General features: G+C 49.5%; 53 protein-coding genes and 1 tRNA gene (2 of these 54 only partly in view). 47 read left to right on the forward strand and 7 right to left on the reverse strand.

Translation table 11 applies throughout. From position 1 onward, the window contains the following. The 14 genes from A1sIA56_RS02850 to A1sIA56_RS02915 form a co-directional block, all read left to right on the forward strand. Positions 1-224, forward strand: the end of a protein-coding gene (locus A1sIA56_RS02850; protein ID WP_095673448.1) for a DoxX family protein. The gene continues 265 nt to the left of window position 1, outside the view; the window shows 224 of its 489 coding nt (coding positions 266-489); its start codon lies off the left edge, out of view; it ends in the stop codon at positions 222-224. Then, positions 217-888 (forward strand): DsbA family protein, encoded by a 672-nt coding sequence (locus tag A1sIA56_RS02855; protein ID WP_095673449.1) that lies wholly within the window; start codon positions 217-219, stop codon positions 886-888. The genes A1sIA56_RS02850 and A1sIA56_RS02855 overlap by 8 nt, the downstream gene beginning before the upstream one ends. 2 nt (positions 889-890) lie before the next feature. Next, positions 891-1,697: a prolipoprotein diacylglyceryl transferase gene (gene lgt / locus A1sIA56_RS02860; protein ID WP_095673450.1), complete on the forward strand. Its 807-nt coding sequence runs from the start codon at positions 891-893 to the stop codon at positions 1,695-1,697. Positions 1,698-1,706: 9 nt separating this feature from the next. Then, positions 1,707-2,417 carry a VIT1/CCC1 transporter family protein gene (locus A1sIA56_RS02865; RefSeq protein WP_095673451.1) on the forward strand — a complete coding sequence of 237 codons (711 nt, stop codon included), beginning with the start codon at positions 1,707-1,709 and terminating at the stop codon, positions 2,415-2,417. A 101-nt stretch (positions 2,418-2,518) separates the two neighbouring features. Continuing rightward, positions 2,519-7,036, forward strand: coding sequence for a glutamate synthase large subunit (gltB, locus tag A1sIA56_RS02870; protein ID WP_095673452.1), 4,518 nt, complete (start codon positions 2,519-2,521; stop codon positions 7,034-7,036). Beyond that, on the forward strand, positions 7,029-8,483 hold the full coding sequence (locus tag A1sIA56_RS02875) for a glutamate synthase subunit beta (RefSeq protein WP_095673453.1): 1,455 nt from the start codon (positions 7,029-7,031) through the stop codon (positions 8,481-8,483). Before gltB ends, A1sIA56_RS02875 begins: the two co-directional genes overlap by 8 nt. 37 nt (positions 8,484-8,520) lie before the next feature. Continuing rightward, positions 8,521-9,960 (forward strand): pyruvate kinase, encoded by a 1,440-nt coding sequence (pyk, locus tag A1sIA56_RS02880; RefSeq protein ID WP_095673454.1) that lies wholly within the window; start codon positions 8,521-8,523, stop codon positions 9,958-9,960. Positions 9,961-10,016: 56 nt separating this feature from the next. Further along, positions 10,017-10,089: transfer RNA gene (locus tag A1sIA56_RS02885), tRNA-Leu, on the forward strand. Position 10,090: 1 nt separating this feature from the next. Then, positions 10,091-10,690: an ANTAR domain-containing response regulator gene (locus A1sIA56_RS02890; protein ID WP_095673455.1), complete on the forward strand. Its 600-nt coding sequence runs from the start codon at positions 10,091-10,093 to the stop codon at positions 10,688-10,690. 171 nt (positions 10,691-10,861) lie between these two features. After that, entirely contained in the window at positions 10,862-12,013 is a 1,152-nt protein-coding gene (locus A1sIA56_RS02895; protein ID WP_095673456.1) for a branched-chain amino acid ABC transporter substrate-binding protein, read from the forward strand. Positions 12,014-12,130: 117 nt separating this feature from the next. Beyond that, complete coding sequence (locus tag A1sIA56_RS02900) at positions 12,131-13,084, forward strand: branched-chain amino acid ABC transporter permease (RefSeq protein WP_095673457.1); 954 nt, start codon at positions 12,131-12,133, stop codon at positions 13,082-13,084. After that, positions 13,084-14,127: a branched-chain amino acid ABC transporter permease gene (locus tag A1sIA56_RS02905; protein ID WP_095673458.1), complete on the forward strand. Its 1,044-nt coding sequence runs from the start codon at positions 13,084-13,086 to the stop codon at positions 14,125-14,127. The genes A1sIA56_RS02900 and A1sIA56_RS02905 overlap by 1 nt, the downstream gene beginning before the upstream one ends. Continuing rightward, positions 14,127-14,903 carry an ABC transporter ATP-binding protein gene (locus A1sIA56_RS02910; RefSeq protein WP_095673459.1) on the forward strand — a complete coding sequence of 259 codons (777 nt, stop codon included), beginning with the start codon at positions 14,127-14,129 and terminating at the stop codon, positions 14,901-14,903. Before A1sIA56_RS02905 ends, A1sIA56_RS02910 begins: the two co-directional genes overlap by 1 nt. After that, positions 14,893-15,612, forward strand: coding sequence for an ABC transporter ATP-binding protein (locus A1sIA56_RS02915; RefSeq protein ID WP_095673460.1), 720 nt, complete (start codon positions 14,893-14,895; stop codon positions 15,610-15,612). Before A1sIA56_RS02910 ends, A1sIA56_RS02915 begins: the two co-directional genes overlap by 11 nt. Positions 15,613-15,620: 8 nt before the next feature. Here the strand turns inward: A1sIA56_RS02915 and A1sIA56_RS02920 are convergent, their stop codons facing one another. Then, entirely contained in the window at positions 15,621-16,031 is a 411-nt protein-coding gene (locus A1sIA56_RS02920; protein WP_095673461.1) for a PaaI family thioesterase, read from the reverse strand. A gap of 19 nt (positions 16,032-16,050) precedes the next feature. Between A1sIA56_RS02920 and polA the strand changes: the two genes are divergently transcribed. After that, on the forward strand, positions 16,051-18,690 hold the full coding sequence (polA, locus tag A1sIA56_RS02925; RefSeq protein WP_095673462.1) for a DNA polymerase I: 2,640 nt from the start codon (positions 16,051-16,053) through the stop codon (positions 18,688-18,690). Here the strand turns inward: polA and A1sIA56_RS02930 are convergent. Next, positions 18,687-19,913 (reverse strand): MFS transporter, encoded by a 1,227-nt coding sequence (locus A1sIA56_RS02930; RefSeq protein WP_095673463.1) that lies wholly within the window; start codon positions 19,911-19,913, stop codon positions 18,687-18,689. The two genes, polA and A1sIA56_RS02930, sit on opposite strands and share 4 nt — an antisense overlap. A gap of 145 nt (positions 19,914-20,058) precedes the next feature. On the opposite strand from A1sIA56_RS02930, the gene rpsA reads away from it, so the two are divergent. From rpsA to A1sIA56_RS02995, 13 genes are all read left to right on the forward strand, one after another. Then, on the forward strand, positions 20,059-21,393 hold the full coding sequence (gene rpsA / locus A1sIA56_RS02935; RefSeq protein ID WP_095673464.1) for a 30S ribosomal protein S1: 1,335 nt from the start codon (positions 20,059-20,061) through the stop codon (positions 21,391-21,393). 124 nt (positions 21,394-21,517) lie between these two features. Beyond that, positions 21,518-22,114, forward strand: coding sequence for a dephospho-CoA kinase (gene coaE, locus A1sIA56_RS02940; RefSeq protein WP_095673465.1), 597 nt, complete (start codon positions 21,518-21,520; stop codon positions 22,112-22,114). 4 nt (positions 22,115-22,118) lie between these two features. Beyond that, positions 22,119-24,194: an excinuclease ABC subunit UvrB gene (gene uvrB / locus A1sIA56_RS02945; RefSeq protein WP_095673466.1), complete on the forward strand. Its 2,076-nt coding sequence runs from the start codon at positions 22,119-22,121 to the stop codon at positions 24,192-24,194. Continuing rightward, entirely contained in the window at positions 24,191-27,091 is a 2,901-nt protein-coding gene (gene uvrA / locus A1sIA56_RS02950; RefSeq protein WP_095673467.1) for an excinuclease ABC subunit UvrA, read from the forward strand. Before uvrB ends, uvrA begins: the two co-directional genes overlap by 4 nt. Positions 27,092-27,093: 2 nt before the next feature. Next, positions 27,094-29,028 (forward strand): excinuclease ABC subunit UvrC, encoded by a 1,935-nt coding sequence (gene uvrC / locus A1sIA56_RS02955; protein WP_095673468.1) that lies wholly within the window; start codon positions 27,094-27,096, stop codon positions 29,026-29,028. A 15-nt stretch (positions 29,029-29,043) separates the two neighbouring features. Next, positions 29,044-29,910, forward strand: a complete 867-nt coding sequence (gene rapZ / locus A1sIA56_RS02960; protein ID WP_095673469.1) for an RNase adapter RapZ — start codon at positions 29,044-29,046, stop codon at positions 29,908-29,910. Beyond that, positions 29,907-30,854 (forward strand): gluconeogenesis factor YvcK family protein, encoded by a 948-nt coding sequence (locus A1sIA56_RS02965; RefSeq protein ID WP_095673470.1) that lies wholly within the window; start codon positions 29,907-29,909, stop codon positions 30,852-30,854. Before rapZ ends, A1sIA56_RS02965 begins: the two co-directional genes overlap by 4 nt. Before the next feature lie 5 nt (positions 30,855-30,859). After that, positions 30,860-31,840 (forward strand): DNA-binding protein WhiA, encoded by a 981-nt coding sequence (gene whiA / locus A1sIA56_RS02970; RefSeq protein ID WP_095673471.1) that lies wholly within the window; start codon positions 30,860-30,862, stop codon positions 31,838-31,840. 153 nt (positions 31,841-31,993) lie between these two features. Then, positions 31,994-32,995, forward strand: coding sequence for a type I glyceraldehyde-3-phosphate dehydrogenase (gene gap, locus A1sIA56_RS02975; RefSeq protein WP_190277028.1), 1,002 nt, complete (start codon positions 31,994-31,996; stop codon positions 32,993-32,995). After that, on the forward strand, positions 32,995-34,182 hold the full coding sequence (locus A1sIA56_RS02980) for a phosphoglycerate kinase (protein WP_095673473.1): 1,188 nt from the start codon (positions 32,995-32,997) through the stop codon (positions 34,180-34,182). The genes gap and A1sIA56_RS02980 overlap by 1 nt, the downstream gene beginning before the upstream one ends. Before the next feature lie 37 nt (positions 34,183-34,219). Then, entirely contained in the window at positions 34,220-34,993 is a 774-nt protein-coding gene (gene tpiA / locus A1sIA56_RS02985; RefSeq protein ID WP_095673474.1) for a triose-phosphate isomerase, read from the forward strand. Positions 34,994-35,075: 82 nt separating this feature from the next. Beyond that, a complete protein-coding gene (gene secG / locus A1sIA56_RS02990; RefSeq protein WP_095673475.1) occupies positions 35,076-35,306 on the forward strand; it encodes a preprotein translocase subunit SecG in 231 nt (76 codons plus the stop codon). Positions 35,307-35,309: 3 nt separating this feature from the next. After that, positions 35,310-35,651 (forward strand): RNA polymerase-binding protein RbpA, encoded by a 342-nt coding sequence (locus A1sIA56_RS02995; RefSeq protein WP_095673476.1) that lies wholly within the window; start codon positions 35,310-35,312, stop codon positions 35,649-35,651. 7 nt (positions 35,652-35,658) lie between these two features. Here A1sIA56_RS02995 and A1sIA56_RS03000 read toward each other — a convergent pair whose 3' ends face one another. The 3 genes from A1sIA56_RS03000 to A1sIA56_RS03010 are packed head-to-tail and all read right to left on the reverse strand — an operon-like array spanning position 35,659 to position 40,131. Then, a complete protein-coding gene (locus tag A1sIA56_RS03000) occupies positions 35,659-37,194 on the reverse strand; it encodes a hypothetical protein (protein WP_095673477.1) in 1,536 nt (511 codons plus the stop codon). Continuing rightward, positions 37,194-39,242 (reverse strand): transketolase, encoded by a 2,049-nt coding sequence (tkt, locus tag A1sIA56_RS03005; RefSeq protein ID WP_095673478.1) that lies wholly within the window; start codon positions 39,240-39,242, stop codon positions 37,194-37,196. Before tkt ends, A1sIA56_RS03000 begins: the two co-directional genes overlap by 1 nt. 10 nt (positions 39,243-39,252) lie before the next feature. Continuing rightward, on the reverse strand, positions 39,253-40,131 hold the full coding sequence (locus A1sIA56_RS03010; protein WP_095673479.1) for a COX15/CtaA family protein: 879 nt from the start codon (positions 40,129-40,131) through the stop codon (positions 39,253-39,255). A gap of 45 nt (positions 40,132-40,176) precedes the next feature. On the opposite strand from A1sIA56_RS03010, the gene A1sIA56_RS03015 reads away from it, so the two are divergent. Genes A1sIA56_RS03015 through A1sIA56_RS03055 form a run of 9 tightly spaced genes read left to right on the forward strand, consistent with a single transcriptional unit; the run spans position 40,177 to position 48,377 of the window. Continuing rightward, positions 40,177-40,899, forward strand: a complete 723-nt coding sequence (locus A1sIA56_RS03015; protein ID WP_095673480.1) for a helix-turn-helix transcriptional regulator — start codon at positions 40,177-40,179, stop codon at positions 40,897-40,899. Beyond that, positions 40,896-42,305: a Fe-S cluster assembly protein SufB gene (gene sufB, locus A1sIA56_RS03020; RefSeq protein WP_095673481.1), complete on the forward strand. Its 1,410-nt coding sequence runs from the start codon at positions 40,896-40,898 to the stop codon at positions 42,303-42,305. Before A1sIA56_RS03015 ends, sufB begins: the two co-directional genes overlap by 4 nt. Then, on the forward strand, positions 42,305-43,396 hold the full coding sequence (sufD, locus tag A1sIA56_RS03025) for a Fe-S cluster assembly protein SufD (protein WP_095673482.1): 1,092 nt from the start codon (positions 42,305-42,307) through the stop codon (positions 43,394-43,396). The genes sufB and sufD overlap by 1 nt, the downstream gene beginning before the upstream one ends. Continuing rightward, positions 43,396-43,692 (forward strand): non-heme iron oxygenase ferredoxin subunit, encoded by a 297-nt coding sequence (locus A1sIA56_RS03030; protein WP_095673483.1) that lies wholly within the window; start codon positions 43,396-43,398, stop codon positions 43,690-43,692. The genes sufD and A1sIA56_RS03030 overlap by 1 nt, the downstream gene beginning before the upstream one ends. Before the next feature lie 11 nt (positions 43,693-43,703). Then, positions 43,704-44,456 (forward strand): Fe-S cluster assembly ATPase SufC, encoded by a 753-nt coding sequence (gene sufC / locus A1sIA56_RS03035; protein WP_095673484.1) that lies wholly within the window; start codon positions 43,704-43,706, stop codon positions 44,454-44,456. Between the two features lie 2 nt (positions 44,457-44,458). Next, positions 44,459-45,706, forward strand: coding sequence for a cysteine desulfurase (locus tag A1sIA56_RS03040; protein WP_095673485.1), 1,248 nt, complete (start codon positions 44,459-44,461; stop codon positions 45,704-45,706). Further along, the gene (sufU, locus tag A1sIA56_RS03045; RefSeq protein WP_095673486.1) at positions 45,706-46,149 is read left to right on the forward strand and encodes a Fe-S cluster assembly sulfur transfer protein SufU; all 444 of its coding nucleotides are present in this window, start codon (positions 45,706-45,708) and stop codon (positions 46,147-46,149) included. The genes A1sIA56_RS03040 and sufU overlap by 1 nt, the downstream gene beginning before the upstream one ends. Positions 46,150-46,181: 32 nt before the next feature. Continuing rightward, positions 46,182-46,493, forward strand: a complete 312-nt coding sequence (locus tag A1sIA56_RS03050) for a metal-sulfur cluster assembly factor (protein ID WP_095531491.1) — start codon at positions 46,182-46,184, stop codon at positions 46,491-46,493. Between the two features lie 18 nt (positions 46,494-46,511). After that, positions 46,512-48,377: an ABC transporter ATP-binding protein gene (locus A1sIA56_RS03055; protein ID WP_095673487.1), complete on the forward strand. Its 1,866-nt coding sequence runs from the start codon at positions 46,512-46,514 to the stop codon at positions 48,375-48,377. On the opposite strand, the gene A1sIA56_RS03060 is transcribed toward A1sIA56_RS03055, so the two are convergent. Then, entirely contained in the window at positions 48,339-49,061 is a 723-nt protein-coding gene (locus A1sIA56_RS03060) for an SURF1 family protein (protein WP_095673488.1), read from the reverse strand. The genes A1sIA56_RS03055 and A1sIA56_RS03060 overlap by 39 nt on opposite strands. Further along, positions 49,054-49,326, reverse strand: coding sequence for a DUF3099 domain-containing protein (locus tag A1sIA56_RS03065; RefSeq protein WP_095673489.1), 273 nt, complete (start codon positions 49,324-49,326; stop codon positions 49,054-49,056). Before A1sIA56_RS03065 ends, A1sIA56_RS03060 begins: the two co-directional genes overlap by 8 nt. Before the next feature lie 27 nt (positions 49,327-49,353). On the opposite strand from A1sIA56_RS03065, the gene fabG reads away from it, so the two are divergent. The 10 genes from fabG to argJ all read left to right on the forward strand — a co-directional run. Beyond that, positions 49,354-50,067, forward strand: a complete 714-nt coding sequence (fabG, locus tag A1sIA56_RS03070) for a 3-oxoacyl-ACP reductase FabG (RefSeq protein ID WP_095673490.1) — start codon at positions 49,354-49,356, stop codon at positions 50,065-50,067. Between the two features lie 2 nt (positions 50,068-50,069). Continuing rightward, positions 50,070-50,837 (forward strand): enoyl-ACP reductase FabI, encoded by a 768-nt coding sequence (gene fabI, locus A1sIA56_RS03075; protein ID WP_095673491.1) that lies wholly within the window; start codon positions 50,070-50,072, stop codon positions 50,835-50,837. A gap of 176 nt (positions 50,838-51,013) precedes the next feature. Next, entirely contained in the window at positions 51,014-51,643 is a 630-nt protein-coding gene (gene infC / locus A1sIA56_RS03080) for a translation initiation factor IF-3 (RefSeq protein WP_095673492.1), read from the forward strand. 34 nt (positions 51,644-51,677) lie between these two features. Further along, a complete protein-coding gene (gene rpmI, locus A1sIA56_RS03085) occupies positions 51,678-51,875 on the forward strand; it encodes a 50S ribosomal protein L35 (protein WP_095531484.1) in 198 nt (65 codons plus the stop codon). 12 nt (positions 51,876-51,887) lie between these two features. Next, the gene (gene rplT, locus A1sIA56_RS03090) at positions 51,888-52,247 is read left to right on the forward strand and encodes a 50S ribosomal protein L20 (protein WP_017955365.1); all 360 of its coding nucleotides are present in this window, start codon (positions 51,888-51,890) and stop codon (positions 52,245-52,247) included. A gap of 13 nt (positions 52,248-52,260) precedes the next feature. Next, on the forward strand, positions 52,261-53,046 hold the full coding sequence (locus A1sIA56_RS03095) for a TrmH family RNA methyltransferase (protein ID WP_095673493.1): 786 nt from the start codon (positions 52,261-52,263) through the stop codon (positions 53,044-53,046). Between the two features lie 10 nt (positions 53,047-53,056). Then, a complete protein-coding gene (pheS, locus tag A1sIA56_RS03100; RefSeq protein ID WP_095673494.1) occupies positions 53,057-54,064 on the forward strand; it encodes a phenylalanine--tRNA ligase subunit alpha in 1,008 nt (335 codons plus the stop codon). Then, positions 54,065-56,521, forward strand: a complete 2,457-nt coding sequence (gene pheT / locus A1sIA56_RS03105; protein WP_095673495.1) for a phenylalanine--tRNA ligase subunit beta — start codon at positions 54,065-54,067, stop codon at positions 56,519-56,521. Positions 56,522-56,559: 38 nt separating this feature from the next. Beyond that, a complete protein-coding gene (gene argC / locus A1sIA56_RS03110; protein WP_095673496.1) occupies positions 56,560-57,579 on the forward strand; it encodes an N-acetyl-gamma-glutamyl-phosphate reductase in 1,020 nt (339 codons plus the stop codon). Continuing rightward, positions 57,576-57,671 carry the 5' portion of a bifunctional glutamate N-acetyltransferase/amino-acid acetyltransferase ArgJ gene (gene argJ / locus A1sIA56_RS03115; protein ID WP_095673497.1) on the forward strand. The gene runs 1,050 nt beyond the window's last position, so the window shows 96 of its 1,146 coding nt (coding positions 1-96); it begins with the start codon at positions 57,576-57,578; its stop codon lies beyond the right edge, outside the window. Before argC ends, argJ begins: the two co-directional genes overlap by 4 nt.

The following is a 57,671-nucleotide window of genomic DNA, read 5'->3' on the forward strand; positions in this document are numbered from 1 at the left end:
TTGGAATCTCACAAGCATGGGCACGCGGACTTTCCATCGATTGCGGCTGCTTCGGCGGCGGGGGACAGGTTGACCCAGGTGAGGCGGATTACTTAACACCGCTACTGCGCGACACGGGCCTCACACTGCTTGCCGTGTACCTAACTCTCTTCCCACACACTAAATTTGGTCTCGATGAAGAACCGAAATCTCTCACCCAACCAGGAGAAGGCAATAATGACTAAACAACAACCAGGCAAAGATAACTTCACTCGCAATCTCGTTGTTGCAGTAGTTGTAGGCGTACTTCTCATCATGTTGGTACCAACACTTCTTTCGAAGCAGACAGATTCATCTGCAAAGACTCCAGCAAGCGTTTCAGCTGATCGCGGTTACGGAATCGTCTTCAATGACGAACTTACGGGTGTTCCGGTAATCGATATCTATGAAGATTTCCAATGCCCGGTCTGTGCGCAATTTGAAGGCCTCCAGGGCGATTACATTGAATCCCTTATCGCTGATAAGAAGGCAACTGTTGTTTATCACACCCTTTCATTCCTCGGACAAGAATCTGTGAACGCTGCAAATGCAGCAGCATGTTCAGCTGATGAAGGAAAGTTCTTGCAATACCACCGCGCTCTGTACTCAAATCAGCCAGCTGAAAATACCGGCGTCTGGTCAACCGATGTACTTGTAGTACTTGGTCAGGCCGCAGGCATCACATCGAAGAAGTTCTCATCATGCGTTAATGACATGGCATACCAGGGCTGGGTATCAAATGCTGCAGCTGCCGGAGCCAAGGCAAATGTAAATTCAACTCCAACCGTCTTTATCAACGGTAAAGAGATTGATCGCAATGGCGAATACTTCAACGCCGATAAGTTCAAGGCAGCAGTCGAACGCGGATAAATATGAAGTACGCCTTCCCAACTCCGACAACGTCGGCAGTTGAGATTGGTCCGCTGACTGTTCACTTTTACGCACTCTGCATCATTGCGGCAATCGCCGTAGCAATTTGGGTCGCTGACAAACGCTTTACTTCTGCGCACTCGGGCGTCGAGGGCGTTGTCGGCGATATTGCTGTCATCGCTGTTCCTTCTGGAGTTATTGGTGGACGGCTCTATCACGTCCTTACATCTCCAGAAAATTACTTTGGAAGTAATGGATCAATCTCTAACGTCTTTAAAATCTGGGAAGGCGGTCTCGGAATTTGGGGCGCTATCGCACTCGGTGCAGGTGGTGCCTATCTGGCATATAGAAAGCGCGCTCAGCAGATTCAACTTCCACCATTTTCAGAGTTTGCTGGCGCACTGGCTCCAGGGTTACTGCTTGCACAAGCGATTGGTCGTTGGGGCAATTGGTTTAATGGCGAACTCTTTGGACGCCCACTCACTGCGCCGTGGGCCCTCGAGATTCCTCAATATCTTCGCCCAGATGGTTTTAGAGAGTTCTCAACTTTTCATCCCACATTTCTCTACGAATCGATCTGGTGCGCTGTCCTTGCGATCGTCTTGATTTGTCTCACCCCTCGTCTTTCTGGGAGCTCCATCTTCGCTCTCTACTTCTGCGGATACAGTCTTGGGCGATTCTTCATCGAGGGACTTCGCATAGATGAAGCGCATGCCCTGGGTGGTCTTCGTCTCAATCAATATGTTGCCGCGCTGATTTTTGCTGCAGGGCTCGTTGCCTTCAGCCGAATTATGCGACGCACGAGGTAGGCTAGAAATATGGCGCTCGAAGATGTCTATCAACGCAATCTCCACCACCGCACTCATCGTGCGGGTTGGTTGCGCGCCGCCGTTCTTGGCGCAAATGATGGGCTCGTCTCAACAGCAAGCTTGATGATTGGCGTTGCTGCGGCGCGAAGCGAACAGAGTTTTCTAGTAACTGCAGGTGCTGCAGGAATTGCAGCAGGTGCGATGTCGATGGCTGTTGGAGAATATGTCTCAGTACGTTCTCAAAATGATATTGAAGAATCAGATCGACTTCTTGAAATCGAACACCTTGCCATCGATCCTGAGGGTGAGTTTGAGGAACTCGTACATATTTATATTGAACGCGGATTAACTCGCGAACTTGCAGTGCAAGTTGTCACCGAGATGCATAAGAAAGATCCACTTGAAGCACATTTGCGTGATGAGCTCGGCCAATTTCCCCACACCAAGGCACGTCCAGTTCAAGCAGCAGTTGCTTCGGCTTGCGCATTCACTGCAGGCGGGTTGGTTCCATTTGCCGGAGCATTTGCTCCGACTGCCGGCGCCGCGGCTTCGAGCATTATTGGGTTCACACTTGTTGGTTTACTTGCAACAGGCATCATCAGCGCCAAGACTGCTGGATCAAAGATTCTCATCCCTACTTTGCGCGTGATGGCCGGTGGCTGCCTCGGTATGGCAATCACCGCTGGAATCGGCCAGCTCTTGCATGTGAGTGGCATCTAGCCCACCCCCTTGCTACCCTTTCGCTACTGATTTACCGTTTCACCCACGCTTCACCGGGCCAAAGTTGTCCCTTTTGATTCACTAAAAAAGGACAACGGGTTATGGCACTTTCATCGAACTATCCCGCAGCGCAAGGTCTCTACGATCCTGCAAACGAACACGATGCATGCGGCGTCGCGATGGTGGCTACCCTCAATAAAGTTGCAACGCACGAAATCGTAGAGAAGGCGCTCACCGCCCTTCGCAATCTCGAACACCGTGGTGCATCAGGAGCTGAACCTGATTCAGGTGACGGTGCAGGAATCCTGATTCGCGTTCCCGATGCTTTCTATCGCGCAGAAACAAAGTTTGATTTACCAGCTGAAGGTTCATATGCCACCGGTATCGCATTTATTGCACAAGGTGCAGATGTCACAGCAGAAATAGCAAAGATTGCAGAAGAAGAAGGCCTCACCATTCTTGGTTGGCGCGAACTTCCGATTAACGCTTCTTCACTAGGAAAGACTGCAGTTTCAGTGATGCCCCAGTTCGAGCAACTCTTTGTTGCTGGCAAAAACGGCGAATCCGGAATTGTTCTCGATCGCTTAGCTTTCGCTCTTCGTAAGCGCGCAGAACACGCTCTCGATCTCTACTTCCCATCACTTTCTTCTCAGACAATTGTCTACAAGGGAATGCTTACAACTGGTCAGCTGGAAGAGTTCTTCCCCGATCTCAGCGATGTGCGCGTTGTCTCTCCACTTGCACTCGTTCACTCACGCTTTTCAACAAATACCTTCCCTTCTTGGCCGCTGGCGCACCCTTACCGCTTTATTGCACACAACGGTGAAATCAATACCGTTAAGGGAAACCGTAACTGGATGCGCGCCCGCGAATCACTTCTTGAAAGCGATTTGATTGGTGGAGATCTCAAGCGACTCTTCCCAATCGTTGAAATGTCAGGTTCGGACTCTGCTTCTTTCGATGAAGTTCTCGAGCTTCTCTATCTTGGTGGTCGTTCACTTCCACATGCAGTTTTGATGATGATTCCAGAAGCGTGGGAGAACCATGCAACGATGTCTGCAAAGCGTCGCGAATTTTATGCATTCCATGCTTCCCTCATGGAGCCATGGGATGGTCCTGCATGTGTGACATTTACCGATGGACATCAAGTAGGTGCAGTTCTCGATCGCAACGGGCTTCGTCCGTCACGTTTCTGGGTAACCGATGACGGTCTCGTAGTTCTTGCATCAGAAGTTGGTGTTTTGGATTTCCCTGCAGAAAAGATTGTCCGTAAGGGCCGTCTACAACCAGGCAAGATGTTCTTAGTTGATATCGAAGCAGGACGCATCATCGAAGATGATGAAATCAAGGATTCTCTTGCAGATGCTGCTCCATATGGCACATGGCTCAAAGATGGAATGATCAAGCTTTCCGATCTTCCATCACGCGAACACATTGTGTACCCACATAAATCGGTTATTCGTCGCCAAAAAGCATTCGGCTATACAGAAGAAGAAATCAAGATCATCGTCACACCGATGGCAAAGGGTGGGGGAGAAGCACTTGGTTCTATGGGAACCGATACTCCAATTGCTGCGCTCTCTGCTAAGCCACGACTTCTCTTTGATTACTTCACACAGCTCTTTGCACAGGTTACAAACCCACCACTCGATGCAATCCGTGAAGAGTTGGTAACAAGCCTTGGCGGATCAATTGGTCCAGAGCACAACTTGCTCGATCCAGGCCCAGAATCTTGCAAGCAGATCTCTCTTGCATTCCCAGTTATTGATAATGATGAACTTGCAAAAATTATTCACGTTAACGCAGATGATGACTATCCAGAGCTCGAGGCATATGTTGTTCGTGGCCTATTCCCAGTAACAGGAGATGGAAACACACTTCGTACTCGCCTTGAAGAAATCAAGCGCGAAGTTTCAGATGCAATTTCCAATGGCGCACGCGTCATTGTTCTCTCTGACCGCGATGGCGATGCAGAAGATTGCCCAATTCCATCACTCCTACTTACAGCAGCAGTCCACCACCACCTCATCCGCGAGAAGACACGTACCAAGGTCGGTCTCGTTGTTGAAGCTGGCGATGTGCGCGAAGTTCATCATGTTGCTCTTCTTATTGGTTACGGCGCAGCAGCGGTAAACCCATATCTTGTTATGGAGACTGCAGAAGATCTCGTCAATCAAGGAATCATCACAGGCATTGCTCCTGAAAAGGCAGTTCGCAATGTCATCAAGGCGCTCGGTAAGGGTGTTCTTAAGGTGATGTCCAAGATGGGTATCTCAACTATCGCTTCTTACACAGGCGCGCAGGTATTTGAAGCGATCGGTCTCGCACAAGATGTTGTCGACGAATTCTTCGTTGGAACAACGTCACGACTTGGTGGCGTCGATCTCGATGTGATTGCAGAAGAGACCATTAAGCGCCACCACTTTGCATACCCTGTAGGCGGAGAAATTCCTGGCGCAAAGCGTCTTGCTGTAGGTGGCGAGTACCAGTGGCGTCGCGATGGCGAACCACACTTGTTCAACCCTGAAACTGTCTTTGCGCTTCAGCACTCAACTCGTAATAAGCGTTATGACATCTTCAAGCGCTACACAGATAAGGTCAATGATCAGAGCAAAACGCTCATGACTCTACGCGGACTCTTCAAATTTAAAGATAGAGAACGCGCACCAATTTCTATCGATGAAGTCGAGCCAATCTCTGAAATCGTAAAGCGCTTCTCAACTGGTGCGATGTCATACGGTTCTGTTTCACAAGAAGTTCACGAAACACTTGCCATCGCTATGAATCGTTTGGGCGCAAAGTCCAATACCGGCGAAGGTGGAGAAGATCCTGCTCGCTTTATTCCCATGGCAAATGGTGACTCTAAGAAGAGCGCAATCAAGCAGGTTGCATCTGGTCGTTTCGGTGTAACCAGTAATTACCTCATCAATGCAACAGATATTCAGATCAAGATCGCACAAGGAGCGAAGCCTGGCGAAGGCGGACAGCTTCCTGGCTACAAGGTCTATCCATGGGTAGCGAAAGCTCGTTACTCAACTCCGGGTGTGGGACTTATTTCTCCACCACCTCACCACGATATTTATTCGATTGAAGATCTTGCTCAATTGATTCACGACCTTAAGAACGCAAATAAGGATGCACGTGTCCACGTCAAACTTGTTGCTGAAGTTGGCGTCGGAACAGTTGCAGCTGGTGTTTCAAAGGCGCATGCAGACGTTGTCTTGATTTCAGGTCACGATGGCGGAACTGGTGCATCACCTCTGACATCTCTTAAGCACGCTGGTGCTCCTTGGGAGCTCGGCCTTGCTGAGACGCAACAGACTCTTCTTCTCAACAACTTGCGTGATCGCATCGTTGTTCAGGCAGATGGCCAGCTCAAGACAGGTCGCGATGTTGTTATCGCAGCACTTCTTGGCGCTGAAGAATATGGATTTGCAACAGCTCCACTCGTTGTTTCAGGTTGCATCATGATGCGCGTCTGCCACTTAGATACATGTCCAGTCGGCGTCGCAACACAGAATCCAGAGCTTCGCAAAAAGTTCTCCGGAAAGCCTGAATTCGTTGAAACCTTCTTCGAATACATCGCAGAGGAAGTTCGCGAAATCTTGGCTTCCCTTGGTTTCCGCACATTGCAAGAAGCAATCGGACATGTCGAATATCTCGATACTCGCGATGCCGTCGATCACTGGAAGGCGAGCGGTCTTGATCTCTCTCCACTTCTTGTTCGTCCAGATGTTGATTCACCACTACACAACACAACGAAGCAGGATCACGGTTTAGCTGCAGCGCTCGATAACCAGCTCATCGAACTTTCGAAGGCAGCCCTTGAAAAGAAGGAAGCTGTTCGAATCGATCTTCCTGTCCGTAACGTGAACCGCACCGTCGGAACGATGTTGGGCGCCGAAGTTACTCGTCGCTATGGCGCCGAAGGACTTCCTGTCGGAACAATCGATGTCACTCTGCATGGTTCAGCGGGTCAATCACTCGGTGCATTCTTGCCACAAGGTGTATCAATCCGCCTCTACGGTGATTCAAATGACTATGTCGGCAAGGGCATCTCTGGTGGACGCGTTGTTGTTCGCCCAGATGAGAAGGCAACCTTTAAATCCGAGAAGAACGTCATCGCAGGAAACGTCATTGGCTATGGCGCAACATCAGGTGACATCTTCATCCGTGGTTTAGCTGGAGAACGTTTCTGTGTACGTAACTCAGGAGCCATTGCAGTCGTCGAAGGCGTGGGCGATCACGCACTCGAATACATGACTGGCGGAACTGTTGTCATCCTCGGACAGACTGGTCGCAATATTGCAGCAGGTATGTCCGGTGGTCGCGCATTTGTTCTCGATCTCAATACAGCAGTGGTTAACACCGAGATGGTTGATATCTTGGCTGTTCCTGCAGATCAACGCGAGAATCTCAAAGCAATCGTCTCTTCATTCCATGTTGAGACTGGTTCAGAAGTCGCAGCAGCGTTACTTTCTAACTGGGATACAGAAATCTCACGCTTCTCACTCATCATGCCTCGCGATTACGCAAAGGTACTTGCAGCAATTGAGCGTGCAACTAAAGAAGGTTTACCAGTCGATGAATACATCATGGAGGTAGCAGCAAATGGCTGATCCAAAGGGTTTTATGACCACACCTCGCGAGACTCCAAAGCGACGTCCCGTAGATATTCGTATTCAAGATTGGCGTGAAGTCTACGAACCGCAATCTTTCGAGCACTTGCAGAAGCAAGCTGGTCGTTGCATGGATTGCGGCATTCCTTTCTGTCATAACGGTTGCCCGCTCGGTAACCTCATCCCAGAATGGAATGACCTCATCTATCGTGGAGATAAGAACGAGGCAATTGATCGTCTTCACGCAACAAATAACTTCCCAGAGTTCACAGGTCGCCTCTGTCCAGCTCCTTGCGAAACCGCATGTGTTGTTGGAATTAACCGCGATGCAGTCACCATTAAGCAGGTCGAACTTCGCACCATTGAAGAGGCATTCGATGCCAACAATGTGAAGCCGCTTGCACCAGACCGTCTCTCTGGAAAGACAATCGCAGTCATTGGTTCAGGTCCTGCAGGACTTGCAGCAGCGCAACAACTCACACGCGCAGGTCACACAGTTGCCGTCTACGAGCGCGCTGAGAAAATCGGCGGACTTCTACGTTACGGAATTCCTGAATTTAAGATGGAGAAGCACATCGTTGACCGTCGCCTTGCTCAGATGGAGCAAGAAGGAACTCGCTTCCGCCCAGGCGTAAATGTCGGCGTTGAACTTACAGGTTCTGATCTTCGCTCTAAGTACGATGCAATCGTTCTTGCTATGGGTGCAACCCAATGGCGCGATCTTCCGATTCCTGGCCGCGAAAATAAGGGCATCTATCAAGCGATGGAGTTCTTGCCATGGGGCAATAAGCAGGCGCTCGGTGAAATCGAAGTACCACCGATTAACGTTGCAGGGAAGCACGTCATCATCTTGGGTGGTGGAGATACCGGAGCAGATTGTCTTGGTACATCTGTACGTCAAGGCGCAGCGAGCGTAACTCAACTTGAGATCATGCCTCGTCCAACTGAAGAGCGTCCATCTTCACAGCCATGGCCTACATACCCAATGATTTATCGCGTCTCAAGCGCACATGAAGAACTCGATAACCGAATCTTCTCTGTGAGCACTCAAGAGTTTGTTGGCGATGGAAATGGAAATCTCAAAGCCCTCAAGATTGTTGAAACAAAGTTCGAAAACGGAAAGTTCGAGCCAGTTCCAGGAACTGAAAAAGAACTCCCAGCAGACTTCGTATTCCTCGCAATGGGATTCACGGGTCCTGAAAAGTCAGCGCTTATCGATCAGCTCGAGGTTGAACTCGACGAACGTGGAAATATTCGTCGCGATGAAAACTTCCAGAGCAGCGAAGAAGGAATCTTCGTTGCAGGAGATGCCGGCCGTGGTCAATCTCTCATTGTGTGGGCAATTGCAGAAGGTCGCTCTGCGGCAGCTGCAGTGGACCGATATCTCGCAGGGGAGACTCAACTTCCTGCACCTATCGAGCCAACAACTCGCCAACTCATGGTCTAACTTCTAAGTAACTACTAAGCACAGATAAGGTACCGACATGCGCCGCGCCAAAATTGTTTGCACGATGGGTCCAGCAGTTGAATCTCCCGAGAAGGTTAAGGAGCTCATCGCCGCTGGCATGAATATGGCTCGACTCAACCTTTCCCATGGTGGTTATGAAGAGCACCAGGCTCGCCTTGATCGCGTGCGCTCTGCAGCAAAAGAAGCTGGCAAAGCTGTGGCAATCCTCGTTGACCTACAAGGACCAAAGATTCGTCTCGGTCGCTTTGCTGATGGTCCTCATGATCTTGCTCGTGGAGATATTTTCACAATTACTACTGATGAGATTTCAGGAACAAAAGAGCGCGTCGGAACTACGTACAAAGGTCTTCCCGGAGATTGCAAAGCAGGAGACCGCATTCTTATCGACGATGGAAAAGTTACCGTCGAAGTTATTGAAGTAAAGGGCAACGATGTTGTCACCAAGTGCATTCAGCCAGGAGCAGTAAGCAACAACAAGGGAATCAACCTTCCTGGTGTTGCCGTATCAGTTCCCGCAATGTCTGAAAAAGATGAAGATGATCTTCGTTGGGGACTTCGCGCAGGCGCAGATTTCATCGCGCTCTCATTCGTTCGCGATGCGGCAGACGTTAAGGATGTTCACGCAATCATGGATGAAGTCGGTATTCGCGTTCCGGTCATCGCAAAGATTGAAAAGCCACAGGCAGTCGAAAACCTTGTAGAGATTGTTGCAGCATTCGACGGCATCATGGTTGCTCGCGGCGATCTCGGTGTTGAACTTCCTATCGAAGATGTCCCAATGGTCCAGAAGCGTTGCGTCGAGCTTGCTCGCGATGCTGCAAAGCCTGTCATCGTTGCAACCCAGATGCTTGATTCCATGATCACTAACTCTTCACCAACTCGCGCCGAAGCCACAGACTGTGCAAATGCTGTTCTTGATGGCGCAGATGCACTCATGCTTTCAGGCGAAACTTCAGTCGGAGAATTCGCTATTCAGGCAGTTGAAACGATGGCTCGCATCATCGAGCGCACTGAAGAACTCGGTCTCGATCGCATTCGCCCATTGATGAGTAATCCACGTACAAAGGGCGGCGCGATCACCAAAGCTGCAGCTGAAGTTGGACTGATTGTTGGAGCAAAGTTCCTTGTGACATTTACACAATCCGGTGACTCTGCGCGCCGTATCTCGCGCCTTCGTTCACCCATTCCAATCCTTGCAATTACTCCTGAAGAAGGCACATATAACCGCCTTGCTCTCTCATGGGGCGTTGAACCGTTGGTAACTCCAATGGTCAAGCACACCGATGAGATGGTTCTTCAGGCAGACAAGATGCTTATCGATGGTAAGCGCGCTGAAATCGGTGAATCCGTGATGATCGTTGCTGGTTCACCTCCAGGAATTCCTGGATCTACAAACGCTATGCGCGTACACACAGTAGGCGATGCCGTTAACGGCGTAGTCGCTGCGTATCGCTAGTACACAGCCCAACTCGTTTCTCGTATCCGCTCTTCTCTAATACGATAGGGGAGTACGCCTCGGTACTCCAACGGTAGAGAGGGCAGTCTCAAACACTGCATAGTGTCGGTTCGAATCCGACTCGAGGCACATGAGCAACGAAGCTACATCGAAGATAGCAGTGCGCATTCTCGTCGCCGAGGATGAAGCGCTCATTCGCATGGACCTTGTCGAAATGTTGCAAGAAGCTGGTTATGAAGTTGTAGCGCAAGCAACCAATGGCGAAGAGGCAATTGCACTCGCAACTGAACATCAACCTGACTTAGCAATCCTCGATGTCAAGATGCCAGTACTCGACGGAATTTCAGCAGCGGAAAAAATCATTTCAATCGCACCTGTTTTAATGTTGACTGCATTTAGTCAAAAAGAACTCGTTGATCGCGCACGTGATGCCGGAGTCATGGCCTACGTTGTAAAGCCATTTACTATCGGTGATCTTGTTCCTGCAATTGAAATTGCAATTAGTCGCCATACTCAGATGAGATCACTCGCTGAAGAAGTTGCCGACCTTCACGAACGTCTTGAAACGAGAAAGATTATTGATCGTGCAAAGGGCATCTTGATGAAGGCCCTCAATCTCTCAGAGCCTGAAGCTTTCTCATGGATTCAAAGGGCGGCAATGGACCGCCGCTTGACCATGAAAGAGGTCGCAAATGCAGTCATTTCCCCTGAGGCAGCCCTCGATAAGTAGCCCGTTGTGCAGCTGCCCAGCCCACAGGAAAGTCTCTAAATTTCGTAATCAAAAAGTGACCTCCCACGCCCGATTTAAGACCATTTGACCTTGTCTCAAGGGTGAGTTGAGCATTACTCTTCACACCTCCCTGTCCCGGGACACAAGCAAGAAAAAACAGGAAGGCTATAAATGAACAAGAAGCTCATTAGCGGTCTTGCTATTGCTGCTGCAACAACTATCGCTCTTGGCGTAGTTGCTACAGCTCCAGCAACAGCTGCTGCAAAGAAGTCTGTAACACTCGCATTCCAGGGTCCACTAACAGGTCCTGATGCTCAGCTCGGTCAGGATCAATATCCTGGTGCAGAGTGGGCAATTGCGGTTTACAACGCAAAGAACCCAGCTGTAAAGATCAACCTTATTAAGGCTGACTCACAGTGCGACGGAACAGTTGCTGCAAACATCGCTCCTGGTGTTGCTGCTAACAAGGCAGTTATCGGCGTTATCGGAACATCATGTTCAGGTGAAGCACGTAACTCATTCCCTGCATACAAGGCTGCTGGCCTCACAATGGTCGCACCTTCAGCATCAGCTGTATCACTTACAGATCCAAAGGCTCCAGACCGTGGATTCCCAATCTTCCACCGCGTCGTAGCTCACGATGGATTCCAGGCACCAGCTCTAGTTCGTTACGCAACTAAGGGTGTCTCATCACCAAAGATCTACCTCGTTGATGACCAGACCACATACGGCGCAGGTCTCATCAAGTACGCACTTGCACCAGCAAAGAAGATCGGTGTTGCAGGTACAGATTCAGTTCCACGCGGAACTGCTGACTGGACTTCAGTAGCATCAAAGGTCAAGGCTTCAGGCGCTAACGTTGTTATCTACGGTGGTTACACTGCAGAAGCAGCGAAGTTCTTCAAGGCTCTTCGCGACGGTGGCTACAAGGGCATCCTTGCAGCTGGAGATGGTGTTAACACATCAGACTTCCCAGATCTAGCAGGTTCAGCAGCTGACGGCGTTCGCCTCACAGCAGCTGACGTTCCTTTCGACTCACTTCTTACTGCAGCAGAACTTGCTTCATTCCAGAAGATCACAGGCGTAAAGGTTCCAGGTCTCTACTCAGCAACTGCTTACAACGCAGCACAGGTGTTCATCACATGTATCGAACAGGGCAAGCTAACTCGCCCAGCGATTCAGTCATGTGTTAACAACACAACATTCAAGGGTGCAGGCGGATCAACAATCAAGTTCAACCGTTATGGAGACATCATCGGTGGAGCTGACGTCGGTGGTTACCTTGTAAAGAACGGAAAGATCGTCTACGACGCAATTGCTTAATTAGCAACTGCTTCTAGCAACACTTTCACTATGTAGTAGGGAGTGGCCACTTCCGCAATAAAATGCGGGGGTGGCCACTCCTCATAACACTCTCATTGCTTTCATAGATCGGTAGATATGAATCTTTCAGTCGTAACGACCCAGTTCTGGTCCCTTGTTCTTCAGGGTCTAGCTCTCGGTCTTATTTATTCTCTCGTCTCGCTCGGGTACACCATGGTGTACGGAGTTTTGAGACTCATTAACTTTGCAAACTCAGAAGTATTTATGCTCGGAACCTTTGCGGTTCTCTGGGTTGAAATCACGGTCCTCGGACATCCAGTAAATGCTCAGCCACTACATGGCTTTGAGCTGGTCTACACAATGGTCATCGCCCTCGTTGGTTCGATGATTGCATGTGCGGTACTGGCTGTACTCGTAGAACTCGTTGCATATCGACGATTGCGAGCTCGCGGTGCAAACCGTCTCGCATCTCTGATCTCTGCAATTGGTGTATCAATCTTCCTTCTCGAAGGAATGCGCATGATCACCGAATCACGTCCTGCAACTGCTCCTCGTCTTCTCGAGAAGTGGTCATTCGGCGAGATTGCAGGAGCTAACTTCCGCATCGATACAGTCCTTGCGATTGTTGCTCCCATCATCATCTTCGTTGCCCTCGATCAATTCGTTAACCGATCACGTCTTGGTAAGGCAATCCGCGCTGTATCGATGTCAGAAGAGAATGCGAAGTTGATGGGTATCAACATCAACCGCGTTATTTCAATGACATTCCTTATCGGTGGTCTCACTACAGGAGCCGCAGCATTCCTCTACACAACTGTCTATGAAAACACCGTCTTCAACGTCGGATTCAACATGGGTATCGCAGCATTTACTGCAGCGGTCCTCGGTGGAATCGGAAACCTTCGCGGCGCTTTCTACGGCGGTCTTGCGCTAGGAATGATGGAGCAATTCGCTTCGGCAGTCCTTGGTTCGCAATGGAAGGCAGTAACTGTCTTCGTAGTCCTAGTTCTTATTCTTCTCTTTAAACCTAATGGCCTCTTTGGTGAGGCAGTACAGCAGACGAGGACATGATGAACGCATTAAGAAACTTCAACCTTCGCGATAAAGGCGCCGAGATCTGGTCAGGCTGGAGCCGTCCGGTTCGTACTGCCTTTGTTCTCACAATGATTCTCATCGTTGGCCTGCTTCCATTCTCAGCTGAGTGGGGCCCAACGAGCTTCCTTAATACTCCAATCACTTCATTCCAGAACGTACTTGTCTACCCAGTTGGAATGTTTATCTTGATGGCCCTCGGTCTCAATATCGTGGTTGGTAAGTCTGGTCTTCTTGACCTCGGCTTCGTTGCATTCTTTGCGATCGGTGCCTACTCACAAGCAATTCTTTCAACGCTTTACGGTTGGAATACTTGGGAGATTCTTCCTTTCGGAATCATGTTCGCAATGATCTCTGGTGTCATCCTTGGTCTTCCAGCGCTACGTCTTCGTGGCGATTACCTAGCAATCATCACGCTCGGATTCGGTGAGATCGTACGTATCGTCGCTCTCAACATCTCAGTTACTGGTGGTCCTAACGGAATCGCTGGTATTCCAAACCCACCAACAATCTTCGGATTTGAATTCAATCTGATGTTCCCAGAGCACTTCTTCTGGTTGGTCTTTGCAATGATCTTGCTCGTCATCTGGATGATTCGTCGCTTCACAGTGCGCCGTCCAGGTCGCGCATGGGAAGCAATCCGCCAGGATGAAGATGTTGCAGCTCTTATGGGCGTTAACACCCTCATCTACAAGCTCTGGTCATTCGTGATCGGTGCAGCAGTAGGTGGAGCCGCCGGCGTTCTCTACGCATCGAAGGTCATGGTTATCTCACCAGATATGTTCAAGTTTGATGTTTCGATTTTGATTCTTGCCTGCGTGGTATTCGGTGGAATCGGAAATATCTGGGGCGTAATTCTCGGTGCAGGAATCTTGGCTTACCTGCCAGAGCGCATCCGATTTATCTCTGATGCACGTCAGGTTATCTTCGGCCTTGTTCTCATCTTGATGATGAACCTTCGCCCAGATGGACTGCTCCCACGTAAGAAGCGTGAAAAAATTGAAGAGAAGAGGTCAATGTAATGTCTGAGAAACTTCTCGAACTTAAGAACGTCACCATCAAGTTCGGTGGTGTGACAGCTCTCAACGAAGTTAACTTCCATGTTAACAAAGGTGAAATCTGCGCACTCATCGGACCTAACGGCGCTGGAAAGACAACAGTCTTTAACGTCGTCACAGGTGTCTACCCAATTACTTCAGGCGAAATCACCTTCAAGGGCGAAAACCTTGCAGGCAAGAAGCGCCACCAAGTAACTAAGTCAGGCCTTGCGCGTACATTCCAGAACGTTCGCCTCTTCGGAGATATGACCGCTCTCGAAAACGTCATCACAGCAACCGATGTACATAAGAAGACTGGTCTTCTCCGTGCACTTATCGGAACACCTCTTAACCGTCGCGAAGAGAAGGAGAGCAAGGCGCGCGCGCACGAGCTCTTGGCTCTCATGGGTATCGATCACCGCGCAGACCAACTTGCAAAGAATCTTCCTTACGGAGATCAGCGTCGTCTCGAAATCGCTCGCGCTCTTGGAACAGAGCCTGAGCTTCTTCTTCTCGACGAACCAGCAGCTGGCTTCAACCCTGCGGAAAAGGTAGAGCTCGCGAAGCTCATCAAGAAGATTCGCGATAAGGGCTACACAGTTCTTCTCATTGAACACGATATGTCGCTCATTATGGGAATCTCAGATCGCGTTGCAGTTCTCGACTTCGGTCAGAAGATTGCAGATGATCTTCCATCAGTTGTACAAAACGACCCTCGAGTTATCGAGGCTTACCTAGGAGTGCCAGCAGATGCGTCTTGAAATTAAAGATCTTCGCGTTCACTACGGCAAGATTGAAGCCATCAAGGGCGTATCAGTCGTTGTAAACCAAGGTGAGATCGTCACGCTCATCGGCGCTAACGGTGCCGGTAAGACAACTATCCTTAAAACCATCTCAGGACTTCGCCCCGTATCAAGTGGCGACATCACATTCGATGGCACAAGCATCAATAAGATCCCTGCCCACGAGCGCGTTGATCTTGGTATTTCACAGGTTCCAGAAGGCCGCGGAATTTTCCCAGGCATGACAGTCCTTGAAAACCTAGAGATGGGTAAGTTCAACCGCAAGGATCGTAAGCACGAGATGCAAGAAGATCTCGACCGCATCTACACCTTGTTCCCACGTCTTAAGGAGCGCACAGCGCAAGCTGGTGGAACTCTTTCAGGTGGAGAGCAGCAGATGCTTGCAATGGGTCGCGCACTTATGGCACGCCCTAAGGTCTTGTTGCTTGATGAGCCTTCAATGGGTCTTGCTCCTCAGATGATTGCAAATATCTTCCGCATCATCACAGAGATTAACAAGCAGGGCGTAACGATTCTCTTGGTAGAGCAGAATGCACAGCAAGCGCTTCAGCGCGCACACCGTGCATATATTCTCGAAACAGGAAGCGTTACAAAGGAAGCAGCAGCTTCTGACCTACTTAATGACCCAGCTGTACGCGAGGCTTACCTCGGAACAGGTGCTCACTAAGTAAGTACTTACTCCTTATTTAAAATGAGGCAGGTTATGCGAGCTGTACAAGTTCGCTGACCTGCCTCGTTTGTTATAACGATCTCATAGACACAGAGAGTGCGACCGAGTGAAACTGGTGTCGCAACTGCGGTGACGTAGCCACTCGTTGCTGATTTGTGGTGAGTTGCATTGATATCAACACCAACAATCTTGCGATCAGGCCCGGCATGTAACTGAGTGCCGATAGAACCTAAAGACTCAGCAAGAACTACGTTTGCACCGCCGTGAAGGAGGCCGATAGGTTGCGTATTGCCTTCTACAGGCATGCGAGCAACCAAGCGCTGTGGCGACACTTCGAGCATTTCGATACCCATCTTGATATCGAGAGCCCCTTGGCCGCGCTCTTTGATGATTGCTAAGTAATCAGGTTCAGTCATAGTTGCAGAGTTTATATCTATGATGAGCGCCATGGCTACGAAGAGCAATTCGACGCAAAAGAGATTGCTACTTATCGATGGCCACTCAATGGCATATCGAGCCTTCTTTGCACTTCCTGCCGAAAACTTCACAACAGCGCAAGGTCAGCACACAAATGCAATCTATGGCTTTGCCACGATGTTGATCTCACTGCTCAAGGATGAAAAGCCAACACACGTAGCTGTCGCTTTCGACGTCTCACGAAAGACTTTTCGAACAGAGATTTTTCCAGAGTACAAAGCTAACCGAGCAAAGACCCCTGATGAGTTCCGCTCTCAGATGTCTTACTTGCATGATCTCGTAAAGGGTTTTGGAATTAACCAATTTGAAATCGAAGGCTTCGAAGCCGACGACATCATCGCAACCATTACTAAGCGCGCAGAGAAAGAGGGCGCTGAGGTTCTCATCTGTACAGGAGACCGAGACAGTTTCCAACTTGTAACTCCGCAGACGACAGTTCTCTACCCAAAGCGCGGAGTCTCTGAAATGGCGCGCATGACTCCCGATGCAGTGCAAGAGAAGTACGGGATGTCACCTGATCAGTATCCAGATTTTGCAGCGCTGCGCGGAGATCCCAGTGATAACTTGCCATCGATACCTGGTGTCGGTGAAAAGACTGCAGCAAAGTGGGTTGTTGAATATGGCTCACTCATCGAACTTCTTGCTCAGGCCGACAAAGTGGGTGGCAAGGTAGGAGAATCACTACGGGCGAATATTGATAATGTAAAGCGCAACCGTGAATTGACTCAACTAATTCATGACGCCCCAATTGATTTTACGATTGATGCCTTGGCCTGGAACGGTGTTACTGAATCTGACCTCACGGCGCTCTTCGAGCAACTTGAATTCCGTACTCTCAAAGATCGCCTTAAAGTTATTTCATCCGGTGTAGAAAGTGTTCCTGCAAAGAAATCCGCAAAGAGCGCCGAGCCTGAATTTTCACTCTTTGGTTCAGATATTGATTCAGCAGTGATTACGGCAGATGAAGTGAGCAAGAAAATCTCAGCGTATACAGGCGCTATCTCCATTGCATACGAACTTGTCGATGATCGCCTTCATCGTTATGCAGTTGCCCTCGATAAGAAGACAGCTTTTCTTATTCACACATCTGAAATGGGGGAGTGGGCGACTAATCCAGCCATTGAGAAGATTGCTCATGATGCGAAAGCAATTGCGCGTGAAAACGGCCTCACTGGAATTACCTTCGATACATCCCTTGCCGCCTACCTAGTGAATCCAGGAGTGCGTGCGCAAGAGGTGAAGGATTTACTCGAACGATGGGGCGATGGAAGTCAGATTGATGAGTCTTCACCCGAGCAAGTACTTCTCACGACCGCATGCGCACTCTTCGGACTCCGTGATTCGCTCACCAAAGAACTCGCTGACCGTGGATTAACAAAGCTCTATCAAGAACTTGAACTTCCCATCGCTGACTTGTTGGCGTTGATGGAGAACCGTGGAATCGCAGTAGATAAGAAGGGTCTTGAAACCCTTGCGACTTTCTTTGACGGTGAAGTCGCTCGCGAAACGAAGGCAGCACATGAAGCAGCTGGCCATGAATTTAATGTGGGTTCACCGAAGCAATTACAGGTAGTTCTCTTTGAAGAGCTAGGTCTTCCAAAGACTAAGAAGATTAAGACCGGCTACACAACAGATGCCGATGCTCTCAACTGGCTATTTGAAAAGACATCGCACCCCTTGCTTGCTTCCCTTCTTCGCATCCGAGAAACAAAGAAGCTGGCTACAACAATCGAAGGCTTACTTGTAGAAATCCAGAAAGATAAGCGAATTCATACCCACTTTGCGCAAACTGTTGCAGCTACCGGCCGACTCTCATCGGTAGGTCCTAACCTCCAGAACATTCCCGTGCGCACAGAAGAAGGCCGCAAGATCCGTGGATGCTTTATCGCTGGTAGCGGATACGACGCACTTCTAACTGCCGATTACAGCCAAATCGAAATGCGCATCATGGCCCACCTTTCCAATGACGCACATCTTCTGAAAGCTTTTGAATCCGGTGAAGATTTGCACGCAACCGTTGCTGCTGAAGTTTTTGGCGTAAAGCCAACTGATGTCGATCCCGAAATGCGACGTCAGATTAAGGCGATGTCCTATGGCCTTGCCTATGGGTTAAGTTCTTACGGTTTAGCTGTACAACTTGATCTAACTCCACCAGCGGCTCAAGATCTGATGGATCGCTATTTCGAACGCTTTGGCGGAATCCGTGATTACCTCAAGACTGTAGTTGATGATGCTCGCAAAGTTGGTTACACCGAGACTGTTATGGGGCGTCGCCGTTACCTGCCAGATTTAATGCACGATAACCGCCAACGTCGTGAAGTAGCAGAGCGCATGGCGCTTAATGCTCCAATTCAAGGATCAGCTGCCGACATCATAAAGCAAGCGATGCTCAATGTTCAGAGCGCACTTGTCGCGGGTAAATTCACTTCTCGACTTTTGCTTCAGGTCCACGATGAATTGATTCTTGAAGTAGTGACAAAGGAAATTGATGAAGTATCCGAATTAGTGCGAGTTCAGATGGGTAAGGCGTATCCGCTTCGTGCACCACTTGATGTTTCAGTGGGAATTGGAAAGAGCTGGAACGAGGCCGCTCACTAACTTGTAGTTGGAGAGTTATCTTTCATCGCTTCAAGATCTTCCTCATCGCTTGGGATTCGATCCGCTGCTACAAGTCGTGATTTACCGATTGCAAGGATGATGTAACCAATTCCGATACATGCTGTGGTGATACAGAGCGCAATTGTCGGCGAGAGATGTTCTGAGATAACTCCGCCCGCGGCAGATCCGATAGACATCAAAGTTCCTTCAACAGTCCAGAGCCAACCCATCATGGCAGTCGGTGAACCCTTAGGTCTGATTGCTTCCATAACTTCCCAATAGAAGACCATGATCGCTCCACCAAGAAGACCCAGGAGTGCGGCAGCGATAATCATCGACCAACCCGGATATGAGAGAGCCATTGGAATTGATGCAAAGAACCAAATGCCATATGTGCGTCGCATCGCGCGCAGCGAAGATGTTCGCTTAGATACGAGGCCCGCAAGAAGACCACCCAAAATGTTGGCAATTCCCATTGATGTAAAGATCCACGCGGTTAGATGTGGGACCTTCTCGATAGTTGTAAAGGCTGGAACTGCAACATCGAAGACACCCCAACCGAAGCCAAGGAAACAGCCTTCAATCATTAAGAGTTGAAGTGGCTTATGGCGCCAGAGCGGTTGGTAATCTGCTGCTTTCTTCTCTGGAACCCAACTGCGTGAAACTTTTGTTAGAGCGAGTGCGCCTCCGCCAAGCAACATCAGACCACCAACAATATTAAGCGGAAGAGATGGATTGGATGAGAGCGCCAATGAAGTTGCAACGACCGGACCAACAACACCAGCTGCGCTCATGATTGCTGTATCCATTGCATATGCAGTGCGAAGGAAATCTTCAGGAACAACAATCTTCCACAATGGGCGCACAGATAAATTAATTGGGGGAGCGCTCAGCCCCATGACAAATGCAAGAATCAGCATCCACGGTTTTGACTCCACCGCGTTGAGAGCAAATGCGAGTCCAGCATAAGTAGGAACCATGACGCGAAGTGGCCATGTTTGGCCGTACTTATCCATAATCGATCCGCGAATTCCTGCTGTGAAAGATCCGGCTGCAGCATTTAATCCAATGGCAATACCAGCGAATGCGACGGAACCTGTTGACTGTTCAGCTTTAAAGAAGATCGACAATCCGACCATTCCATATGCAACGCGAGCAGGAAAACAAGCGATGAGCAGGGTCCAGACATTAGGAATCCCGAATAACTCGATATATCGCTTCATTTGCCTGCAATTCTATTGGGTAGGCCATCTTTCTAAGCGGGGATTTGCCTGTAAATCACCCCCGCCCGTACTCTTACGCTCCTGGTAATTCATTATCGGGAAAATTTCATAGTCCTATCCCTACTACTTTCTATCCCTACGGAGCATCTTGACTACACAAATTGCAGTAAATGACATTGGATCAGCAGAAGATTTTCTAGCCGCAATCGAAGGCACAATCAGAAATTTCAGTGACGGAGACCTCGTCATTGGCACAGTCGTTCAAATTGATCGCGAAGAAGTACTCCTAGACGTCGGTTACAAGACTGAAGGCGTAATTCCATCACGCGAACTCTCTATCCGCCACGATGCAGATCCAAATGACATCGTAAAAGTTGGAGATAAAGTCGAAGCTCTTGTTCTTCAGAAGGAAGATAAAGAAGGCCGCCTCATCCTTTCTAAGAAGCGTGCTCAGTACGAGCGTGCGTGGGGAGAGATCGAAGGCAAGAAGGAACGCGACGAAGTTGTCGTCGGTACAGTTATTGAAGTTGTTAAGGGCGGACTTATCGTCGACATCGGGTTGCGCGGCTTCTTGCCAGCGTCCCTCGTCGAAATGCGTCGCGTTCGTGACCTCACTCCTTACATCGGTAAGCAGGTTGAGGCTCGCATCATCGAGCTCGACAAGAACCGCAACAACGTTGTGCTCTCACGTCGTGCATTCCTTGAGCAGACACAGTCACAGTCACGCACTGAATTCCTTAACCAGCTCCAAAAGGGTCAGGTTCGTACAGGCGTTGTCTCATCAATCGTTAACTTCGGTGCATTCGTTGACCTTGGTGGCGTAGATGGTCTCGTTCACGTTTCAGAACTTTCATGGAAGCACATCGATCACCCAGGTGAAGTTGTTGAAGTTGGCGATGAAGTAACAGTCGAAGTTCTCGAAGTTGATTTCGAGCGCGAGCGTGTTTCTCTCTCACTCAAGGCGACACAAGAAGATCCATGGCAGGCATTTGCACGCACACACACAATTAACACTGTTGTGCCAGGCGTCGTAACAAAGCTTGTTCCATTCGGTGCATTTATCCGTGTTCACGAAGGAATTGAAGGCCTCGTTCACATCTCAGAGTTGGCAGAACGCCACGTTGAGATTCCAGAGCAGGTTGTTGCAGTAGATGACGAACTCTTCGTCAAGATCATCGATATCGATCTTGAGCGTCGTCGCATCTCACTCTCATTGAAGCAAGCTAATGAAGGAACTGAAGTTGAGATCGAAGCATTCGATCCAACACAGTACGGAATGGCTGCTCGCTACGATGCTGAAGGAAACTTCATCTATCCAGAAGGTTTCGATCCTGATACACAGGAATGGAAGCCAGGCTTTGATGCACAGCGTGAAGAGTGGGAGCGTCAGTACGCTGTTGCTCAAGAGCGCTTCATGGCACATAAGAAGCAGAAGGCAGAAGCAAAGGCAGCCGAAGAAGCTGCTGTTGTTGCCGAGTAATACTTAACGAAAAATCCGGCTGGGCCGCGAGCTGCTCCTTAACCTCGCGTTACCCAGTCGGATTTTTCTTTGCCCAAAAACAGACAACAACAGCTTATTCGGCTGGAAAAGGTAGAGTGCTCACATGTTGGTGGTGGGGCTTACTGGTGGAATTGGTGCAGGTAAATCAACTGTCGCCGAACTCTTTGCACGTTTAGGTGCGCTGGTTATTGATGCCGATCAACTTGCACGCATGGCTATTGAACGCGGGTCTGATGGATTTGCAGATGTCATGCTTCGTTTCGGTGAAGAAGTCATCATAAATGGAGACATAGATCGTAAGAAGTTAGCTGAGATTGTCTTTAGCGATGTGCAAGCTCGCAAAGATTTAGAAGCGATTATCCATCCGCGGGTACAGGCGCTCTTCGCTGAAGCTGTTGCGGATTTAGACCACGATGACATTTTGATCTACGAGATCCCGTTACTTGTTGAGACCGGTGCTGCTGAGAAATTCGACTATGTCATCACTGTCGAATCCGAGATTGAACTCCGTAAGTCACGGCTTCTCAAGAAGGGGCTCTATATCTCTCAGATTGAAAAGCGGATGGCTTCACAGGCTTCCGAGGAAGCCCGCACTGCGGTTGCGGATTCGGTAATTCGTAACGATGGAGATGAAGACTCCTTGCTCAGACAGGTCGAAAATCTCTGGGAGAGCGTTCTCGTTCCGCAATCGCTAGGCTAACCACGTGCGCCCAGTAACCGATTTACAGCGAAAGGTCGCACCCTTTCAAGTCATCAGCGATTACGTTCCTGCCGGCGATCAGCCCGCTGCAATTGAAGAAATCACACGCCGCATCAATGCCGGCGAACAAGATGTTGTTCTCTTAGGAGCGACAGGTACTGGAAAGTCAGCAACAACTGCATGGTTGATTGAACGCCTGCAGCGCCCCACGTTGGTGCTGGCTCCTAACAAGACTCTTGCTGCTCAGCTTGCAACCGAGTTCCGCGAACTTCTTCCTAACAACGCTGTCGAATACTTCGTCTCGTATTACGACTATTACCAACCCGAAGCCTACGTTCCACAGACCGATACCTTTATCGAGAAGGACTCCAGCGTCAACGATGAAGTCGAGCGCCTACGTCACTCTGCTACTAACTCACTTCTGACTCGTCGCGATGTCATCGTTGTCGCAACCGTCTCGTGTATCTATGGTCTTGGAACCCCGCAGGAGTACATCGACCGCATGATTCGCCTCAAAGTTGGCGATGAAATCGAGCGAAATGCTCTCTTACGTAAATTTGTCGATGTTCAGTACAAGCGAAACGATATGGCTTTCGAGCGTGGAACATTCCGTGTCCGTGGAGATACTGTCGAAATCATTCCGATGTATGAAGAGCTCGCGGTTCGTATCGAGATGTTTGGCGATGAGATCGAAAAGATCATGACTCTCAATCCGCTCACCGGTGAAATCGTGCGTGATGAAGAAGAGATCTACATCTTTCCTGCTACGCACTATGCAGCAGGTCCTGAAACTATGAAGCGCGCGATGAGCGATATTGAAGATGAACTTCAAATCCAGCTCAATCTCTTTAAGAAGCAGGGGAAGTTGCTGGAAGAACAGCGCCTTCGTATGCGCACGACCTTTGATCTTGAAATGATGCAGCAACTGGGATTCTGTTCAGGGATCGAGAACTATTCACGACATCTCGATGGTCGTGAACCTGGGTCAGCACCTAACTGCCTGCTCGACTACTTCCCAGAAGATTTCCTTGTCGTCATCGACGAAAGCCACGTCACCGTTCCACAGATCGGTGCGATGTTTGAAGGCGATTCAGCACGTAAGCGCACACTTGTTGAACATGGTTTCCGCTTACTAAGCGCGCTCGATAACCGACCACTGAAATGGCCTGAATTTCTAGAACGCACTGGCCAAACTATTTATCTCTCGGCAACACCTGGAAAGTATGAGATGGCGAAAGTAGATGGAGATGTTGTCGAGCAAGTAATTCGCCCTACAGGTCTGGTCGATCCACAAATCGTTATCAAACCAATTAAGGGTCAAATCGATGACCTCTTGCACGAGATCAATATTCGCGCCGAGCGCAATGAACGCGTTCTTGTCACAACGCTTACTAAAAAGATGTCAGAAGATCTCACCGATTACCTTCAAGAGAAGGGTGTGCGAGTTCGCTATCTACACTCAGAAGTAGACACCCTTCGCCGCGTCGAACTTCTGCGTGAACTTCGCAGTGGTGAATACGACGTTCTTATCGGTATCAACTTGCTCCGTGAAGGACTCGATCTTCCTGAAGTATCTCTCGTGGCAATTCTCGATGCAGATAAAGAAGGCTTCTTGCGTTCTGCAACATCTCTCATTCAGACTATCGGTCGAGCTGCTCGAAATGTTTCGGGTGAAGTTCATATGTATGCCGACAATATGACCGCATCAATGACTAAGGCGATTGATGAGACCAACCGCCGCCGCGCAAAGCAGGTCGCCTATAACCTTGAACGAGGCGTCGACCCTCAACCGCTACGTAAGAAGATTTCAGATATCACCGATCTCATCGCGCAAGAGAGCGATGACACAGATGACATCATGGCCGCGCTCAAGGGAAAGAAATCCAGCTCCGCTCTTCCGTTCTCTTCGAAGCCAACCGACTCTATGCCGCGCCAAGAACTCATTGCGTTGATAGGCTCCCTCACCGAGCAGATGCGTGCCGCCGCTGATGAACTTCAATTTGAACTCGCAGCGCGCTTACGTGATGAACTGAAAGATTTAAAGCGCGAACTTCGCGGAATGGATGAGGCTGGCACATGAGCATCGATAAGTTGGTTGTCCGCGGAGCCCGCGAACATAACCTCAAAGATGTCTCTATCGAACTTCCACGCGATGCGCTGATTGTCTTTACTGGCCTTTCAGGTTCAGGTAAATCAAGCCTTGCCTTCGACACAATATTTGCTGAAGGTCAGCGCCGCTATGTTGAATCACTTTCCGCTTATGCGCGCCAATTCTTGGGCCAAATGGATAAGCCCGATGTTGATTTCATCGAAGGACTTTCACCTGCTGTCTCAATCGATCAGAAGTCCACGAACCGCAACCCTCGTTCGACAGTGGGAACCATCACCGAGGTCTATGACTATTTCCGCCTGCTCTTTGCGCGCGCAGGTCGTCCGCACTGCCCAAAGTGCAGCAAGGCCGTTTCTCGGCAGAGTCCACAGCAAATCGTTGATCAGATTCTTACAATGCCGGCAACCACAAAGTTTCAGGTTTTAGCTCCTGTCATTCGCGAACGTAAAGGTGAGTTCGTCGATCTCTTTGCAGATCTCGTAACGCAGGGCTATTCCCGTGCTCGCGTGGATGGCGAAACCATTCAGCTCACCGAACCTCCCAAGTTGAAGAAGCAAGAGAAGCACACCATCGAAGTCGTTATCGATCGACTTACAGCGAAAGCTGAGAGCAAGTCTCGCCTGACTGATTCCATTGAGACGGCTCTCAAGCTCGGTAATGGTTTAGTGCTTCTCGACTTCGTTGATGCCAAGGGTCCTGATAAAGAACATACATACAGCGAGCACCTAGCTTGCCATGATTGCAACCTCTCCTTTGAAGAGCTCGAACCCCGTTCATTCTCATTTAACTCACCCTTCGGTGCATGCGCTGAGTGTTCAGGTATCGGAACCAAGCTAGAAGTCGATGAAGATCTCATCATTCCCGATGACACAATCTCAATTAATGAAGGTGCAATCGCTCCGTGGGCTGGGGGACAGTCATCTGAATACTTCCTTCGTCTCCTCGAAGCCCTCGCTGAGGAACTTCGCTTCTCTCTCGATAACCCTTGGAAGAAACTTTCCGCAAAAGCCAAAGATGCAATCATCAATGGTTTTGAGTATGAAGTGCACGTTAAATTTAAAAACCGTTACGGTCGCGTCCGCAACTACTCAACCGGTTTCGAGGGCGTAGTTCCATTTATTCATCGTCGCCATAGCGAAACCGATAGCGATTACAGCCGTGATAAGTACGAGGCTTATATGCGTGAGACCCCATGTCCTGCATGTAAGGGAGCTCGTCTTAAGCCTGAAGTTCTTGCCGTAACTCTTGGCGGAAAGAGCATCGCCGAAGTCTGCGCGCTCTCCATCGATGATTGTGCAACCTTCCTTAAGCAAGTAACTCTCAATAAGCGTGAGGCACAGATTGCTGAACGCGTGATGAAGGAAGTCCATGCGCGCCTCGGTTTCTTGCTTGATGTTGGACTTGATTACCTTTCACTTGATCGCCCAGCGGCAACGCTCTCTGGTGGTGAGGCGCAACGTATTCGTTTAGCAACACAGATCGGTTCAGGTCTTGTTGGCGTGCTCTACGTTCTCGATGAACCTTCAATCGGACTTCACCAACGCGATAACCGCCGCCTGATTGACACTCTTACTCGCCTTCGCGATCTTGGAAATACTCTCATCGTTGTTGAACACGATGAAGAAACGATTCGCACCGCTGACTGGGTGGTTGATATCGGCCCAGGAGCTGGCGAACACGGTGGCAAAGTTGTCGTCTCTGGCTCTTACGAAGAACTTATTGCATCCGAAGAATCAATTACTGGCGCCTACTTGTCAGGCCGCAGATCTATTGAGATTCCTGATTCTCGCCGGCCTGTTGATCCAAAGCGACAGCTTGTCATCAAGGGTGCAAAAGAGAATAACCTGAAAGATATCGAAGTATCGATTCCTCTCGGACTCTTTGTATCTGTCACTGGCGTTTCTGGTTCCGGAAAATCGACACTGGTAAATGACATTCTCTATACAACTCTTGCCAACAAACTCAATGGTGCTCGTCTTGTTCCTGGTCGTCACCGCACCGTTACCGGAATCGATCAACTCGATAAAGTTGTACACGTTGATCAATCTCCAATCGGTCGTACTCCGCGTTCAAACCCAGCTACCTACACAGGCGTCTTCGACAAAGTGCGCGCGCTCTTCGCTGAAACAACTGAAGCAAAAGTTCGTGGATACCAGCAAGGCCGCTTCTCATTTAACGTCAAAGGCGGCCGCTGCGAAAACTGTTCAGGTGATGGAACCATCACAATCGAGATGAACTTCCTGCCAGATGTCTATGTTCCATGCGAAGTTTGTCACGGTGCGCGCTACAACCGCGAGACACTTGAAGTTCATTACAAGGGTAAGACAATTGCTCAGGTTCTCGATATGCCAATCGAGATCGCACATGAATTCTTCGAATCTGTTCCCACTATCGCGCGCTATCTCAAGACGCTCTGCGACGTGGGTCTTGGCTATGTCCGTCTAGGGCAATCTGCACCAACGCTTTCGGGAGGAGAAGCGCAACGCGTCAAGCTTGCTACCGAACTGCAGCGACGTTCTACCGGTCGCACTATTTACGTATTGGACGAGCCAACGACGGGACTTCACTTCGAAGATGTCAATAAACTCTTAGGAGTTCTCAAGCGCCTTGTTGAGTCAGGAAATACAGTCATTGTGATTGAACACAACCTTGATGTCATCAAATCATCCGACTGGGTTATCGATATGGGACCTGAAGGCGGTTTCCGTGGCGGAACTGTTGTTGCCGAAGGAACACCTGAAGAAGTTGCGAAGGTAAAGGCAAGCTACACGGGTCAATACCTTGCCGAAATTCTTGCGACCAATTGCAAGGCAACTCCTACAAAGACTCCAGCAAAAGCTGCAGCTAAGACTCCTGCAAAGAAGTAACAATGGCTGAGCCATCCAGTTATCGCCCCAAGGAGATTCCTGAAGAGCCTGGCGTCTATCGTTTCTATAACGGCAGCGACAAAGTTATCTATGTCGGTAAGGCAAAGAACTTAAAGAATCGACTCACAACCTACTTCGGATCAAATCTGGCACAGAAGACGTACCGCATGGTTCATGAAGCAGTACGCGTCGACTGGACAATTGTTGGCACCGAACTTGAAGCACTCGCTCTCGAATTCTCTTGGATCAAGCAGTATCACCCGACCTATAACGTGCAATTTAAAGACGATAAGTCATATCCATATTTAGCCATTTCCATGGCCGATGAATTTCCTCGCATCTTCATTACTCGTAAAGAGAAGCGACCTGGGCTTAAATACTTTGGACCATATACAAATGCTTGGGCGCTTCGAAATACGTATGAAGTACTTCTCAAGGTATTCCCAGTTCGTTCTTGCAGCGCCGGAAACTTTCAGCGAGCTCAACGCACCAAGCGCCAATGTCTCTTGGGGGATATCGGAAAGTGTGCAGCTCCATGCGTTGGTTGGGTGACCCCAGAAGAACATAAAGAGATTGCCGTAAAGCTCGATGCCTTTATGGAGAAAGGTATGGAGAACCTTCTTCCAACCCTGCGCGCCGAAATGGCGACAGCATCTGAAAAGGAAGAGTTTGAACGTGCAGCTCGTCTACGCGATCAGATCGAATCATTCGAAAAGGCGCAACGATCTACTCAAGGAAATCTCTCTGATGATCTCGACGGAGATTTCATCTCGCTCCATGAAGAAGGCCTGCATGCCGCTGGCTCAATCTTCATTGTTCGTCGCGGTTCGATTAAGGGATCGCGCTCATGGATTGTTGATCAAGAACGTGCCCTTGAAGGTGATGATCAAATTGGCTCGCTCTTCTTCTCAATCTATAGCCAGAGCGCACCTGCCGATATTCCATCTGAAATTTATCTCAACGCCGAACCTGCTGATCGCATAGCGCTAGAGGAATGGTTGACCTCTCTGCGTGGTGCGCGAGTATCAATCAAGGTGCCGCAACGTGGGGAAAAGGTGGAACTTCTGCAAACTGTCGAGCGCAATGCTCACTACGCACTCGTCCAATACTTGAGCAAGCGAGCAACAGATGCAGCCGTATCTGGCAAAGCCCTTCTTGAACTTGAAGAAGAGCTCCAACTTTCTCGGACACCACTTCGCATTGAGTGTTATGACATCTCAAATATTTCCGGTACAACTGTCGTTGCATCTATGGTGGTCTTTGAAGATGGCCTAGCCAAGAAGAGCGAATATCGCAGATTCATCATCGATACCGATACTGCCCAAGATGACACTCGTGCGATGCATCAGGTGATTACGCGCCGCATGAAACGACTGCTGGCTGATCGCAATGTAAATCAAAGTGAGGTGGCTGAGACCGGTGGCAAACTCGGTAAATTTGCATATCCGCCACAACTCATCGTTGTTGACGGTGGAGCGCCACAAGTTGCCGCCGCGCAGCGAGCACTTGATGAACTTGGAATAACAGATGTCGCTCTCTGCGGTTTAGCTAAGCGACTTGAGGAAGTGTGGATGCCGGGGGATAAGGACCCACTGATCTTGCCGCGCACATCTGAAGGAATGTATCTACTTCAACGCATCCGCGATGAGGCGCATAGATTCGCCATCACTTTCCATAGATCGCGTCGCTCAAAGGTTATGCTCGAATCTCTGCTGGATGAGATTCCACAACTAGGAGAAACACGGCGCGCAGCGCTCCTCGATAGGTTCGGATCAGTAACTGCAATGCGCAAGGCGACCGCCGACGAGCTTGCATCTACTCCCGGCATTGGCGCAACGATTGCATCCATCATCTTTACCCACCTGCAGAGCTTGTCCCAGTCGGGCGTTGAATTGGCAGGCGTTGATATGGCAACAGGCGAGATACTTGACACCTAAGGCAGAATGTTAGGTATGGCGACACAAGAACTTCTGATTCTTACAGGCATGTCAGGTGCTGGGCGCTCAACAGTTGCCCACGCACTAGAAGATCTCGGTTGGTATGTCGTCGATAACCTGCCTCCGGCGCTTTTGCCGCAACTCACCGAACAGAGCCTTGATACCCATGCTGCTCTCGCTGTCGTTGTCGATGTTCGCGGCGGAAAATTCTTTGATGAACTCAATAACGCACTTTCACAGCTGAAGAGTTCATCTACTCCCTACCGTCTACTCTTTCTCGACGCCACAGATCAAGCGCTCGTTCAGCGCTTTGAATCAACGCGTCGTCCCCATCCATTGCAGGCAAAAGATCGCATCGTTGACGGAATTGCACGCGAACGCGCAAAGCTTGAGGAAATCCGCGCACAAGCCGATGTCGTCATTGACTCTTCCAACCTCAACGTTCATCAACTAGAAAAGCGCACTTCTGAGATCTTTGCAGCAGGAATGCTGCCAAGCCTTCGCGTCAATGTTCTCTCATTCGGTTACAAGTACGGAATTCCGGTTGATTCAGATCTCGTTCTTGATTGTCGCTTCATTCCGAATCCGCATTGGATTCCTGAACTTCGTCCATTGAATGGTCTGGATAAACCTGTCTCTGACAAAGTCCTCGGCAGTGATGGTGTCGAAGATTTCGTGAAGAGTTACGTCGGCGTCGTGCAGAAGATGATTCCTGGATATTTCCGCGAAGGTAAGAAGTACGTAACAATTGCGATTGGTTGTACAGGTGGAAAGCATCGCTCTGTCGCAATCGCTGAAGAAATTGCTCGTCAGTTGACGACCTCATCTAAGGATCTTGAGATCACAGCTCATGCAACACACCGCGATGTAGGACGGGAATGAGTCAAGAAAGAAAAGTAGTAGCCCTCGGTGGAGGACATGGCTTAGCCGCAACTCTCACCGCGCTCCGTAGTTTTACTTCGAGCATCACTGCAGTTGTTACCGTTGCAGATAATGGTGGATCTAGCGGGCGTCTTCGTACTGAGTTTCCTATTCTGCCTCCAGGTGATTTACGTATGGCACTGGCAGCGCTCTGCAGCGATGATGAGTGGGGCAGAAGCTGGGCTGAGATCATGCAATATCGCTTTACCAGCGAAGGCGAACTCAATGGCCATGCAGTTGGCAATCTTTTACTCGCAGCGTTATGGGATCGCGATGAAGATACCGTCGCTGGTTTAGATCGCGTTGGAGCACTTCTTAAAGTGATTGGCCGCGTGCTGCCGATGGCATCAGAACCTCTGGATATCGAGGCCACCTTTGAGAATTCCATCGGGACAAAGATTGTTCGTGGCCAAGCTGAAGTTGCCACAACAAAGGGAAGACTTAAATCAATCCGCATCATTCCTGAAAATCCAACTGCTTATCCAGAAGCGCTCACTGCAATCGCTGATGCTGAGTGGATAACGATGGGACCTGGTTCTTGGTTCTCGAGTGTTATTCCGCATCTTCTGGTTCCCGCACAACGTGATGCCATCGTTGCATCTCAGGCAAAGAAGATTCTGCTACTCAATCTCGATACTGCAGATAAATCAGCAGGGGAGTACGCAGGTTATTCACCACTCGAACACCTTCGCATCTTGTCCGAATATGCCCCGGAACTTCACTTTGATTGCGTTGCGATCGACAGCTCTGCCGATGGGCAGGACGAATTACGTGCACATCTTTCAACCATAGGTTCAGAGTTGGTGGTCGCAGATTTACGCAGTGCAGGGTCGCCTCTGCACCATGATGTGAAAAAATTAGGTCAACTTTTCTCACACATTGACTCCGAAATACTGGTTGGATAACCCCCATGGCAATGACAGCGGCAGTGAAGGATGAGCTCAGTCGTCTCTCCGTGACCAAGCCTTGTTGTCGCAAAGCTGAAGTTTCCTCACTCTTGCGTTTCGCTGGCGGACTTCATATCGCGGCAGGAAAAGTTGTTATTGAAGTCGAGCTCGATACCTCACAGAGCGCACGACGTCTTAAGAAAGATATCGCCGATATTTACGGCCACGACAGTGATTTAGCGGTGCTTTCTTCAAGTGGGCTTCGTAAAGGATCGCGCTACGTGGTTCGGGTTATTGAGGCAGGAGATGCTCTTGCTCGCCAGACAGGCTTGATTGATGCAAATGGTCGCCCAGTTCGTGGACTCCCACCGCAAGTTGTTGCAGCAAATGTCTGCGATGCCGAAGCTGCATGGCGTGGCGCATTTATTGCACATGGTTCATTGACTGAGCCAGGTCGCTCTTCATCTCTCGAAATTACCTGCCCAGGTCCAGAAGCAGCTCTTGCTCTTGTTGGCGCAGCGCGTCGACTCAATATCGTTGCAAAGGCACGAGAAGTTCGTGGCGTAGATCGTGTTGTTATTCGCGATGGAGATGCGATTGGTGTTCTGCTCACTCGCCTCGGCGCACATGAGAGCGTCCTTGCCTGGGAAGAACGTCGCATGCGTCGTGAAGTGCGGGCAACAGCAAACCGTCTTGCCAACTTTGATGATGCAAACTTGCGCCGTTCTGCGCGAGCAGCTGTTGCAGCTGCAGCACGAGTACAACGTGCCATGGAAATCCTCGGTCCAGAAATTCCAGATCACTTGAAGGAAGCTGGCGAACTTCGAATTTCTCACGGACAAGCAAGTCTTGAAGAACTCGGTTCACTTGCGACCCCGCCAATGACTAAGGATGCAATCGCAGGTCGCATCCGCCGCCTCCTTGCTATGGCAGATAAGCGCGCACAGGAGCTCGGAATTCCTGACACTGAAGCGGGACTTTCTCCAGATCTACTCGGCGAGTAATACTCAACTCGCATCGAAAGTGAGCCTTCGCACGCTCACTGACCGGCCAGTAGCAATCCACAGGCTGATAGACTTCGGACCAAGCCCCCAATGTTGTGGTGTAACTGATAGCCACCTATATGCGGGGCATTTCACTTTCTAGAAGAGGTTCTCATAATGATTAATGTCGGAATTAATGGTTTTGGACGTATTGGCCGCAACTTCTTTCGCGCAGCGCTCACAAACCCAAACATCAATATCGTAGGTATCAACGACCTCACAGATAACGCAACTCTTGCTCACTTGCTCAAGTACGACTCAATCTTGGGACGCCTTGGACTTGAAGTATCACACACAGAAGACACCATTACTGTCGGCGGAAAGACCATCAAGGTATTTGCAGATCGCGATCCAGCAAACCTTCCTTGGGCATCAGTCAAGGCAGATATCGTCATTGAATCAACAGGCCACTTCACAAAGGCAGCAGATGCGCAGAAGCACATCACAGCTGGAGCTAAGAAGGTCATCATCTCTGCACCTGCAACAGATGAAGACATCACAATCGTGATGGGTGTAAACCACGAGAACTACGACCCAGCAAAGCACAACGTGATCTCAAACGCTTCATGTACAACTAACTGCCTTGCTCCAATGGCAAAGGTTTTGGATGAGAAGTTCGGAATCGTCCGTGGTCTCATGACAACAATCCACGCGTACACAAACGACCAGGTTATCCTCGACTTCCCACACAAGGATCTCCGTCGCGCACGTGCTGCAGCGACAAATATCATCCCAAGCTCAACAGGTGCTGCAAAGGCAATCTCTTTGGTACTTCCACAGCTCAAGGGCAAGCTCGATGGTTTCGCAATGCGCGTACCTGTACCAACAGGTTCAGCTACAGACCTCACAGTCGAGCTTGCAAAGGAAGCAACAGCTGCTGAGATCAACGCAGCGATGAAGGAAGCAGCAAACGGTTCACTCAAGGGCTTCCTCACATACACAGAAGATCAGATCGTTTCTTCAGATATCGTGACAGATCCTTCTTCATGTATCTTCGATGCAGGTCTTACAAAGGCAATCGGATCAACAGTCAAGGTTGTTGGTTGGTATGACAACGAATGGGGCTACTCAAACCGCCTCGTTGACCTTGTTGGATATGTAGGTAAGTCCCTCTAATGTCTTCTTTGGCTGACCTAGATGTAGCTGGTAAGCGCGTATTTTTGCGTTGCGATCTCAACGTTCCTTTGAAAGAAGGAAAGATCACTGATGATGGCCGTATTCGCGCTTCACTTCCGACTATCAATGCCCTCCTTGCAAAAGGTGCAAGCATTGTTATTGCAGCTCATCTAGGTCGACCAAAAGGCGAGGCAAAACCTGAACTTTCACTTGCACCTGTTGCAGTTCGACTCTCTGAACTTCTTGGAAAGCCTGTGCAATTCGCAGGTGCAATCACTGGTGCAGATGTCACAGCAAAAGCTGAGGCACTTGCAGCAGGTGAGGTTCTCCTCCTAGAAAATATCCGATTCAGCTCAGCCGAGACATCCAAGGATGAATCAGAGCGCGCTGCACTTGCTTCAGAGCTTGCAAAGTTAGCTGACTTCTACGTCGGCGATGGCTTCGGCGCAGTGCACCGCAAGCACGCCTCTGTATTTGATTTAGCGAAACTTCTCCCGCATGCAGCAGGAACTCTCGTTGCCGCAGAAGTTGAAGTTCTCAAGAAGCTCACCATTGATCCTGTACGTCCATATGGCGTGGTTCTTGGTGGTTCAAAAGTTTCAGACAAGATTGGTGTTATCTCAAACCTTCTTGGAAAAGTTGATGTCATGGCTATCGGTGGCGGAATGCTCTTCACATTCCTTGCAGCGCAAGGCAAAGAGATTGGTTCTTCACTTGTAGAACGCGATCTCATTGATACCGTCAAGGGCCTCATTAAGCAGGCCGAAGATTCTGGCGTAAAGCTCTTGCTCCCAACAGATATCGTCGTTGCTCCAACGTTTTCTGTAGATGCGACACCAACTTTGGTAAGTGCTGATGCAATTCCTGCAGATCAAATGGGCCTCGATATTGGACCTGAAACTGCAGCCGCATTTGCTGCAGCAATCAAAACATGCAAGACAGTCTTCTGGAATGGTCCAATGGGCGTCTTCGAATTTCCTAACTTTGCACATGGAACAAAGGTTGTCGCGCAGGCACTGACTGAGGTTCCTGGAATCTCCGTTGTTGGCGGTGGCGACTCAGCAGCAGCTGTTCGTGCACTTGGTTTTGCAGATTCTGCATTCGGTTACATCTCAACTGGCGGTGGAGCTTCACTTGAATACCTCGAAGGCAAGGAACTTCCAGGTCTGACAGCGCTCGATCTCTAATCATTAATTTTCACGTAACAACGACGAAGGAGTAACAATGCGTAAACCACTCATGGCTGGTAACTGGAAGATGAACCTCAATCACCTCGAGGCGATTGCAGTTGCACAGAAGCTTGTCTACTCACTCGAAGATAAGGATTACGACGCAGTAGATGTCGCAATCATTCCTCCCTTTACAGATATCCGCTCAATCCAAACTATGGTCGACGGTGATCGCCTCCGCCTGCAGTATGGTGCGCAAGATCTTTCACCTGAGGCATCCGGTGCATTTACTGGTGATATCTCTGGCTCAATGCTCGCAAAGCTCGGCTGTACATTTGTTGTCATTGGACACTCAGAGCGTCGCGCAATCCATCATGAAGATGATGCACTGATTAATCGCAAGATTAAGGCCGCCCTTGCCAATGAACTCACACCTATTTTCTGTGTTGGTGAAGAGCTAGCAATCCGCGAATCCGGAACCCATGTGTCACATGTCATCCGACAGGTACGTGCAGGCCTTGAAGGCTTCCATAAGCCAGACCTCAAGAAGATTGTTATTGCATACGAACCTGTCTGGGCAATCGGTACAGGCAAGACAGCAACACCTGAAGATGCACAAGAAGTATGTGCAGCTATCCGCGAAGAAGTAGAGCAGATCGGCTCATCCGAGATCGCAGCAAATATGCGCATTCTTTATGGCGGTTCCGTGAAGTCTGCAAATATCGTCGAAATCATGAAGCAGACCGATGTCGATGGCGCCCTCATTGGGGGAGCAAGCCTTGACCCTGAAGAGCTGGCAAAGATCGTTAAGTTCCACGCTCAGGCGTAGTTCGTATCTAATTCCTATCTAATTCAAAGCTTTCCAGTTCATTCGGGTATCCTGTACCCCTACCTCTAGAGGAGTTTTACGCATGGCTTTAGCTCTATCAATCTTTCTTGTCATCACAAGCGTCTTGATGATTCTTCTCGTCTTGCTTCACAAGGGCAAAGGTTCAGGCCTCTCCGATCTATTCGGTGGTGGCGTCTCATCAAATTACGGCGGATCATCTGTCGTCGAGCGAAACCTTGATCGAATCACAATCGTTGTAGGCGGACTCTGGTTCGCTGGCGTTGTTAGCCTCTCACTCGTTTTGAAGGGTTAATCCATGGCAAGTGCAATTCGCGGAAGTCGTGTCGGCGCCGGCCCAATGGGCGAAGCAGAGCGCGGAGATCAAATTGAGCGCGCAACAGTTTCGTACTGGTGTGCCAATGGCCATGAAGTTCGTCCATCATTCGCAGTTGAAGAGACCGTCGTAATTCCAGATCAGTGGGATTGCCCTAAGTGCGGTCTTCCTGCAGGTCGCGATAAGAACAACCCACCGAGTGCTGTAGTCAATATTCCTTACAAGACTCACCTTGCTTATGTAAAAGAGCGTCGCTCAGATAAAGAAGGCGAGAAGATTCTAGAAGATGCTCTTCGCAAACTTCGTGGAGACGATATCGAGTAATCGATCTCTAAAGAGATCGGGCAGCTGCCAAGATTTCATCAATACCCGCACTTCGTTTCTGCAGATGCAGACGAAGGAGCGGGTATTTTCTTGTAGCTAGCGCACGGTTATCACCGATTGCCTGAGCAAAGAGAAGAGTGCGAAGGCTGTAGCGACGACCTGGAATCTCGTAATCAATGGAAGTCTCACCCGTAATTTGAAGGAAGGATCCGTTCTTCTGTCCACCTTTATGGAATTGACCTGTCGAGTGCATGAAACGTGGACCCCAACCAAATGAAGTTGGATGGCCAGATTTTTCTGCAAGTATCGAACGAAGCTCTGCAATCTTTACATCATCGCGGCGATCCAGATACGCCATGATTGCGATGTAACCACCATCTTTCACATCTTCAATAAAGGTAGCAAGTGCATCCTTAAGTGATTGTCCATCGCCGAAGATTTCAACAGACTTCTCAGAACAGGCAGGAGTAAGTACAGGTACAGAGTTATTCCATTCAGTTAAACAAGCCGCTGTCTGCTCTTTTGCTTCAGTCACATTTGGTTGATTGAAGGGATCGATCTTCAGCGCTGCTCCGATGAGAGCGGTGACCCACTCCCAAAAAATAAAGTGTGCTCCAAGTGGGCCTTCAACAGTGAGATCGGTAGATGATCCTGCGTAGGCCACAGTGAAAGATCCACCAACTTTGGCTCGAGGACTATCTTCGGTAGCGATAGGTAAGCGCCCAATCGAATCTTTACCGGTTGATTCAGCAATCAACTGTTCAATCCAATCGGAAAGTCCAGGAACTGTTGAACCTGCATCTGTGAACGCTATGTACTGCTCTGCTTGGGTAACGAGAAGGTATGCAACGTCGAGAATCGCTTGATCCTCTTCAAGAAAGGCGCTTTTTTCGGCACGAGCATCTGCAAGTAAGTCAGCAATGGGTGCACCAACAAGAGCAGATGGAAGCAACCCAAATGCGCTCAATACGCTAAATCGTCCACCAACATTGGGATCTGCATTGATGACCGAATATCCACCTGCGCGAACTTCGATATCAAGCGGAGAGTCAGGATCGGTAACAAAGAGCATGTGGTCTACAGGGCTAAGTCCTGCCTTTTCGAATTGTGATTGAAAGAGTGCGCGCTGAGATGAAGTTTCAATTGTTGAACCAGATTTCGAACTTACGACAACGACCGTCTTAGCTAAATCGCTGCCGATTGCATGCTGTGCATAGTTGGGATCTGTTGAATCGAAGATGAAGATATCTTTCTTATAGGTAAGAGCAATTACTTCAGGCCCGAGGGATGAGCCACCCATGCCACAGAGAACCACTCGTGAATGTGAAGAGAACTTCGCAACAAGATCTGCAATCTGGGGGAGTAGCGCTTGCGATGCTTCAGGTAGATCGATCCAGTTAAGGCGAACGGCAGCTTCAGCAGCTGCCTTCGAACCCCACGTCTGCGAATCCTTCTTTGCAATACGTGGGTGTGTTTCGCGAAGCTTGCGATAGATATCGCTCTCGCGATCAACTGCAGAAAGCGATGGACCCGAAATCTTCATTACGCAAGAGCCTTCTTTACATCTGACACCACGCGCTCTGATGTAAGGCCGAACTCTGTGAAGAGCTTGCCAGCTGCAGCCGATGCGCCCCAATGATCGAGTGAGACGATGATTCCTGAATCGCCGACATATTCACGCCAACCGAGTGCGATACCTGCTTCGATACTGACGCGAAGAGTCGAAGTCGAAATAACCGACTCGCGATAAGAGACAGGCTGTTCGTTAAACCATTCAAGACATGGAGCGCTCACTACTCGTGTTGCCACGCCTTCTGCTTCTAGAGCGATCTGGGCATCGAGTGCGATTCCAACTTCAGAACCTGTCGCAATGATTGTCACCTTTGCAGCAGTCGATGACTCTTTGAGGATGTAAGCACCCTTTTCTACGCCGCTTGCCGCGCCATGTGTTGTGCGATCGACGGTACGAAGATTCTGACGTGAGAGCAGGAATCCAGCAGGCTTATTTCGCTTAATGACAGCTTTCCAAGCTTCAGCAACTTCATTGGCATCAGCCGGACGAAGCACTGCAAAGTTAGGGATAGCGCGAAGGGCGGCAAAGTGTTCGATTGGCTGGTGTGTTGGACCATCTTCACCAACGCCTATTGAATCGTGAGTCCATACAAATGTTGATGGAATATCCATGATTGCAGCAAGGCGTACCGATGGACGCATGTAATCGCTAAAGACAGCGAAGGTTCCGCCGAATGAACGCGACAAACCGTGAAGTGCAATTCCATTGAGAATCGAACCCATTGCATGTTCACGAATACCGAAGTGGATGATGCGACCGTATGGATCTGCGCTCTTCATATCACTCGTTGCGGGCAAGAATGAATTGCCGCCTTCGATTGTTGTCATATTTGAATCAGCAAGGTCTGCCGATCCTCCCCAGAACTCTGGGAGCGCCTTAGCAATTGCATTAATGACATGACCTGATGCAGTACGTGTAGCAACATCTTTTCCGGATTCAAAGACCGGAAGAGTTGCTTCCCAACCTGCTGGAAGTTCACGAGCGACAAGTCGCTTGAGAAGTGATGCGCGCTCTGGATGAGCGCTCTGCCACTGTGCAAACTTTCCATCCCATTCCTTGCGAACTGCAGCGCCGCGCTCTTTGACCGAACGAACATGGGCAAAGACATCTGCCGGCATTGCAAACTTCTCATCAGGGTTAAGGCCTAATTCCTTCTTTGTCGCCGCAATCTCTTCATCGCCGAGGGCTGATCCATGTGACTTTGCAGTGCCGCGAAGTTTTGGTGCTGGCCACGCAATAGTTGAGTGCATGCGAATAAGTGATGGTTTTGTCAGTTCAGCTTTTGCCGCCAACATCGCCTTGTCGAGAGATTCCAAATCAACGTTTCCATCAGCAAGTGCCGCAACTTCAATAACGTGCCAGCCATATGCGCGGTAGCGAGCTGCAACATCTTCTGTAAATGAAACGTGTGTGTCGCCTTCAATTGAAATTCTATTGTCATCATAAATAACGTTGAGATTACCGAGCGCTTGAGTTCCGGCGAGAGATGATGCTTCTCCTGATACGCCTTCTTGCAGGTCGCCGTCAGAACAGATGACCCAGATTGAGTGATCGAAGATAGATTCGCCAACTGCTGCTTCAGGGTCAAGCAAGCCGCGTTCATAACGTGCCGCCATTGCAAAACCAACAGACGTAGCAACGCCTGCGCCCAATGGACCCGTTGTCATTTCAACGCCTGCGGTGTGGCCAAACTCTGGGTGTCCGGGAGTGAGCGAGCCCCAGGTACGGAAAGACTGAATATCTTCCATCTCAAGTCCGTAGCCGCTGAAGAAGAGTTGTGTGTAGAGCGTCATGGAAGAGTGACCGCATGACAAGATGAAGCGATCGCGACCTAGCCATTGTGGGTCTGATGGATCGTGGATGAGATGACGTTGAAAGAGGTTATAGGCAACAGGAGCAAGTGCCATCGCTGTACCTGGGTGGCCATTGCCAACCTTCTGAACCGCATCCATTGCAAGTGCGCGAGCGTATGCAACTGCGCGATCGTCTAGTTCGGTCCAACCATTGATCTTTGTCATCTTCTTCTCCTTATGCCGCTTTACGAACCACTGAAAGTCGGATGCGCCACGCTGCGATCCATACGAGTACTGAACCAAGTAAATGAAGGACTACAAGCCCTTCGGGAACACCGAGGAAATATTGAATGTAGCCAAGACCGCCTTGTGCAAATGCAAGAACGAGAAAAACTCTTAACCAACGCTTAGTCTCGAAGTTCAAACTTTTTGAAAGTAAGAAGACAATCGTGATGCCCATCAAAAGCCAGACAAAAGCGCTGTGAAAACGTGTGATGGTGGTGATTGCAAAATCTAACCGGGGTGCATCGACATCGCCAGCATGAGGACCGCTACCAGTAACCAAGGTTCCGATGCTGATTGCAATAAATGCGACGTTGATGTGCGCAAGTGATAGACGTGAAATTCGAACTTGAGAAGATGAAGTTCGTACATATGGATGATGACGTCGTGAGTGCAGAGATGTTGCGGCTGCGATGAGAAGAATGGAAAGAAGTAGATGTGAACCAACAGCTAACGGGTTGAGATCGGTTAAAACCGTGATCCCACCCAAAACGCCTTGACCGAGAATTCCAAGAACTTGTGTTGCTCCAAGGAATCTGAGATCGCGCCGTCCAGCTCGGAAAATTGCAATGACTGTTGCAAGAGCTGCAAAGAGCAGTGCGAAGGTCAGCAACCTATTTCCAAATTCAATCCATGCGTGCAACGCACCTTCAGCTTGTCCCGGAACCGGTGTGTACGAGCCTGGGGTGCATTCAGGCCAAGTGGGGCAGCCAAGTCCAGAACCAGTTACTCGAACGGCACCGCCAGTAATAACGAGCGCCGATTGAAGAAAGAGAAGTAATCCAGAGAGCGCAGGAAGGGCTCGGGTGGCTAACGATCTGGTTCGACTCACGCTCGTAGCCTATGACCCGTAGCCGTACGACGCGGACCTTTTGGATTGGCGAGGCTCAGCGAATTACGACACAATACTGTTGTGAAAATCGATGACCTCAGCACCCGCGAAGCTATCGCGCGTTCCGTCCTCGAAAATGGCCCCTCTACAGCGGTCGTTCTGGGGGAGCGCCTTGGGCTGACTCCCGCTGGTATCCGCAGACACCTCGACCTCTTGGTCGCTGACTCAATTCTCGAAGCCCGCGAACCGCATCAGGCGATAAGCCGTGGGCGCGGACGACCATCCAAGGTATTTGTGATGACCGATTCTGGCCGCGAAAAGTTTGAACATTCCTATGACGATCTCGCAGTTGCAGCCTTGAAATTTATGTCAGCACAATCTGGCGAACATTTAGTCAAAGCATTTGCGCAATCTCGCGCCGACGATATCGAACGTAAAGCAACGCTCGCTCTGGCAAAACGTGCCAATAAATCAGAAGCACTCGCAACTTTTCTTACTGAACAAGGTTACGCAACAAGCATTGAAAGCCGTCCTTTAGGCGAGCAGTTATGTCAGCACCACTGCCCAATTGCGCACGTTGCCGCAGAATTCCCGCAACTCTGTGAGGCAGAGACTGAAGCTTTCTCCCGTGTTCTTGGAACACACGTTCAACGTTTAGCAACTATCGCTCATGGCGATGGCGTTTGCACTACTTACATCCCCAACCTCACCAAGCAACCAAAGAAGATCAATTCAGGAAAACTAACCGCTGGAAAGGCGTCCTCATGACAACAGCACACCCAGAGCTCGATGGCCTCGGAAATTACGAATACGGTTGGTCAGATAATAATGAAGCCAGCTCTAACGCGAAGCGCGGTCTCAGCGAAGAAGTTGTTCGTGACATCTCAGCGAAGAAGAGCGAACCTCAGTGGATGCTCGACCTTCGCCTCAAGGGCTTAGATCTCTTCTATAAGAAGCCGATGCCATCATGGGGATCAGATCTTTCCGGAATTTTCTTCGACACCATCAAGTACTTCGTGCGCTCAACTGAGAAGCAGGCGACAACATGGGATGACTTGCCTGATGACATCAAGAACACATATGACCGTCTTGGAATTCCAGAAGCAGAAAAGCAGCGCCTTGTTTCAGGTGTAGCAGCTCAGTACGAATCAGAGGTTGTTTACCACTCAATCCGTGAAGATCTTGAGAAGCAAGGCGTTATCTTCCTTGATACAGATAGCGGTCTAAAGCAGCACCCAGAACTCTTCAAGGAGTACTTCGGTTCAGTTATTCCTGTTGGCGACAACAAGTTTGCAGCTCTCAACACATCTGTATGGTCTGGTGGATCATTTATCTATGTACCAAAGGGCGTACATGTAGATATTCCATTGCAGGCTTACTTCCGTATCAATACCGAAAATATGGGTCAGTTCGAACGTACTTTGATTATTGCGGATGAAGATTCATACATTCACTATGTAGAAGGTTGCACAGCTCCAATCTACAAGTCAGATTCACTTCACTCAGCAGTTGTTGAAATCATCGTCAAGAAGGGTGCACGTGTTCGTTACACAACCATCCAAAACTGGTCGAACAACGTTTATAACTTGGTAACAAAGCGCGCAACATGTGCAGAGGGCGCAACCATGGAATGGGTCGATGGAAATATCGGCTCGAAGGTCACCATGAAGTACCCAGCTGTCATGTTGATGGGTCCACATGCAAAGGGTGAAACTCTTTCACTCGCATTTGCAGGTCCTGGTCAGCACCAGGATTCAGGAGCGAAGATGGTTCACGCAGCTCCTTACACATCATCTTCAGTTATCTCTAAATCTGTAGCTCGCGGAGGCGGACGTACTTCATACCGCGGACTTGTTCAGGTACAAGAAGGCGCTCACCACTCTGCCAGCACAGTTAAGTGCGATGCACTTCTTGTCGACACAATCTCTCGTTCAGATACATACCCTTATGTTGATATCCGCGAAGATGATGTCTCTATGGGTCACGAAGCAACCGTTTCGAAGATCTCCGATGACCAACTCTTCTATCTCATGTCACGTGGACTCAATGAAGATGAAGCGATGGCGATGATCGTTCGTGGATTCATCGAACCAATCGCTCGCGAACTTCCAATGGAGTACGCACTCGAACTTAACCGCCTCATCGAACTTCAGATGGAAGGCGCAGTCGGATAATGTCTACATTGCAATCAAATCTTCTTGAAAACCATACGCCTACGGGCCGTGAAGAAGCGTGGCGCTTTACACCGCTCAAGCGTCTCGGTGGAATGCACGATGGAACAGCAACAGCTGTCGAACGTAATTCACTTGCGGTTAAAGGTTCACTTCCAACAGGTGCAACATTTACTCATCAAGATATCGATGCTGTTACCGAAAGCGATGATGCAATTGTTAACCGTATTCGCCAGTTCACAAGTAAAGGTGCAGTTCTTTCGATCGCTGCTAATGCAGAGATTGCAGAACCAGTCTTTCTCAATCGCGCAGCTTTCGGTACAGATTCAGCTGAACTCTCACGCGTACTGATCAAAGCTGGCAACCACTCGAAATCAGTAGTTGTTATTGAGAACTCGGGAGATATGCACCTCGCTGAAGACCTTGAAATCGTGGTCGAGCCAGGCGCTCATCTGACTCTCATCGCTCTACAAGAATGGGGATCAAAAACCATTCATGCAGCGCGACACCATGCAATCGTTGATCGCGATGCCACATTTAAGTCAATCGTTGTCACTGTTGGGGGAGATGTAGTTCGTCTACTTCCAACCGTTGACTTCATTGCACCAGGCGCGTCTTGCGATCTCTCAGGTGTTTACTTTGCAACAGCCGGACAATTCTTCGAACACCGCATGTTCGTTGATCACAAGGTTCCCAATGCAAAGTCACGCGTTAACTACAAGGGCGCACTTGCTGGCGATAAGGCACACACTGTCTGGATCGGCGATGTCTTTATCCGCGCCGCCGCTGAAGGCACAGATACCTATGAGCTCAACCGCAACTTGTTGCTCTCTGATGGAGCACGCGCGGATTCAGTACCTAACCTCGAAATCGAAACTGGTGAAATCGTTGGAGCAGGTCACGCCTCTACAACTGGTCGCTTCGATGATGAACAACTCTTCTACTTAATGTCACGCGGAATCAATATGGACGATGCGCGTCGTCTTGTTGTTCGTGGCTTCTTCAATGAGATTGTCTCTGAAATCGGTATCGAAGAAGTTCAGGAGCGCATCATGGCTCGCATCGATGATGAACTGGCAAAGGCAGGTAAGTAATGTCTGATTTAGCTTTCTCATCACTTCAAGCGGGCAAGCCTGTCCGTATCGAAAAGAATGGTGAATCCATCTGCGTCACTCGCGTGGGCGATGAAGTATTTGCTATCAACGATATCTGCAGCCATTCGGATGCATCCCTTTCAGAAGGCGATGTCACAGATTTCAAGATCGAATGTTGGCTCCATGGCGCTGAGTTCGATCTACGCACAGGAGAGGCGCTAACACCTCCTGCAGTAGCCCCAGTAAAGACCTATTCAGTAACTGTCGACGGAGACTCCGTCACGGTAGAGATGTAACGGAGATAGATATGAGCACTCTAGAAATTCGCGGATTGAAAGTATCTGTCGATACCGAACAAGGTTCGATTGAAATCCTTAAGGGCGTAGACCTCACCATCAAGTCTGGTGAAACACACGCAATCATGGGACCAAACGGTTCAGGAAAGTCAACACTTGCTTACTCAATCGCCGGGCATCCTAAGTACACAATTACAGGTGGAACAGTCACACTCGATGGCGCAGATGTTCTCGAGATGTCTGTTGATGAGCGCGCTAAGGCGGGCCTCTTCCTAGCGATGCAATACCCAGTGGAAGTTCCTGGCGTATCAGTTTCAAATTTCTTGCGTACAGCAGCTACAGCACTTCGCGGAGAAGCTCCAAAGCTTCGCGAGTGGGTAGGCGAAGTAAAGAGCGCAATGGAATCACTCAAGATGGATGCATCTTTTGCGCAACGTAACGTCAACGAAGGATTCTCTGGCGGCGAGAAGAAGCGCCACGAAATCATGCAGCTTGAGCTCCTCAAGCCAAAGTTTGCGATCCTTGATGAGACAGACTCAGGTCTCGATGTTGATGCGCTACGTATCGTCTCTGAAGGTGTTGTCCGCGCAAAGGCTGCCAACAACCACGGAATTCTCTTGATCACTCACTACACACGCATCTTGCGTTACATCAAGCCTGACTTCGTACATGTATTTGCTAACGGTCGCATTGTTGAAGAAGGCGGACCAGAGCTTGCAGATAAGCTCGAAGCTAATGGTTATGCGGAGTACGTCACCGCTTAACTATGACATTTGACGCTCACACTATCGCTAAGGATTTTCCGATTCTTGATCGGACAATCCGCGATGGCAAGCGCCTTGTTTATTTAGATTCTGGAGCAACGAGCCAGAAGCCAAATGTGGTGATTGATGCAGAATCTGATTTCTACAGACTTCACAACGCCGCTGTCCACCGTGGCGCCCATCAATTAGCTGAAGAAGCTACTGATGCCTATGAAGGTGCGCGCACCATCGTGGCCAACTTCCTCAACGCACATGTTGATGAAGTTGTCTTCACAAAGAGCGCTACTGAATCACTTAACTTAGTTTCCTATGCGATGGGTAATGCCGCTCCTGGTAATCGCTTCCACCTGAAGGCAGGGGATTCCATTGTCATCACCGAGATGGAACACCATGCCAACCTCATACCTTGGCAACAGCTTGCAGCGCGCACAGGTGCAACGCTTAAGTGGTTCTCGGTAACTGAAGAGGGTCGTCTAGATCTTTCTAATATTGATTCAGTGATTGACTCGTCCACCAAGGTTGTTGCACTCACTCATCAATCAAATGTTCTCGGAACCATTAACCCACTTGATGTAATCACGCGCCGTGCGCACGAAGTTGGCGCTGTTGTTGTGCTTGATGCCTGTCAGTCAGTTCCACATATGCCAGTCGATGTGAAGGCACTCGATATTGATTTCTTGGCATTCTCTGGGCATAAGGCAGTGGGGCCAACTGGAATTGGAATCTTCTGGGGGCGTTTAGAACTACTGGCAGATCTTCCACCGTTTCTTACTGGCGGTTCCATGATCGAAAACGTCACTATGGAATCTGCATCATGGGCTCAGGCTCCGAAGAAGTTTGAAGCAGGCGTTCCTAATATGGCGCAAGCCGTTGGATTGGGCGCTGCACTTAATTACTTAACGCAGATTGGCATGGATAACATCCATCGCCACGAAGTTGAACTCACTTCATATCTTCTCAATGGACTTTCAGAGATTAAAGATCTGCGAATCATTGGACCAAAGACAACAGAGTTACGTGGGGGAGCCATCTCATTCACTCTCGGAGATATTCACCCACATGATCTAGGACAGTATCTCGATAGCCAAGGAATTGCCGTTCGTACTGGTCACCACTGTGCGTGGCCGCTTACTCGCAAACTTGGCGTTCCTGCAACTACTCGTGCTTCCGTTTATTTGTACAACACAACCGATGACCTTGATGCGCTCGTTGAGGGCGTACAAGGCGCACAGAAATACTTTGGTCGCTAATGCAACTAGATAATCTCTATCAAGAGGTAATTCTTGATCACTATAAGAACCCACAGAACAAGAAGCTCAATCCGGTTTTCGATGCTCAGGTGCATCACATCAATCCAAGTTGTGGTGATGAAATCACTCTCAATGTGACGCTCGACGGCCAAACAGTGAAGAGCGTTTCATGGGATGGCGTCGGTTGCTCTATCTCTCAGGCAAGTGTTTCGATTTTGACCGATCTCTTGATCGGTAAAGACCTCACGCAGGCGCAAGTGATTGCTGATTCATTTATGCATTTGATGCAGAGCAAGGGCGCTGAAAAAGGAGATGAAAACCTTCTCGAAGATGCCGTAGCCCTGGCTGGTGTTTCTCAATACCCGGCACGAATTAAGTGTGCCCTCCTTGGTTGGATGGCCTTTAAAGATGCAAGCGTCCAAGCGCTAGCGAAGCAGAATTAACCAGCACCGTAAAAAGAAAGTAGGATGGCCACATGGTTGCAAAGATTGAAGATATCAACGAGGCGATGAAAGATGTTGTCGACCCAGAACTTGGTATCAACGTTGTTGACCTTGGTCTCATCTACGACATGATGGTCGACGATAACAACATTGCAGTACTCAATATGACCCTCACTTCGGCGGCTTGCCCACTTCAAGATGTCATTGAAGATCAAACTCGTCAGGCACTTGCTCCATTTACCGACGATGTAAAAATCAACTGGGTATGGATGCCACCCTGGGGCCCTGACAAGATTTCAGACGATGGTCGCGAACAACTTCGCGCTCTCGGCTTCACTGTCTGATCCGCATAAACTTTTCTTATGTCACAACATGCAGTCTGGATGACCTTTCGGTCGATGACTGCAGATCCTTCAGTGAAATCTCAAAAGCTAAAGCCAGGCACAATCAAAAGAATCATTTCCTATGGTCGTCCCTATAAATCTCAGATCACAATCTTTCTTATCACTGTTGTCATTGAGGCGCTCTTGGTTGTCTCATCACCTCTCTTACTGCGCGAACTGATTGATAAGGGCGTCATTCCAAAGGATGCAGGTTTAGTAACAAAGCTTGCTCTTGCTGTTGGACTTCTTGCAGTCGTTGATGCCTTCTTCAATATCTTCGGCCGGTGGTACTCAGCTCGAATTGGTGAAGGCCTCATTTACGATCTTCGTTCCCAAGTCTTTGCTCATATTCAACGGCAATCCATTGCATTCTTTACTCGCACCCAAACAGGCGCTCTCATTTCACGTATCAACTCTGATGTCATGGGCGCACAGCAAGCCTTCACCGGCACCCTCTCGGGCGTCGTTAGCAATGTGGTCTCACTCGTTCTTGTAGTGACGACGATGCTCATTCTTTCTTGGCAAATCACAATTGTTTCTCTCTTGCTCTTGCCTGCTTTCTTGCTGCCAACTAAATGGGTTGGAAAGCGAATTCAGGCTTTGACTCGTGATGCTTTCAATCTCAATGCGACTATGTCGAGCACAATGACAGAGCGATTTAACGTTTCTGGTGCGCTCCTGGTCAACCTTTATGGAAAACCTGTGAAGGAGGAGAACTTCTTCCGTACGCGCGCACGAAAAGTCGCTGACATCGGAATTCAGACTGCGATGCTCAACCGGGTCTTCTTTGTTGGAATCACCAGCGTTGCAGCAGTTGCCACCGCTTTTGCCTATGGCATTGGTGGCCACCTCGCCATTAGCGGATCAATTTCCGTCGGAACTTTGCTTGCTATTACTGCCCTGTTGGCTCGTCTCTATGGACCGCTTACTGCGCTCTCAAATGTTCGTATCGATGTCATGACAGCACTCGTCTCATTTGAACGAGTATTTGAAGTGCTCGATCTACATCCCATGATCACTGATAAACCAGGCGCAAAAGAACTTAAGGATAAGAACTTACAGATTGATTTCGAAGATGTTGTCTTCACTTATCCAAAAGCTGAAGAAATTTCATTGGCTTCTCTTGAATCCGCTGCTAAGCCAGAAACCATTGATAGTGGCGAAGTCCTTCAAGGAATTTCATTTACTGCCCCCGCAGGCACGCTGACAGCGATTGTTGGTCCGTCAGGTGCTGGTAAAACAACGATGAGCGCGCTTCTTCCACGTTTATATGATGTAACGCGTGGTGCGATAAAGATTGATGGTCAAGATATCCGTGACTTCACGGCCCAATCACTTCGAGATTCCATCGGCGTAGTAATGCAAGATGCGCACTTATTCCACGAGACGATCGCCGAGAACCTTCGCTACGCAAAAGAAGATGCGACTGAAGCTGAAATGATTGAAGCGTGTAAGGCTGCGCAAATCTGGGAACTAGTCTCATCCTTACCCAATGGATTCGACACCATGGTGGGCGAAAGAGGACATCGTCTTTCCGGGGGAGAGAAGCAACGTTTAGCGATTGCCCGACTTCTGCTTAAGGCTCCTGCGATAGTTATTCTCGATGAAGCAACGGCACACCTCGATTCTGAGAATGAATCGCTCGTACAAGCTGCTCTTAAGGAAGCGCTCAAAGGTCGCACATCAATCGTTATTGCACACAGACTTAGCACTGTGATGGAAGCAGATCAGATTCTCGTTCTTGAGAAAGGTCTGATTGTCGAACGGGGCAAGCACGAAGAGTTAATTACCACTAACGGCCTTTACTCAGAGCTCTTTAACCGACAGGACCTCACGGCGAATTAAGTAACGGCCATATACAACAAGGCCACCGAAGAAAACCCACTGCAGCGCATAGGCCATGTGTGGTCCATCAGAAAGTTCAGGTAGTTGCGCAGGCACTGCCGGAGTAAGTGAGCTTTGCGATCCTTCGAGTAAATCAATATAGAAGTTTTCAGATGTTGAATTAGATCGAGCATTGGCCATCGATATCAATCCATCGCTTTTGTCGGCAGGAAGTGCGAAGAAGGAGCCCCGGGGAAGTGAAGAGTCGAGACGCAAGCGGCCCACGATACTGATTTGGCCAGTTGGCAGTTCTGGAAGTGTTGGAGCAGTCAGTGCGTTGATGCCAGCTTTGACCCATCCGCAATCAACCCAGAAACTCTTTCCATCTTCCGAAGTAAATCGCGTCAGTAATTCAAAGCCATAGACGCCTTCGAAATATCTATTGCGAAGCAAGATTTGTTTGCTGATATCGAATTGCCCCGTAACTGATACCGGCTTCCACTCGTGTTTGACTGGTTCAGATTGGACGAGGGCAAGAGCAACGGGCGCTAACGACGAGTTGGTTTCGATAATTGAGTTTCGTGCGTGTCGATCAAGACCTCTATGGAATTGCCACTGTGCGGCCCATAAGCAAGCTGCGATTAAAAGTAGAGCGACAAGCGATTTGAGAAGCGAGAACTTCTCTTTCTTCTGAGACTTATTCAATTCCTCGCGGCCTCTTCTTCAAGATGGCAGCTCCTGGAAGTACGGTTTCACGTCCGGCATTTGCAACAACAACTGCAATATATGGAAGCACTACAGCTCCAAGAAGAGCGATCCATCGATATGGGCTTGGAAGAACGACGGTGAGAATGAAACAAGCCGTACGCAACATCATTGAAAAGAAGTAACGGCGTTGTCTCGCAGACTGGTCAGTAGTTAAGCCTTTAGGCGCACTTGTGATGTCGTAAACGTCATCTTCTTTAGCCATAGCGCAACAGTAGGGTAGTTTTCTCTCATGAGCGACTCGACATCAATCGCACTAGTAACCGGCGGAAATCGCGGTATCGGTTTAGCAATCGCTACCGCCCTCAAGGCTGCAGGTCACCGAGTTGTCATCACATACCGAAGCGGAACTCCACCCACTGGATTCGATGCAGTTCAGATGGATGTTACGGATTCAGCCAGTGTTGATGCCGGCTTTGCAAAGATTGAAGCCGAGATTGGTCAACCAGAAATCATCGTGGCTAATGCGGGAATAACTAAAGACACTCTTGTAATGCGAATGAGCGATGAAGATTTCGAAAGCGTCATTAACGCAAATCTCACTGGTGCATTCCGCGTTTCAAAGCGAGCGACCAAAGGGCTACTGAAATTAAAACGCGGTCGTCTTATTTTTATCGGCTCAGTAGTCGGGGGAGTAGGCGCTGCCGGACAAGTAAATTACTCGGCTTCGAAATCTGGTCTCGTTGGAATGGCGAGATCATTTGCGCGCGAACTCGGAAGTCGCGGAATCACTGCAAACGTTATCGCTCCAGGGTTTGTTGAAACTGATATGACAGCCGAGCTCGATGAAAAGCGCCGCTCAGATATCGCGGCGCAAGTTCCGGTGGGTCGTTTCTGCTCAGCTGAAGAGATTGCAGATGTTGTTGCATTTATTGCATCGCCACAAGCAAGTTATATAACGGGTGCCATCATTCCTGTCGATGGCGGATTAGGAATGGGTCACTAAATATGGGCATACTCCAAGGAAAAAATATCCTCGTTACCGGTGTTCTCACCGATGGATCTATCGCTTTCCATATCGCCAAGATTGCCCAAGAAGAAGGCGCCAACGTTGTGCTTACTGGCTTCGGTCGCGCACTCAGTCTTACGACTCGCATCGCGGGCCGCCTGCCACAACCTGCGCCAATCATCGAACTCGATGTCACGAGCCAAGAACACCTCGATGGTTTGGCAGATGAAGTGCGCAAGCATGTTCCTCATCTCGATGGTGTAGTGCACTCGATTGGTTTTGCTCCCGAAGCAGCACTTGGGGGCAACTTCCTCAACACTGCTTGGGAAGATGTCGCAACTGCAGTTCATATCTCTGCCTACTCGCTCAAATCTCTGACAATGGCATGTCGTCCAACATTTAAGGATGGCGCATCTGTTGTGGGCCTCGATTTCGACGCTCAGGTTGCATGGCCCAAGTACGACTGGATGGGTGTTGCTAAGGCAGCGCTTGAATCAACTTCACGCTACTTAGCTCGTGATCTCGGTGCTGAAAATGTTCGCATCAATCTCGTTGCCGCAGGCCCAATCCGCACCATGGCTGCAAAGTCGATTCCGGGCTTCGATGAATTTGAAAAGGTCTGGAACGATCGCAGTCCACTTGAATGGGATGTCACAGATCCAGTTCCTGCAGCTAAAGCTGCTGTTGCCTTGTTGAGTGATTGGTTCCCAAAGACCACAGCCGAGATCATCCATGTCGATGGCGGGCTTCACGGCATGGGTGCCTAGTTACGCTCGGATTTTTCATTCCCAGCCCCCTCAGGTAACCTTTACCCCAGACCAGTAGCCCAGCTACTGCAAGAGGAGCTCACCGCTCCCACCTCTTCTGCTTAGGCGGATTGGTTCGTCGGTAAGTAATTCGGTCCTTGCGGGCCAATTGCTTCCTATGTGCGGTGCGCAATTTCATGCAGCGACTTGGATACTCAAGAACAAACATAGGAGCAGAAATCACAACAGAACCGCGCATCAATGACCGTATCCGCACACCCCAAATTCGTCTCATCAATTACACCGGTGAACAAGTTGGAGTTGTAGATATCGAAGCAGCGCTAGCTATGGCAGATGAAATCGGACTCGATCTCGTAGAGATCGCACCCGAAGCTAATCCACCAGTGTGCAAGATCATGGACTTCGGCAAGTACAAGTACCAGGAAGCACAGAAGGCTCGCGAAGCACGTCAGAACCAGACCCACATCGTGGTGAAGGAAGTGCGCATGACGCCAAAGATCGAAAATCACGACTACGAGACAAAGCGCTCAGCAGTCGAGAAGTTCCTCAAGGGTGGCGACAAGGTGAAGATCACGATGAAGTTCCGTGGCCGTGAACAAACACGTCCAGAGCTTGGATTCAAACTCTTGCAGCGTCTTGCAGAAGATGTGAAAGAGATTGCATTCGTGGAGTTCGCTCCTAAGCAAGAAGGTCGTCAGATGACGATGGTTCTAGGACCAACGAAGAAGAAGACCGAAGCGGTAGCTGAACAGAAAGCAGCGCGAGCTGCCAAGGAAAAGGCTGCTGAAGAAGCAGCTGCACAGTAGTTTTTAACAACGACGAAGTAACAGGAGAAGATAAATGCCAAAGATGAAAACCCACAGTGGTGCGAAGAAGACCTTCCGCGTCACAGGTTCAGGAAAGATCATGCACGAGCGTGCAGGCAAGCGCCACCTTTTGGAGCACAAGTCATCACGCGTTACTCGTCGTTTGAGCCAAGAGTCATCAGCAAAAGCAACAGTCACAATGACAGCCAAGCGCATGCTTGGTTTGAAGTAAGGGAGTCGACCAATGAGAGTAAAGCGCGGAGTACACGCAGCAAAGAAGCGTCGCACAACCCTCGAGCGCGCAGCCGGATATCGCGGTCAGCGTTCACGTCTTTTCACAAAGGCGAAGGAGCAAGTAACGCACTCAATGGTTTATGCCTTCAATGACCGCAAGGACAAGAAGGGCGATTTCCGTCAGCTATGGATTCAGCGTATTAACGCTGCAGCTCGCGAAAACGGAATGACATACAACCGCTTCATCCAGGGCCTTAAGGCATCTGGTCTTGAAGTAGATCGTCGCGTTCTTTCGGATATCGCAACAAACGATCCAGCAGCATTTAAGGTTCTCGTGGATGTTGCACGTAAGAACCTTCCTGCAGCTTAAGTAATTCATACCAATGATTGAGAGCCTTCATTCGCCGCACGTTGGGCGAGTGAAGGCTCTTATTGGTTCTAAAGGCGCAAAAGAACGTCGCGAACAAGGACTCTTCGTTGCCGAAGGTGTGCAATGCGCACGAGAAGCATTGACCTCAAGTAACGGTCCGCAGCTCAAGATTCTCTATGCAACTGAAAATGGTCTCTCGAAAATTTCTGAGTTAGATTTTGGCTCCGTTGAAATCGTTGAAGTAAGCGATGCGGTCATGAAGGCGATGTCTGACACCGTCTCACCACAGGGTCTTATCTCACTCTGCTACAAGCCAGAATCTACTTTCTCTGAACTCGGTGCGACCGGAAGATCGACTTTTATTTATCTCCATGAAATTCAAGATCCAGGAAATGCTGGAACCATTCTTCGTACTGCAGATGCGATGGGCATTTCGGCCATCATCACTTCCCCTGATTCAGTCGATATGTTTTCGCCAAAGGTGGTGCGTTCAACTGCTGGTTCTTTATGGCACATCCCGGTCTATGAAGGCGTTGCATTCGACCGTGTCGAAAAGCAATTCCCAGGGATTAAAAAGTTTCTACTCTCTTCACATGCCCGCACTTCAATTCTTGATCTCACAATTCCAGGAGATTGCATCGCAATCTTCGGAAATGAAGCAAGGGGAGTAAGCGCTGCAGATCTTGGCGTAGAGGTAACTGAAGTGACTATTCCTATGGCAGGACGTGCTGAAAGCCTCAACTTATCTGCAGCCGCTTCCATCGTAATGTTCACCCTTTCTTCAAAGGTCGCAGGTTAGAATTACCCCCATGAATCCGGCAGATATTGCATCGTGGATAAGCGATGCCCAGAAGGCTTTTGCTGCCGCGCCTGATCTCGACGCTCTCAAAGTTGCCCGCCTTGCACATACAGGCGACAAAGCCCCGGTCTCTCTGGCTAGTCGTGCACTCGGCTCATTGTCACCTGAGGAAAAAGCATCCGCTGGAAAGCTCATAGGAGATGCGAAGGCTGAAATCGCAAAGGCGCTTGCATCAGCAACGGAAAAGCTTGAAGCAGAGCGCGATGCCAAGGTTATTCTTGAAGAAGTCGTAGACATTACATTGCCAGTTCAACGCACGCATCGCGGGGGACTCCATCCCATTTCCATCATTAAGAATGAGGTTTCAGATTTCTTTATTGAACAAGGATTCTCAGTAGAAGAAGGTCCTGAACTTGAATCGGGTTGGCTCAACTTCGATGCTCTCAATATTCCAGCAGATCACCCAGCTCGAACCATGCAAGATACATTCTTCATCGAGCCCATTGATTCGGGTGTAGTTCTACGTACTCAAACTTCGCCGGTGCAGATTCGATCAATGCTTACTCAGGAACCACCGATTTATATGATCTGCCCTGGTCGCACATTCCGTGCCGACGAACTCGATGCAACTCATAGCCCCGTCTTTCATCAGGTTGAAGGTCTAGTCATCGATAAGGGCATCACAATGGCGCACCTCAAAGGGACTCTCGATAACTTTGCTCAGCACATGTTTGGTCCTGATGTCGTAACTCGACTTCGTCCATCTTTCTTCCCATTCACCGAGCCAAGCGCCGAAGTAGATATCTTCTTCAACGGCCGTTGGATCGAATGGGGCGGATGTGGAATGGTTAATCCAAAGGTTCTTGCAACCTGCGGCATCGATACAGAGGTTTACACCGGCTTTGCTTTCGGAATGGGCCTTGAGCGCACTCTCATGGTTCGTCACGGAATCACAGATATGCACGACATTGTCGAAGGCGACCTCCGCTTCACACGCCAGTTTGGAGTCGGACTCTAAATGCGCGCACCGTTATCTTGGATTAAAGAGTTTGTTGAAATTCCAGCATCAATCACCGCTGAGGAAATTTCCGATGCGCTCATTCGAGTGGGTTTTGAAGTCGAAGAGATCATCAAGCAAGGTTCTGATCTCACAGGTCCTCTCGTATTTGCAAAGGTTCTCAGCATTGAAGAACTCACTGAGTTTAAGAAGCCAGTTCGCTACGTCGGCCTCGACTGCGGTGAAAAGGAGACCCGTTACGTCATCTGTGGCGCTACCAACTTCGTAGTTGGTGATCTCATTGTCGCGGCCCTCCCGGGTGCCGTACTTCCTGGTGATTTTGCTATCGGTGCGCGCGAGACATACGGCAAAACTTCAAACGGGATGATCTGCTCAGCTCGCGAACTTGGCTTAGGCGATGATCACTCAGGAATCATGACTTTCGCAGAAGGCACAGTAAAGATTGGCGATGATGCCATTGCTGGTCTGATGATTAACGATGTCATCTTCGACGTTGCAGTTAACCCTGATCGTGGTTACGCACTGAGCATTCGCGGAATTGCTCGCGAAGTAGCTGGTTCATTGGGTCTGAAATTTACCGACCCTGTTGATGCACTTCGCACTCTTACCTTCCCAGAAACAGGAAAGGGAGTCAGCGCGAAGATTGCAGATACCTCAACTGCCTCCGTCTTCTATTTGCGAACACTGTCGAATTTCGATCCATCGGCAACAACGCCTCTCTGGATGCGTCGCCGCATCGAGAAGATGGGGATGCGTTCAATCTCGCTCGTTGTAGATGTGACCAACTACGTCATGCTCGAACTCGGTCAACCGCTTCACGCTTTCGATAAGTCAAAGATTCAGGGCGGTCTTACGATTAAGCGCGCAGGTAAGGCGCAACCATTTACCACTCTTGATGGCCAAGTGCGTCAACTAGATCCTGATGATCTTATGGTCTGTGATGATGCGCAACCACTTGCTCTCGCTGGAACAATGGGTGGAGCGTCATCTGAAATTTCTGAAACAACGACAGATATTGCGCTAGAAGCTGTTCGTTTCGATCCAGTATGCGTCGCTAAGAACTCACGCCGTCATAAGTTGTCATCTGAAGCTTCGCGTCGTCTCGAACGAAGCGTTGATCCATCACTTGCTCAATTCGCATCAGCTCGCTTTGTTCAATTGCTTACCGAGAATAGCTCCGCACAGCACGTTGCAACCGTGGTTGATGGTGAGCCTCGCTTCGCACCTGTTGTGAAAGTGGACCCTGCCTTTATTTCGCGCATTCTCGGCGTAGAAGTAACACCAGCGCAGATTGCAGAGATCCTTCGCACACTTGGCTGCGACGTTGATGAAAAGACTTTTGAAGTTGACCCACCATCATGGCGTTCAGATCTTCTGACATCTGCAGACTTCGCTGAAGAAGTTGCGCGCATGATCGGTTACGACAAGATTCCATCAATTCTTCCACCGCGCCCTAAGCACGCATCTTTGACTTCGACACAGAAGCGACGTCGCGCAGTTGCGCAGATGCTGGCAAGTCGAGGTTTGGCTGAGGTGCAAACTTTCCCTTTCACCAACCAAGAGACAATCGATTCGATGGGCTTCGTTGGCGAACGCGCTTCCACTTATCGCATCGCTAATCCAATGTCTGAAGAGTTCCCGTTGATGCGTGTGCACCTCGTTCCTGGACTCATTGAAGTAGCTCAGCGCAACATCAGCCGTGGCGCAAAAGACTTTGCAATCTTCGAAATGGGTTCAATTTTCCGTAGCTCACAGAAGCTAGTGCCATTCATTTCACCCGACTTGTCTAAGCGCCCAGACCAGAAGGTTATCGACGAGATTTTTGCCAGCGTTCCACCTCAGGCTTATCACGTTGCCGGTTTGCTAGTTGGAAAGGTAGAGAATGAAGATTGGCAAGGCAAGGCTCGTGCCTACAACTGGCAGGATGCGATTGCTTATGCCCAAGACATTCTCCAACTCTGCAATCTCGAGTGGACAGTAAAGCGATCTGATTTCGCACCATGGCACCCAGGTCGTTGCGCCGAACTTATTGTCGACGGAAAAGCCGTGGCTCACGCCGGTGAACTCCACCCACGTATCGTTGCTAAGTACGGTCTGCCTGAACGATCAGTCGCATTCGCAGTTGGATTAAGCGCGCTTCCAGATTCAGAACTCATTCGCCCAACAACGGTTGGCACTATGCCGGCTGCTCTTCAGGATGTAGCTCTGATCGTGAACGCTGATGTCACTGCATCTGAGGTCGAAGCGGCGCTACGCGATGGAGCAGGCGAACTTCTCGAATCCATCACTCTCTTTGATCGTTACGACAAGCTAGGGGACGGCAAGATTTCTTTGGCTTTCTCACTTGTCTTCCGCGCACCTGATCGAACACTGACTGGCGCAGAGGTAACCGAGATGCGTGAATCCGCAGTGGCTGCGGCAGTAAAGGCGACTGGGGCCGTTCTGCGTACTGCATAAATATGCATGCAATTGCATAATTATGCTATAGTTGCCCCATGAAAATCGGTGTTGTAGGGGCTAGTGGCTACGCAGGAGGCGAACTTCTTCGTCTTTTAGCTTTCCATCCTCATTTTGAAGTAACTGCCATTACGGCTCACTCCAACGCGGGGGAGTTGATCACATCGGTGCACCCACAGTTGCAGAGTTATGTGGGCAAGAAGTTCAGCGCATTTGCTCCGAACGATTTTGCTTCATGCGATCTCATCTTCTTGGCTCTTCCGCATGGCGAATCTGCCAAGGTGATTGCGCAACTTCCGACAACTTCAAAGATCGTAGATCTCGGTGCTGATTACAGATTAGAGAGTGCCGATCAGTGGAGTAAGTATTACGGTGGCGGTTATGCAGGCTCTTGGACATATGGCTTAGCCGACATCGAACCATTTAAGTCTCAGATCTCGCAATCAACTAAAGTTGCAAATCCTGGTTGCTACGCAACATCCATTGCGTTGGGCGCGGCACCAGCGGCTTCTATCGCAGATCTTTCAGATCTTGTTGTCGTTGCAGCCTCAGGCACAACTGGTGCAGGAAGAAGTGCGAAAATTAGTCTCATTGCAAGTGAAGTGGCTGGGTCGCTCACCTCTTACAAGTTCGGGGGAGTACATCAACACACGCCTGAGATTGAGCAAACGCTCACCAAGATTTCTGGAACACAAGCAAAAATCTCCTTCACCCCAATCCTTGCGCCAATGCCGCGCGGAATCCTTTCAACAATCACTGCTAAGTTAGCTAAGAAAGTGACAACCGAAGAGGCTCATAGTCTCTATGTGAAGTACTTCGCTGACTCGCAATTCGTTACCGTTCTACCAATCGGAGTTATGCCAAAGACTGCAGCTCTTACCGGATCAAATTATGTTCAGATTCAAGTTGCAGTCGACGATCACACATCACGTCTAGTTATTTCAGTGGCCATCGATAACCTCGGAAAAGGAGCTGCAGCACAAGCAATTCAGAATGCGAACCTTATGTGTGGTCTCGATGAGGCAGCAGGGCTGCGTTTCGATGGTCTAGGCGTATGAAGTCGCTACCTAAAGGATTTAGAGGTGCTGCAATCGCTGCAGGACTTAAATCTTCGGGCACACTTGACCTCACAATTATTGAAAATTTAGGA

Origin of the sequence: Candidatus Planktophila sulfonica (assembly GCF_002288065.1) — a bacterium.
In the GTDB taxonomy this organism is placed as follows: domain Bacteria; phylum Actinomycetota; class Actinomycetes; order Nanopelagicales; family Nanopelagicaceae; genus Planktophila; species Planktophila sulfonica.

Coding starts and splice junctions, on each gene's coding strand:
- polA (WP_095673462.1), top strand. CDS start 16,051: ATGATGAGCGCCATGGCTACGAAGAGCAATTCGACGCAAAAGAGATTG.
- sufD (WP_095673482.1), top strand. CDS start 42,305: ATGTCTACATTGCAATCAAATCTTCTTGAAAACCATACGCCTACGGGC.
- A1sIA56_RS03040 (WP_095673485.1), top strand. CDS start 44,459: ATGACATTTGACGCTCACACTATCGCTAAGGATTTTCCGATTCTTGAT.
- argC (WP_095673496.1), top strand. CDS start 56,560: ATGAAAATCGGTGTTGTAGGGGCTAGTGGCTACGCAGGAGGCGAACTT.
- whiA (WP_095673471.1), top strand. CDS start 30,860: ATGGCAATGACAGCGGCAGTGAAGGATGAGCTCAGTCGTCTCTCCGTG.
- gltB (WP_095673452.1), top strand. CDS start 2,519: ATGGCACTTTCATCGAACTATCCCGCAGCGCAAGGTCTCTACGATCCT.
- A1sIA56_RS02995 (WP_095673476.1), top strand. CDS start 35,310: ATGGCAAGTGCAATTCGCGGAAGTCGTGTCGGCGCCGGCCCAATGGGC.
- A1sIA56_RS03030 (WP_095673483.1), top strand. CDS start 43,396: ATGTCTGATTTAGCTTTCTCATCACTTCAAGCGGGCAAGCCTGTCCGT.
- A1sIA56_RS02890 (WP_095673455.1), top strand. CDS start 10,091: ATGAGCAACGAAGCTACATCGAAGATAGCAGTGCGCATTCTCGTCGCC.
- tkt (WP_095673478.1), bottom strand. CDS start 39,242: ATGACAAAGATCAATGGTTGGACCGAACTAGACGATCGCGCAGTTGCA.
- lgt (WP_095673450.1), top strand. CDS start 891: ATGAAGTACGCCTTCCCAACTCCGACAACGTCGGCAGTTGAGATTGGT.
- A1sIA56_RS02930 (WP_095673463.1), bottom strand. CDS start 19,913: ATGAAGCGATATATCGAGTTATTCGGGATTCCTAATGTCTGGACCCTG.
- infC (WP_095673492.1), top strand. CDS start 51,014: ATGCAGCGACTTGGATACTCAAGAACAAACATAGGAGCAGAAATCACA.
- rpmI (WP_095531484.1), top strand. CDS start 51,678: ATGCCAAAGATGAAAACCCACAGTGGTGCGAAGAAGACCTTCCGCGTC.
- A1sIA56_RS02855 (WP_095673449.1), top strand. CDS start 217: ATGACTAAACAACAACCAGGCAAAGATAACTTCACTCGCAATCTCGTT.
- rplT (WP_017955365.1), top strand. CDS start 51,888: ATGAGAGTAAAGCGCGGAGTACACGCAGCAAAGAAGCGTCGCACAACC.
- A1sIA56_RS02965 (WP_095673470.1), top strand. CDS start 29,907: ATGAGTCAAGAAAGAAAAGTAGTAGCCCTCGGTGGAGGACATGGCTTA.
- A1sIA56_RS02920 (WP_095673461.1), bottom strand. CDS start 16,031: ATGACTGAACCTGATTACTTAGCAATCATCAAAGAGCGCGGCCAAGGG.
- A1sIA56_RS03000 (WP_095673477.1), bottom strand. CDS start 37,194: ATGAAGATTTCGGGTCCATCGCTTTCTGCAGTTGATCGCGAGAGCGAT.
- rapZ (WP_095673469.1), top strand. CDS start 29,044: ATGGCGACACAAGAACTTCTGATTCTTACAGGCATGTCAGGTGCTGGG.
- fabG (WP_095673490.1), top strand. CDS start 49,354: ATGAGCGACTCGACATCAATCGCACTAGTAACCGGCGGAAATCGCGGT.
- pheS (WP_095673494.1), top strand. CDS start 53,057: ATGAATCCGGCAGATATTGCATCGTGGATAAGCGATGCCCAGAAGGCT.
- A1sIA56_RS03095 (WP_095673493.1), top strand. CDS start 52,261: ATGATTGAGAGCCTTCATTCGCCGCACGTTGGGCGAGTGAAGGCTCTT.
- coaE (WP_095673465.1), top strand. CDS start 21,518: ATGTTGGTGGTGGGGCTTACTGGTGGAATTGGTGCAGGTAAATCAACT.
- tpiA (WP_095673474.1), top strand. CDS start 34,220: ATGCGTAAACCACTCATGGCTGGTAACTGGAAGATGAACCTCAATCAC.
- A1sIA56_RS02900 (WP_095673457.1), top strand. CDS start 12,131: ATGAATCTTTCAGTCGTAACGACCCAGTTCTGGTCCCTTGTTCTTCAG.
- uvrA (WP_095673467.1), top strand. CDS start 24,191: ATGAGCATCGATAAGTTGGTTGTCCGCGGAGCCCGCGAACATAACCTC.
- secG (WP_095673475.1), top strand. CDS start 35,076: ATGGCTTTAGCTCTATCAATCTTTCTTGTCATCACAAGCGTCTTGATG.
- fabI (WP_095673491.1), top strand. CDS start 50,070: ATGGGCATACTCCAAGGAAAAAATATCCTCGTTACCGGTGTTCTCACC.
- A1sIA56_RS03050 (WP_095531491.1), top strand. CDS start 46,182: ATGGTTGCAAAGATTGAAGATATCAACGAGGCGATGAAAGATGTTGTC.
- sufC (WP_095673484.1), top strand. CDS start 43,704: ATGAGCACTCTAGAAATTCGCGGATTGAAAGTATCTGTCGATACCGAA.
- pheT (WP_095673495.1), top strand. CDS start 54,065: ATGCGCGCACCGTTATCTTGGATTAAAGAGTTTGTTGAAATTCCAGCA.
- A1sIA56_RS02915 (WP_095673460.1), top strand. CDS start 14,893: ATGCGTCTTGAAATTAAAGATCTTCGCGTTCACTACGGCAAGATTGAA.
- A1sIA56_RS02895 (WP_095673456.1), top strand. CDS start 10,862: ATGAACAAGAAGCTCATTAGCGGTCTTGCTATTGCTGCTGCAACAACT.
- sufU (WP_095673486.1), top strand. CDS start 45,706: ATGCAACTAGATAATCTCTATCAAGAGGTAATTCTTGATCACTATAAG.
- A1sIA56_RS02865 (WP_095673451.1), top strand. CDS start 1,707: ATGGCGCTCGAAGATGTCTATCAACGCAATCTCCACCACCGCACTCAT.
- A1sIA56_RS02905 (WP_095673458.1), top strand. CDS start 13,084: ATGAACGCATTAAGAAACTTCAACCTTCGCGATAAAGGCGCCGAGATC.
- sufB (WP_095673481.1), top strand. CDS start 40,896: ATGACAACAGCACACCCAGAGCTCGATGGCCTCGGAAATTACGAATAC.
- A1sIA56_RS02980 (WP_095673473.1), top strand. CDS start 32,995: ATGTCTTCTTTGGCTGACCTAGATGTAGCTGGTAAGCGCGTATTTTTG.
- A1sIA56_RS02875 (WP_095673453.1), top strand. CDS start 7,029: ATGGCTGATCCAAAGGGTTTTATGACCACACCTCGCGAGACTCCAAAG.
- uvrC (WP_095673468.1), top strand. CDS start 27,094: ATGGCTGAGCCATCCAGTTATCGCCCCAAGGAGATTCCTGAAGAGCCT.
- A1sIA56_RS03065 (WP_095673489.1), bottom strand. CDS start 49,326: ATGGCTAAAGAAGATGACGTTTACGACATCACAAGTGCGCCTAAAGGC.
- A1sIA56_RS02910 (WP_095673459.1), top strand. CDS start 14,127: ATGTCTGAGAAACTTCTCGAACTTAAGAACGTCACCATCAAGTTCGGT.
- pyk (WP_095673454.1), top strand. CDS start 8,521: ATGCGCCGCGCCAAAATTGTTTGCACGATGGGTCCAGCAGTTGAATCT.
- A1sIA56_RS03055 (WP_095673487.1), top strand. CDS start 46,512: ATGTCACAACATGCAGTCTGGATGACCTTTCGGTCGATGACTGCAGAT.